This is a genomic window from Sandaracinaceae bacterium (genome assembly GCA_016706685.1).
Lineage (GTDB): Bacteria > Myxococcota_A > Polyangia > Polyangiales > Houyiibacteriaceae > JADJJE01.
Genome location: JADJJE010000033.1, coordinates 1 through 56429, shown reverse-complemented (window position 1 = coordinate 56429; position 56429 = coordinate 1). Strand labels below are relative to the sequence as shown.

General features: G+C 68.6%; 52 protein-coding genes and 5 pseudogenes (1 of these 57 running past the window's edge). 26 read left to right on the top strand and 31 right to left on the bottom strand.

The window, feature by feature from the left end; translation table 11 throughout:
- Positions 1 to 431, top strand: the 3' portion of a protein-coding gene (locus IPI43_27885; GenBank protein MBK7777889.1) for a hypothetical protein. 220 nt of this gene lie to the left of the window's left edge; the window shows 431 of its 651 coding nt (coding positions 221-651); the start codon falls outside the window, past its left edge; it ends in the stop codon at positions 429 to 431.
- A gap of 35 nt (positions 432 to 466) precedes the next feature.
- Here IPI43_27885 and IPI43_27880 read toward each other — a convergent pair whose 3' ends face one another.
- Entirely contained in the window at positions 467 to 1228 is a 762-nt protein-coding gene (locus tag IPI43_27880; protein ID MBK7777888.1) for a glutaredoxin family protein, read from the bottom strand.
- A gap of 34 nt (positions 1229 to 1262) precedes the next feature.
- Here IPI43_27880 and IPI43_27875 point away from each other — a divergent pair, with 34 nt between their 5' ends.
- From IPI43_27875 to IPI43_27855, 5 genes are all read left to right on the top strand, one after another.
- A complete protein-coding gene (locus IPI43_27875) occupies positions 1263 to 1613 on the top strand; it encodes a DMT family protein (protein ID MBK7777887.1) in 351 nt (116 codons plus the stop codon).
- Between the two features lie 82 nt (positions 1614 to 1695).
- A complete protein-coding gene (locus tag IPI43_27870) occupies positions 1696 to 3840 on the top strand; it encodes an SUMF1/EgtB/PvdO family nonheme iron enzyme (GenBank protein MBK7777886.1) in 2145 nt (714 codons plus the stop codon).
- Positions 3841 to 3915: 75 nt separating this feature from the next.
- The gene (locus tag IPI43_27865; GenBank protein ID MBK7777885.1) at positions 3916 to 5607 is read left to right on the top strand and encodes a serine/threonine protein kinase; all 1692 of its coding nucleotides are present in this window, start codon (positions 3916 to 3918) and stop codon (positions 5605 to 5607) included.
- A gap of 2 nt (positions 5608 to 5609) precedes the next feature.
- Positions 5610 to 8624, top strand: coding sequence for a TonB-dependent receptor (locus IPI43_27860; protein ID MBK7777884.1), 3015 nt, complete (start codon positions 5610 to 5612; stop codon positions 8622 to 8624).
- Between the two features lie 35 nt (positions 8625 to 8659).
- Complete coding sequence (locus tag IPI43_27855) at positions 8660 to 9568, top strand: metallophosphoesterase (GenBank protein MBK7777883.1); 909 nt, start codon at positions 8660 to 8662, stop codon at positions 9566 to 9568.
- A gap of 27 nt (positions 9569 to 9595) precedes the next feature.
- On the opposite strand, the gene IPI43_27850 is transcribed toward IPI43_27855, so the two are convergent.
- From IPI43_27850 to IPI43_27800, 11 genes are all read right to left on the bottom strand, one after another.
- Positions 9596 to 11737: a Na(+)/H(+) antiporter subunit D gene (locus IPI43_27850; protein ID MBK7777882.1), complete on the bottom strand. Its 2142-nt coding sequence runs from the start codon at positions 11735 to 11737 to the stop codon at positions 9596 to 9598.
- On the bottom strand, positions 11734 to 12057 hold the full coding sequence (locus IPI43_27845) for a hypothetical protein (GenBank protein ID MBK7777881.1): 324 nt from the start codon (positions 12055 to 12057) through the stop codon (positions 11734 to 11736). The genes IPI43_27850 and IPI43_27845 overlap by 4 nt, the downstream gene beginning before the upstream one ends.
- Positions 12054 to 13568, bottom strand: a complete 1515-nt coding sequence (locus IPI43_27840) for a monovalent cation/H+ antiporter subunit D family protein (protein ID MBK7777880.1) — start codon at positions 13566 to 13568, stop codon at positions 12054 to 12056. The genes IPI43_27845 and IPI43_27840 overlap by 4 nt, the downstream gene beginning before the upstream one ends.
- Positions 13565 to 15037 (bottom strand): monovalent cation/H+ antiporter subunit D family protein, encoded by a 1473-nt coding sequence (locus IPI43_27835; GenBank protein ID MBK7777879.1) that lies wholly within the window; start codon positions 15035 to 15037, stop codon positions 13565 to 13567. The genes IPI43_27840 and IPI43_27835 overlap by 4 nt, the downstream gene beginning before the upstream one ends.
- Positions 15037 to 15468, bottom strand: a complete 432-nt coding sequence (locus IPI43_27830) for a cation:proton antiporter subunit C (GenBank protein MBK7777878.1) — start codon at positions 15466 to 15468, stop codon at positions 15037 to 15039. The genes IPI43_27835 and IPI43_27830 overlap by 1 nt, the downstream gene beginning before the upstream one ends.
- Positions 15465 to 16595: a DUF4040 domain-containing protein gene (locus IPI43_27825; GenBank protein ID MBK7777877.1), complete on the bottom strand. Its 1131-nt coding sequence runs from the start codon at positions 16593 to 16595 to the stop codon at positions 15465 to 15467. The genes IPI43_27830 and IPI43_27825 overlap by 4 nt, the downstream gene beginning before the upstream one ends.
- A complete protein-coding gene (locus IPI43_27820; GenBank protein MBK7777876.1) occupies positions 16595 to 16957 on the bottom strand; it encodes a monovalent cation/H(+) antiporter subunit G in 363 nt (120 codons plus the stop codon). The genes IPI43_27825 and IPI43_27820 overlap by 1 nt, the downstream gene beginning before the upstream one ends.
- Positions 16957 to 17217: a pH regulation protein F gene (locus IPI43_27815; GenBank protein ID MBK7777875.1), complete on the bottom strand. Its 261-nt coding sequence runs from the start codon at positions 17215 to 17217 to the stop codon at positions 16957 to 16959. The genes IPI43_27820 and IPI43_27815 overlap by 1 nt, the downstream gene beginning before the upstream one ends.
- 8 nt (positions 17218 to 17225) lie before the next feature.
- Positions 17226 to 17702: a Na+/H+ antiporter subunit E gene (locus IPI43_27810; protein MBK7777874.1), complete on the bottom strand. Its 477-nt coding sequence runs from the start codon at positions 17700 to 17702 to the stop codon at positions 17226 to 17228.
- 83 nt (positions 17703 to 17785) lie between these two features.
- Entirely contained in the window at positions 17786 to 19312 is a 1527-nt protein-coding gene (locus IPI43_27805; protein ID MBK7777873.1) for an FMN-binding glutamate synthase family protein, read from the bottom strand.
- A gap of 33 nt (positions 19313 to 19345) precedes the next feature.
- Positions 19346 to 20305 carry an ADP-ribosylglycohydrolase family protein gene (locus tag IPI43_27800; GenBank protein ID MBK7777872.1) on the bottom strand — a complete coding sequence of 320 codons (960 nt, stop codon included), beginning with the start codon at positions 20303 to 20305 and terminating at the stop codon, positions 19346 to 19348.
- 162 nt (positions 20306 to 20467) lie between these two features.
- Here IPI43_27800 and IPI43_27795 point away from each other — a divergent pair, with 162 nt between their 5' ends.
- The 3 genes from IPI43_27795 to IPI43_27785 are packed head-to-tail and all read left to right on the top strand — an operon-like array spanning position 20468 to position 22961.
- Positions 20468 to 21679 (top strand): hypothetical protein, encoded by a 1212-nt coding sequence (locus tag IPI43_27795; GenBank protein ID MBK7777871.1) that lies wholly within the window; start codon positions 20468 to 20470, stop codon positions 21677 to 21679.
- Complete coding sequence (locus IPI43_27790; protein MBK7777870.1) at positions 21676 to 22368, top strand: DUF1471 domain-containing protein; 693 nt, start codon at positions 21676 to 21678, stop codon at positions 22366 to 22368. Before IPI43_27795 ends, IPI43_27790 begins: the two co-directional genes overlap by 4 nt.
- Positions 22365 to 22961 carry a TlpA family protein disulfide reductase gene (locus tag IPI43_27785; GenBank protein MBK7777869.1) on the top strand — a complete coding sequence of 199 codons (597 nt, stop codon included), beginning with the start codon at positions 22365 to 22367 and terminating at the stop codon, positions 22959 to 22961. Before IPI43_27790 ends, IPI43_27785 begins: the two co-directional genes overlap by 4 nt.
- A 174-nt stretch (positions 22962 to 23135) precedes the next feature.
- Here IPI43_27785 and IPI43_27780 read toward each other — a convergent pair whose 3' ends face one another.
- From IPI43_27780 to IPI43_27760, 5 genes are all read right to left on the bottom strand, one after another.
- Entirely contained in the window at positions 23136 to 23804 is a 669-nt protein-coding gene (locus IPI43_27780; GenBank protein MBK7777868.1) for a hypothetical protein, read from the bottom strand.
- 26 nt (positions 23805 to 23830) lie between these two features.
- Complete coding sequence (locus IPI43_27775) at positions 23831 to 27454, bottom strand: efflux RND transporter permease subunit (GenBank protein ID MBK7777867.1); 3624 nt, start codon at positions 27452 to 27454, stop codon at positions 23831 to 23833.
- 12 nt (positions 27455 to 27466) lie between these two features.
- Positions 27467 to 28609 (bottom strand): efflux RND transporter periplasmic adaptor subunit, encoded by a 1143-nt coding sequence (locus tag IPI43_27770; protein MBK7777866.1) that lies wholly within the window; start codon positions 28607 to 28609, stop codon positions 27467 to 27469.
- On the bottom strand, positions 28609 to 30024 hold the full coding sequence (locus IPI43_27765) for an efflux transporter outer membrane subunit (GenBank protein ID MBK7777865.1): 1416 nt from the start codon (positions 30022 to 30024) through the stop codon (positions 28609 to 28611). Before IPI43_27765 ends, IPI43_27770 begins: the two co-directional genes overlap by 1 nt.
- A 316-nt stretch (positions 30025 to 30340) precedes the next feature.
- Positions 30341 to 30490, bottom strand: coding sequence for a hypothetical protein (locus IPI43_27760; GenBank protein ID MBK7777864.1), 150 nt, complete (start codon positions 30488 to 30490; stop codon positions 30341 to 30343).
- Positions 30491 to 30662: 172 nt separating this feature from the next.
- On the opposite strand from IPI43_27760, the gene IPI43_27755 reads away from it, so the two are divergent.
- The 12 genes and pseudogenes from IPI43_27755 (at position 30663) to IPI43_27700 (ending at position 41060) form a co-directional block, all read left to right on the top strand.
- Complete coding sequence (locus IPI43_27755) at positions 30663 to 31214, top strand: carboxymuconolactone decarboxylase family protein (GenBank protein MBK7777863.1); 552 nt, start codon at positions 30663 to 30665, stop codon at positions 31212 to 31214.
- Between the two features lie 89 nt (positions 31215 to 31303).
- Complete coding sequence (locus IPI43_27750) at positions 31304 to 31930, top strand: pyridoxamine 5'-phosphate oxidase family protein (GenBank protein MBK7777862.1); 627 nt, start codon at positions 31304 to 31306, stop codon at positions 31928 to 31930.
- The gene (locus IPI43_27745; GenBank protein MBK7777861.1) at positions 31927 to 32832 is read left to right on the top strand and encodes a serine/threonine protein kinase; all 906 of its coding nucleotides are present in this window, start codon (positions 31927 to 31929) and stop codon (positions 32830 to 32832) included. Before IPI43_27750 ends, IPI43_27745 begins: the two co-directional genes overlap by 4 nt.
- A gap of 11 nt (positions 32833 to 32843) precedes the next feature.
- Positions 32844 to 33524 carry a hypothetical protein gene (locus IPI43_27740; protein ID MBK7777860.1) on the top strand — a complete coding sequence of 227 codons (681 nt, stop codon included), beginning with the start codon at positions 32844 to 32846 and terminating at the stop codon, positions 33522 to 33524.
- Positions 33525 to 33613: 89 nt separating this feature from the next.
- Positions 33614 to 34639: a hypothetical protein gene (locus IPI43_27735; GenBank protein MBK7777859.1), complete on the top strand. Its 1026-nt coding sequence runs from the start codon at positions 33614 to 33616 to the stop codon at positions 34637 to 34639.
- 654 nt (positions 34640 to 35293) lie between these two features.
- On the top strand, positions 35294 to 37048 hold the full coding sequence (locus tag IPI43_27730; protein MBK7777858.1) for a pyruvate, water dikinase: 1755 nt from the start codon (positions 35294 to 35296) through the stop codon (positions 37046 to 37048).
- A gap of 654 nt (positions 37049 to 37702) precedes the next feature.
- On the top strand, positions 37703 to 38059 hold the full coding sequence (locus IPI43_27725; GenBank protein MBK7777857.1) for a hypothetical protein: 357 nt from the start codon (positions 37703 to 37705) through the stop codon (positions 38057 to 38059).
- A 5-nt stretch (positions 38060 to 38064) separates the two neighbouring features.
- Positions 38065 to 38742 carry a hypothetical protein gene (locus IPI43_27720; GenBank protein ID MBK7777856.1) on the top strand — a complete coding sequence of 226 codons (678 nt, stop codon included), beginning with the start codon at positions 38065 to 38067 and terminating at the stop codon, positions 38740 to 38742.
- Positions 38743 to 39301: 559 nt separating this feature from the next.
- The gene (locus IPI43_27715) at positions 39302 to 39610 is read left to right on the top strand and encodes a hypothetical protein (protein MBK7777855.1); all 309 of its coding nucleotides are present in this window, start codon (positions 39302 to 39304) and stop codon (positions 39608 to 39610) included.
- A 131-nt stretch (positions 39611 to 39741) separates the two neighbouring features.
- Positions 39742 to 40074: pseudogene (locus tag IPI43_27710) on the top strand (transposase family protein).
- A 301-nt stretch (positions 40075 to 40375) separates the two neighbouring features.
- Positions 40376 to 40894: pseudogene (locus IPI43_27705) on the top strand (transposase).
- A gap of 13 nt (positions 40895 to 40907) precedes the next feature.
- Positions 40908 to 41060, top strand: coding sequence for a transposase (locus tag IPI43_27700; protein ID MBK7777854.1), 153 nt, complete (start codon positions 40908 to 40910; stop codon positions 41058 to 41060).
- Positions 41061 to 41139: 79 nt separating this feature from the next.
- Here the strand turns inward: IPI43_27700 and IPI43_27695 are convergent, their stop codons facing one another.
- The 3 genes from IPI43_27695 to IPI43_27685 all read right to left on the bottom strand — a co-directional run bounded on the left by IPI43_27695 (position 41140) and on the right by IPI43_27685 (position 42426).
- Positions 41140 to 41340 (bottom strand): hypothetical protein, encoded by a 201-nt coding sequence (locus tag IPI43_27695; GenBank protein MBK7777853.1) that lies wholly within the window; start codon positions 41338 to 41340, stop codon positions 41140 to 41142.
- Between the two features lie 331 nt (positions 41341 to 41671).
- A complete protein-coding gene (locus IPI43_27690; GenBank protein ID MBK7777852.1) occupies positions 41672 to 41950 on the bottom strand; it encodes a DUF4339 domain-containing protein in 279 nt (92 codons plus the stop codon).
- Between the two features lie 338 nt (positions 41951 to 42288).
- Positions 42289 to 42426 (bottom strand): hypothetical protein, encoded by a 138-nt coding sequence (locus IPI43_27685; GenBank protein ID MBK7777851.1) that lies wholly within the window; start codon positions 42424 to 42426, stop codon positions 42289 to 42291.
- A 263-nt stretch (positions 42427 to 42689) separates the two neighbouring features.
- On the opposite strand from IPI43_27685, the gene IPI43_27680 reads away from it, so the two are divergent.
- The 3 genes and pseudogenes from IPI43_27680 (at position 42690) to IPI43_27670 (ending at position 46790) form a co-directional block, all read left to right on the top strand.
- A complete protein-coding gene (locus IPI43_27680; protein ID MBK7777850.1) occupies positions 42690 to 43766 on the top strand; it encodes a membrane dipeptidase in 1077 nt (358 codons plus the stop codon).
- Positions 43767 to 44225: 459 nt separating this feature from the next.
- On the top strand, positions 44226 to 45650 hold the full coding sequence (locus IPI43_27675) for a 3-hydroxyacyl-CoA dehydrogenase family protein (GenBank protein ID MBK7777849.1): 1425 nt from the start codon (positions 44226 to 44228) through the stop codon (positions 45648 to 45650).
- Positions 45563 to 46790: pseudogene (locus IPI43_27670) on the top strand (thiolase domain-containing protein). The gene IPI43_27675 and the pseudogene IPI43_27670 overlap by 88 nt, the downstream one beginning before the upstream one ends.
- A gap of 68 nt (positions 46791 to 46858) precedes the next feature.
- Here the strand turns inward: IPI43_27670 and IPI43_27665 are convergent.
- The 3 genes and pseudogenes from IPI43_27665 to IPI43_27655 all read right to left on the bottom strand — a co-directional run bounded on the left by IPI43_27665 (position 46859) and on the right by IPI43_27655 (position 49305).
- Positions 46859 to 47167: an alpha/beta hydrolase family protein gene (locus IPI43_27665; GenBank protein MBK7777848.1), complete on the bottom strand. Its 309-nt coding sequence runs from the start codon at positions 47165 to 47167 to the stop codon at positions 46859 to 46861.
- Positions 47124 to 47873, bottom strand: a pseudogene (locus IPI43_27660) (alpha/beta hydrolase family protein). Before IPI43_27660 ends, IPI43_27665 begins: the two are co-directional and overlap by 44 nt.
- Before the next feature lie 181 nt (positions 47874 to 48054).
- On the bottom strand, positions 48055 to 49305 hold the full coding sequence (locus IPI43_27655; GenBank protein ID MBK7777847.1) for an ISL3 family transposase: 1251 nt from the start codon (positions 49303 to 49305) through the stop codon (positions 48055 to 48057).
- A gap of 329 nt (positions 49306 to 49634) precedes the next feature.
- Between IPI43_27655 and IPI43_27650 the strand changes: the two genes are divergently transcribed.
- Entirely contained in the window at positions 49635 to 49784 is a 150-nt protein-coding gene (locus IPI43_27650) for a hypothetical protein (protein MBK7777846.1), read from the top strand.
- Between the two features lie 105 nt (positions 49785 to 49889).
- Here IPI43_27650 and IPI43_27645 read toward each other — a convergent pair whose 3' ends face one another.
- The 8 genes and pseudogenes from IPI43_27645 to IPI43_27610 form a co-directional block, all read right to left on the bottom strand.
- Entirely contained in the window at positions 49890 to 50363 is a 474-nt protein-coding gene (locus tag IPI43_27645; GenBank protein ID MBK7777845.1) for a cytochrome b/b6 domain-containing protein, read from the bottom strand.
- Positions 50341 to 50646 (bottom strand): cytochrome b/b6 domain-containing protein, encoded by a 306-nt coding sequence (locus IPI43_27640; protein MBK7777844.1) that lies wholly within the window; start codon positions 50644 to 50646, stop codon positions 50341 to 50343. The genes IPI43_27645 and IPI43_27640 overlap by 23 nt, the downstream gene beginning before the upstream one ends.
- The gene (locus tag IPI43_27635; GenBank protein ID MBK7777843.1) at positions 50643 to 51185 is read right to left on the bottom strand and encodes a hypothetical protein; all 543 of its coding nucleotides are present in this window, start codon (positions 51183 to 51185) and stop codon (positions 50643 to 50645) included. The genes IPI43_27640 and IPI43_27635 overlap by 4 nt, the downstream gene beginning before the upstream one ends.
- 112 nt (positions 51186 to 51297) lie before the next feature.
- Positions 51298 to 52143: an FAD:protein FMN transferase gene (locus IPI43_27630; GenBank protein MBK7777842.1), complete on the bottom strand. Its 846-nt coding sequence runs from the start codon at positions 52141 to 52143 to the stop codon at positions 51298 to 51300.
- 249 nt (positions 52144 to 52392) lie between these two features.
- A complete protein-coding gene (locus IPI43_27625) occupies positions 52393 to 52530 on the bottom strand; it encodes a hypothetical protein (GenBank protein ID MBK7777841.1) in 138 nt (45 codons plus the stop codon).
- A 64-nt stretch (positions 52531 to 52594) separates the two neighbouring features.
- Positions 52595 to 52738: a hypothetical protein gene (locus tag IPI43_27620; protein ID MBK7777840.1), complete on the bottom strand. Its 144-nt coding sequence runs from the start codon at positions 52736 to 52738 to the stop codon at positions 52595 to 52597.
- A 23-nt stretch (positions 52739 to 52761) separates the two neighbouring features.
- Positions 52762 to 53973 carry a hypothetical protein gene (locus IPI43_27615; GenBank protein MBK7777839.1) on the bottom strand — a complete coding sequence of 404 codons (1212 nt, stop codon included), beginning with the start codon at positions 53971 to 53973 and terminating at the stop codon, positions 52762 to 52764.
- A 163-nt stretch (positions 53974 to 54136) separates the two neighbouring features.
- A pseudogene (locus IPI43_27610) lies at positions 54137 to 54807 on the bottom strand (response regulator transcription factor).
- Between the two features lie 119 nt (positions 54808 to 54926).
- Here IPI43_27610 and IPI43_27605 point away from each other — a divergent pair.
- A partial coding sequence (locus IPI43_27605) for an NAD(P)/FAD-dependent oxidoreductase (GenBank protein MBK7777838.1) occupies positions 54927 to 56429 on the top strand: 1503 nt, incomplete at its 3' end.

Below are 56429 nucleotides of genomic sequence, written 5' to 3'. Positions count from 1 at the left end.
TGGCCAAGCAGAAGGTCCGCCTCGAGAGCCTGACGTTCGAGCAGCTCCTGGCGCTCGAACACGAGGGCCTGGCCGAGTTCATCCTCGAGGGCACCGCCGAGATCCTGAAGGGGGCGTGCTACCCGCTGGTGCTCCCCGAGCGCTGCAACGAGCAGTCGCTGATCTTCGCGTATCAGGCGCCCGGCGCGGGGCAGGCCAGCGCGGATGGAACACGCGGCGAGCTGCCAGTCCTGGTCATCGACATCCAGGACAGCCCGATCTTGATGGCGTTCGCGCCGAGCATCGCGGAGTACCTCGCGCTCATCACGGATGTCATCGACGCCAGCGCCCTCGAAAAGAAGAACCGCGCCGCGCTGGGCGAGGTCCTTGGCAAGAAGCTGGCGAAGCAGATCCACCAGGGCGTGTTCGACCTCCCCTTCGCGGCGGGCTGACGCTCCCCCGTGGGAGCCGCGCGCCTAGCGCGCCTTCAGATGGGCTGGGCCGCTGGCGACGGCCGCGCGCCACCGCCGGGCGACGCGGCCAGCAGCTGCCGGATGCGACGCTCGTCGAAGCCGGTGAGGATGGTGCCGCGCACATCGATGACGGGGATGCCCGTGGTGGGCACTCCCGCGGCGCGCGCCTTCTGGTTCATCTCGTCGCGCGCGCCCGGGTCGCGCTCGATGTCGCGGTCGATGAAGGCGATGCCCTCGCGCTCGAAGAACTGCCGAGCCTGCCGGCACGCGCCGCACCACGCCGCCCCGTAGAGGACGATGTCGCCGCTGCCTGCCGCTGCGACCGGGGTGCCGCCACCGCCACGGCCCGTCGTGCCACTGGCGCGCTCCACATAGGCGTCGAACGTGGCGCGCGGGACCAGCCGCGCCGCGCGTGAGTCGGCGGGGCGCTCACGCAGATCGGCCACGTACACCTGGCCATCGGCCGGGCGCTGCTCGGGCGAGAGCGACAGCGAGTCCACGCGCACCCACTCGCGCGCTGCCTCGGGCACCTCGCTGGGTCGGTGCACGGTGTGCGCGCCGCTGGCGTCGGCGTAGGTCAACAGCAAGTCGGGGCTAGCGTCGCTCAGCGCGAAGGGGAGCTCCACGGGCTGGCCCGCCGCCTCGATGCTGGGCTCCTCGCCACTCGTCACCTCGCCCGAAGCGTCATTGTCCTGGCCACAAGCCAGGATCCACAGCGACACCGCGCCGAGCGCGAGCACCCGGCGTGTCCATCCAGAGTTCCGTGGGGCTTCCATGCTGCGCGCAGTCTATCAGGTAGACTCCGGCGCCATGAACCCCTATTGGACGACGGGCCTCTTGCTGGTGTGCAGCAACGTGTTCATGACCTTCGCCTGGTACGCGCACCTCAAGAACATGGCGCAGCAGCCGTGGGTCCTGGCGGCGCTCGCGAGCTGGGGCATCGCGCTGTTCGAGTACCTCTTGCAGGTGCCCGCCAACCGCATCGGCCACAACGTCATGAGCGTGGGGCAGCTGAAGATCATGCAGGAGGTCATCACGCTGCTGGTGTTCGCGCCCTTCTCCATCTTCTACATGAAGGAGAAGCTCACCCTCGACTACCTCTGGGCAGGCCTCTGCATCCTGGGCGCGGTGTTCTTCATCTTCCGCAGCAAGCTGATGTGAGGCGCTGCCCCGCTGGGGCATTGGGCCTTCCAGCGCTGGGGGGGCATTCCAGTAAATTTTCAACCATGCTAAAAATGCAGGCATGTCCAGCATGCGAGCGTGGTCGGCCAGCCTATGCATTGCCTCGCTCGTGGGAGCGTGCGGCATCCCCGAGTCGGACATCCCGGGCAGCGACATGGGCGTGCCCTTCGTGTGCCCCACCAACTGGGCGGGGCCCTCGGCGCAGGCCATCAATCCGGCGCTCGTCCACATCGAGGACGGTGAGCTGATCCTCGAGGCCAGCAGTGAAGGGGTGACGGTGGAGACGCCCCTCGGCAGTGACGTGATCGGCTCGGTGCGCCGCATCGAGATCAGCCGCTTGTCGCTCGGCCCCGGCGCGCACTTTCGTGTCCGCGTCATGTGGGCCAACGGGGGCATCGCGGGAGACACGGGCATCCCCATCGCCGAGTTGGACGTGACCGACACCAACGCGCACCTGCAGATGAGCGAAGAGTTCGACGGGCTGGCCTACGACCTGCCCCTCGACGCGTCGCCCACGCGGGCGGTCATCGAGATCGAGACGGGCGGCGTGCGCCTTCGCGCGTACTTCTTCGAGGCGGGCCGCCACGAGGTGCTCACCGCCCTGAGCACGTTCAGCGGCAACGTCTCGACCCAGCTGCAGCTGGTGGGGCTGACCTCCCAGCTGCGGGTGGAGCGCTTCACCATGTACAACTTCACCACGGGCGCGAGCGTGGCCGACGAGTTCGACTGCGACACCATCGGCATGCCGCTGGCGGTGGCGTGGCCCGTGTCGCGCTACGCGGAGCTGGGCACCGCGTGCACGACCGATGCGGAGTGTGGCTCGAGCGACCGCTGCAGCGATGGGCTCTGCCGGAGGCCCTGCATGACGTCCACGATCTGCGGCCGTGAGGTGTGCCTGGCGCACCCCGACGGTGGCGGATTCTGTCGACTCGCCGAGGCGGGCTTCTGCTTGGGGGACGACTGTCCAGAAGGCTTGGTGTGCGGCGTGGACCGCACCTGCCGGCGCCCCTGTGAAGGCGGGCGCGAGGCCGGCAGCCTGGACTTCAGCACGCTCGCGGGGACGTGCCCCATGAACTACCGGAACAACAACTTCGGCGACTCGCCCGTGGAGCACAGCCTGTTCCGCTGCGTGGCGGGTGCGTGCATGGACAACGCCGAGTACGGGGCGATCGAGGCTGGCGGCTGGGGCTGCGGCTACGGGCTGCAGCTGTGCATGGGTAGCGGCATCTACCAGTGCAACATGACCGGCCCCGGCTTTCAGCGCATCGCGTACTGCGGCGTGAGCGCGGACGCGTGCGACTACGTGTGCCAGGGTGACGACGGGAACGAGTACCGCTGCGTGACGGGGAGCGCCAACCCCGTGCCGCGCTGCGCAGCCTGTCTCAATACCTGCGGACAAGGTGAGGACGTCGTCAACTGCGCCAATCAGGTCGTGGTGGACTGCGACCCAGCTTTCTCGTGGTGCAGCCACGGGCGGGGCGGGGACATCCGCCGGCGCCTACCCGGGGACCTGCCCCTCTGGGAAGCGGTGTGCGAGCCGCTGGTGACCGCGGCGCCTCCCGGACCGCGCACCATGATCACCCCCACGGACACGCTCATTCCGCCGTTCGAGATCGACCGCACCGAGGTGACGCGCGCGCAATACATGGGGTTCGCCCGGTCGGACCCCGTCGTGACGCACGCTCCGGTGGAGTGCGCCGGGAACACCACGCTGTTTCCGGAGACGCCCCTGCCCTGGCATGACTTCCCGAACTCTCCCGCCGTCGTCGACTGGTGTGACGCTACGGCCTACTGCGCCTGGGCCGGCGGGCACCTGTGCGGCGCCATCGGCGGTGGCGCCCTACCCCTCGCCAACTATGGGGACCCGAGCGTGGACCTCTGGGCACACGTCTGCACGTCGGGCGGCACGCGCCTATATCCACACGGCGATGTGCTCACAGCGAACGAGTGCGCAGTCACCTCGGGCTACCCGCCCCGGGACGTGGGCACGGACACGGTCTGCGTCAGCAACGTGCCAGGCTTCGAGAACGTCTTCGATCTGGGCGGCGGATGGGCGGAGTGGGTGAACGCCTGCCAACCCGCGACGAGCGGGAACCCAGGCGACGACCTGTGCCTCCAGGCGCAGGGCAATCCCTGCAGCGCTTACGGCTCGGGCACCCGCTTTGGGCTCAGCAGTGGGGCGGGGTTCCGCTGCTGCTACGACTGACGTCACACCGCTGTCAGATCGCTGAACATCCGCGCCCCGCGCTGCGGTATCCTTGTGCCGGATTCCGTGACCGCCATGTCCGAAACATCCGCTACCGACCGACCCAGCAGCCGCCTCGCGGAGAGCCTCGGCGCGCGCAGTGGGACCACCTTGGGTCAGTACGAGCTGGTGCGGCGCATCGGCACGGGTGGCATGGCGGAGGTCTACGAGGCGGTGCACCGCGGGCTGAAGAAGACCGTGGCGCTCAAGGTGCTGCTCCCCGACGTGGCCGACAACGAAGACCTGCGCGCGCGCTTCCTCCGTGAGGGTGAGGCGGCGTCGCGCATCCAGCACCCGCACGTGGTGGACGTCACCGACGTGGGGGAGCAGGACGGGGTGCCGTTCTTGGTGATGGAGTTGCTGGTGGGGGACCCGCTCTCCCAGGTCATCCGCGACCACCGCCAGCTTTCGCTCTCGCGCACGCTGGACGTCCTGCTGCCCATCGCGGCCGCGCTCTCGGAGGCCCACCGACGGGGTGTGGTGCACCGGGACCTGAAGCCGGACAACATCTTCATCGCGCGGACCGCCAGCGGGAAGATCGTCCCGAAGCTGCTGGACTTCGGTGTGTCCAAGCTGACCACGGCGGGCATCCCCAGCGAGACATCACGCTCTTCCGTGCTCGGGACGCCGCACTACATGGCTCCCGAGCAGGCGCTCGGGACCGGCGTGGTGGGCCCGCTCGCGGACCAGTACGCGTTCGCGTTGGTGATCTACGAGTGTGTGACGGGCGTGCTGCCCTTCGTGAGCGAAAACGTGGTGGCGCTCCTGCACGAGGTCTCGCGCGGCGTTCAGCGGCCCCCGTCCATGCACGCCGCAGAGCTTCCTCCGGCCATGGACCGCATCCTGCTGCGGGCCCTCTCGGCCGATCCGCGCGAGCGCTACGAAGACCTCGAGGCGCTCACCGATGAGCTGCTGCCCTTTGCTTCACAGCGCGCGGCCGAGAGCTATCGCGCCTTGGTGGAGCGCGACCCGAGCGACTTCGAAGCCGGTGGTGAGCGCCGTCTGGCGAGTGAGACCACCGGCGACTTCGAGCGGCACTCGTCGAAGCGGTCCCGCCGTATCGATGAAGGCGCCGCCACCGTGCTGCTTCCGTCCATGAGCTCCGACCCCGGCATCAGCACGTCGGCGCTCATCAGCACCGACGTGCCGAGTGGGATCCCGCCGCTGTCCAGCAGCACCACCACCCAGGAGTCCGGCTCGTGGGTGCCGCTGGTGGTCGCGCTGGTGGCGCTGCTCAGCGCTGTCGTGGGCGTTGGGGTCTGGACACAGCTCACAGAGCCCAGCCCTCCACCGGACGCGCCAGTGGCGCTGGTGCCGCCCGTCCCGGAGCCGGTTCCCACTCCGCAGGAGCTCGCGGACGTGCCGCTGATCGGGGCGGAGGTCGACCGCACCGTCGTGGCGCCCCCGCAGCAGCCGGCAGCCGCGCTCACGCGCATCGTGGTGGTGGCGTTCCCGTCGGAGGCCCTGCTCGAGCTGGACGGTGAGCTGGCCGGCCGTGGCTCACTCGACCGCAGCCTCGCGCTCGATGGAACGCCGCACACGCTGCTCGTCGAGGCCCCGGGCTACCAACCCGAGGTGATCACGTTCACCACGGAGGCCCCACCCGCGCGCATCGAGCTCACGCGTGCACGCCGGCCGGTGTCGTCCATGGCGCAAGCGGCCGACAACCGCGACGCTCCTGCGCCCATGCGGCCTCCCGCCGACGACGACCTGCGAGACGCGAGGTAGCCATGGAGGGGCATCGCGCGCGCAGCGGCCGCACGGCGCGCCGCGCACTCGGTCTCGCCCTGCGTGCCACCCTCTTGGGGGCGCTCGCCCTCGCGCCCAGCGTGGTCCCCGAAGTGGCCCAGGCCGATGGCACCGCCGACGAGGCCGACCTCCAGTTCCGCCTGGGCAACGAGGCCTATCGCGCGGGCAACTTCCTCGAGGCGCTCGAGCACTACCTGGCGTCCAACCGCCTGGTGCCCAACCAGAACGTGGTCTTCAACATCGCGCGCGCGTACCAGCGGCTGGCCATGTACCCGGAGGCGTATCGCTACTACGCCACCGCCTTGGCCACCGAGACCGACACCGAAGCGCGCACACGCATCACCGCCGCGCTCACGGAACTGGCCACCCAGGTGGCGCTGATCGACGTGGAGTCCGCCCCCGCGGGCGCCACGGTCTTCGTGGACCGCATCGACCTGGGCTCGATTGGCACGGCCCCGCTCACCATCGCGCTGCCTGCCGGGACGTACCGCATCATCACGCGCCTGCCGGGTCATCACGACGCCACCAGCGAGCCGCTGAGCGTGGCGGTGGGTCAGCGCAGCAGCGTGCGCCTGGCGCTCACGCGCGTGGTCGGCACGCTGGTGGTCCGGGGCCACGAAGGCGCCGAGCTGCGCGTGGACTCGGAGGACGGGGATGCGGCCTGCACGCTGCCCTGCTCGCTGCCCGTGGCGCCTGGTCCCCACGTCATCCACGTGCGCGCGGCCGGCCACCAACCCTTGGCGCGCGCGGTGGCCGTTACCGAAGCCGAGACCACGCGCGCGAACATCACGCTCGTGGCGGAGACTGGCTCGGTGGTGGTGCGCGCCGATGTGGAAGGGGCGCTGGTGCAGATCGATGGCGTGGCGGTGGGCTTCACGCCGCTCGTGGCCGCGGGCATCGCGGTGGGCACGCGGCACGTGCGCGTCAGCGCGCGCGGCTACGAGCCCGAGGAAGCCAACGTGGAGGTCACGCGCGAGCGCCAGGTGGAGCTCACCAGCCTGCGCATGCGCACCCTGCACGAGGTGAGCGCCGCGTCGCGCGAGGTGGAGACCATCGAGGACGCGCCCGCGTCCGTGTCGGTCATCTCCACCGCCGAGCTCGAGGCCTTTCGCTACCCCACGCTGGTGGAGGCGCTGCGTGGACAGCGCGGCTTCGCGCTCACCTCCGACAGCACGTACTCCAACGCGGGCGTGCGCGGCATCGGCCAGCCCAACGACTACAACAGCCGCCTGCGCGTGCTGCAAGACGGCGCCACGCTCAACGAGAACATCCTGCAGCAGGCGTTCATCGGCTATGACGGCCGCGTGGACCTCGGCGACGTGGAGCGCATCGAGATCGTGCGCGGCGCAGGCTCCGTGCTCTACGGCACGGGCGCCGTCTCGGGCGTCATCAACCTGGTGCCGCTCTCCCATGAGCTGCCCACGTCGGCGCGCTTCGACCTGTCCCTCGCGGACGGCAACGTGGGGCGCGCCCGCGGGGCCTTCAACGTGCACCTGAGCGACAAGGCGGGCGTGCGTGGCTCCGTGGCGGTGGCCCGCTCGGGCGGGCGCGACGAGGTGTTGTACTTCGACCTGGACGGCGACGGCACGGTGGACGCAAACCGCGCCGAGGGCGTGGAGCAGTTCCAGGCCGTCACGGGGTCCGTGCGCGCGTGGGCCGGTCCGCTGGTGGTGCAGGGCTTCTTCACGGCCCGCACCGTCGCCATCCCCACCGGCACGTTCGACACGATTTACAACCGGCTCGAGAACAGCTTCGACGACCACCTGGGGCTCCTGGAGGTGCGCTACGAGCCACGGCTCTCGGAGCGCGTGGAGCTCCGCACGCGCGTGTACGCGGGCTACAACTACTTCCACTTGGACTTCGTGTACGAGGGTGAGGACGAAGCCAGCATGACGGCCTTCGAGCAGCCCTACACCGAGACCTACCGCGGGTTCTGGGCCGGCGGCGAGGCGCGCGTGGTGGCCCAGCTGCACCCCACGCTGCGGCTCTCGGCGGGTGCCGAGGCAGCGCACCACCCCATCGTGACCATGCGGGTCTCGGACCAGAACCTGGACGGCTCACGCAACCTGGTGCTGGACGAGGATCGAAACTTCAGCACCATCGCGGGCTATGCGCTGGCCGACTGGGAGCCTGCGCAGGCCGTGAGCGTCTCCCTCGGGGGTCGCGTGGACGCGTGGCTGTTGCCGGCGCCCTCCGAGAGCTTCGTCTCATTCAATCCACGCCTCGCGGTGATCCTGCGCCCCAGCGCGAACGACACCGTCAAGCTCATCGCGGGCCGTGCGTTCCGGGCTCCCAGCACCTACGAGCAGTTCTATCAGGACGGGGGACGCACCTCGCTCGGGAGCACGTGCTGCGGCGAGGCGCTGCGCCCCGAGACACTCTACGCGGGCGAGGTGGAGTACACGCACCGCTTCGACGACGAGTGGTCGCTGCTGCTGTCGGGTCACCTCCAGTACGCGCAGGACTTCATCGAGACGTTGCCCGTGCCAGCGGCGAACGACCCCGAGATGCTGGGCCTGACCTACAGCGCCAACAGCTCCACGGACCAGCGCAACCTGGGCGCCGACGTGGAGGTGCGCCGCGAGCTGCGCGATGGCTGGATGTTCTCGGCCATGCTCGGCACGCTGTCGGCGCGCTACCTCGAGGCGCCCCTTGCCGAGGGGGCCACGGCCAACCGCGACGTCCCGAACGCGCCCTACCTGTTCGGCTCGGCGCGGGCCATCTTCCCCGTGCTGGACCGGCTCCTGCGCGGCGCGCTGCGGCTCAGCCTCGAGGCACCGCGGCGCGTGGACCTCAGCACCAACGACACCACGGGGTGGGCGGTCATCGCCGACGTGGTGGTGACCGGCAGCGTGGATGACCTGGGCATCCACTACGCGGTAGGGGTCTACAATCTCTTCGACTGGGAGTACCAGGTCCCGGTCTCGGCCTTCCCGTCGCCCACCATGCCCCAGCGCGGCCGCCGCTTCATGGCCTCGCTCAGCCTCGAGCTCTGACGCCGCACATAGCGGCCCAACGGTTGATCCCTCGCATGCTGCTCCCTCCCGCCTCCTCCGACGCGTTCACCATCGCGGTCTTGCCCGACACGCAGATCTACCCGGACCACTATCCGGAGCTCTTCCTCGAGCAGACCCAGTTCCTGCGCAGCCACGCGCGCCAGCTGGGCATCGCGGCCGTGGTGCACGTGGGCGACGTGACCAACCGCAACCACCCGGACGAGTGGGAGGTGGCGCGGCGCGCGTTCGCGGAGATCGACGCGGCCAGCCTGCCGCTGGTGGTGGTGACCGGGAACCACGACCTGGGCCCGAAGGGTGCCGCGAACAGCCGCGTGACCGGCCTCGACGACATTCGCCGGCCGCAGGCCGCGCACAACGCACTCGGGTTCCTGGGCACGTACGACGCGAGCGTGGCCAACAGCGCCTATGCCATCAACACCACCATGGGGACCGTGCTGGTGGTGGGGCTCGAATTCGCACCGCGCCCGGAGGCGGTGGCGTGGGCGAAGCAGCTGCTGGCCGACACGCCGCACAGCCTCGCGCTGGTGGCCACGCACGCGCTCACCTATCACGACGACACGCTCTACGACCGGACGCGTCGCGGCCAGGAGTGGTGCCCCAGCGCCTACAGCCTGGGCAAGCAGGGCGGGCTCGACGGCGAGCAGGTCTTCCGCGAGCTGAGCTCCGTGGGCAACGTGCAGGTGTTCGTGTCCGGTCACGTGCTCGCCCGGGGCATCGGGCGGGTCACGCGGAAGAATCACCTGGGGCGCCCGTGCCACGCGCTGCTGGCCAACTACCAGCACCGCGAGCGCGGCGGCGACGGCTACATGCGCCTGCTGGAGTTCGACCCGGCGGCCAACCACGTGCGCGTGTGCAGCTACTCCCCCGCCATCGACGCCATGCGCTGCGCCGACGCGGAGGAGCGCATCGACCTGCCGCTCTGAGCGAGGGCGGGCCGCTGCCCTGCGGCGCTACTCGGAGCCGCGCCGGCTGGGCGCATAGCGCGCTCGCAGCGACGCGGTCCCGTCCACGCAGCCGTCGCGATGGGCCAGCACGCGCGCCGCGGCCGCCTCGGCGTCGGTGAACGCCCGTTCGAGGCGCTGCAGGTCCGCCGCGGATGTCTCCTCCGTGGGCGCGCCGATGGTCCGGATGAGCGCGTTCTGGATGTCGGCCTCGAGCAGCGCGCCGTACATCTCGGCGCACGCGTCGCGCACGGTCACCAGCGTCTCGCCGCGCAGGGGCAGCGCGCGCAGCACCTCCACGCGCTCCATGCGGGCCTCGAAGGCCTGCTCGGGCACGCCCTCGAGCGCCGTCACGCGGTCCAGCAGCAGGCGCGCGTCGTTGGCCTCGCTGTCGTCTCCGCCGCAGCCTGCGGTGGACGTCACCAACAGCAGCCCGAACAACACCAGCGCCGCGTAGAGCGTGGTGGTGCCGGCCGTCCAGGGCTCTCCCAGCCGCCCACGCGGCGGCTCGTGCTCGAGGCGCAGGCGGCCGAGCGCTCTGTCGCGCACGCGCAGCACGCGCGCCCAGGTCCCCTCGCGCACCCAGCCGGCAAGCGCGTAGCTCTCGCGCACGAAGCGCTTCAGCACCACCCGGTAGACGTAGTCGGTGTCCAGGTTGGTGCCCGGCAGCTCCGCCGGGTAGACGCGCAGCTTGAGCAGCGTGATGAACGCCAGCCCCGCGAAGAACAGCAACTGCAGCATGGTGAGCACGTGCGTGGCCTCGTAGGCGTCGTAGCGCGCCGCGGCCTCGGGGAACGGCAGCAGCGCATAGAGCGCGGCGGGGTACACGCCGATGCCGATGCACAGCGCCGCCGCGATGCCCATGGCCAGCAGCATGTGCCGCGGGGCCTCCTGCACCTTCCAGCCCTGGTCGTGCGCGAAGAACGTGAAGAAGGGGATCTTGATGCCCGAGTGGTCGCACACGCCGGCCGACGCGAACAGCAGCACGCCGAAGATGACCAGCAGGTGCGCGTCGCCCACCGCCGTGATGATCATGGACTTGGTGACGAACCCGCTGAGCCCTGGGAAGGCCGAGATGGCCAGCGCGCCCACCACGCAGAAGGCCGTGGTGATGGGCATGGACTTGTGCAGGCCGCCCAGCTCGGACGCCTTGATGGTGCCCGTGCGGTACAGCACCGCGCCCATGCTCATGAGCAGCAGGCCCTTGTAGAGGATGTGCGCGAAGGCGTGCGCGGCGGCCCCGTTGATGGCCAGCTCGGTGCCGATGCCCACGCCCACCACCATGTAGCCCAGCTGGTTGTTCAGCGAGTAGGCCAGCACGCGCCGCAGGTCGTTCTCGATGACGGCGAAGAAGATGGGGAAGGCCGTCATGGCCGCGCCGATGGGGATCAGGATGTCGGTGCCGGCGAAGCCCCGCGCCAGCGCGTAGATGGCCAGCTTGGTGGTGAAAGACGCCAGCACCACGGTGCCGCTGACGCTGGCCTCGGGATAGGCGTCCTGCATCCAGTTGTGCAGCAGCGGGAACGCGGCCTTGATGCCGAAGGCCAGGAAGATGAGGAGCGCGCCGGGCGTCTCCTCGAGGTCCATGCGCCCGAAGTGCAGCGAGCGCGTGGCCTCGTAGAAGATGAGCGTGCCGGCCAGCAGCAGCACGCCCGAGCCCACCTGGATGAGCAGGTAGCGCATGGCCACGCGGAAGACGCGCTCACGGCGCGCGGGCTCGTCGAGGCCTCTCGCCAGGATGAGGAACACCGAGCTGAGCGCCGTGATCTCCCAGAAGAGGAAGAGCGTGAGCAGGTCGCCCGCGAACGTGGCGCCGATGGCCGCCCCCGCATAGACCAGGGTGGCCACGTGCTCGAGCGGGCGCTTCACGTGGAAGGCGTAGAGGCAGCACAAGAACGCCGCGATGTGGAAGATGACCCCGAACACTCGGCTGAGGGCGTCCACCCGCACCAGCTCGAGCGTGTAGCCGAACAGCGTGGCCGTGCTCTGGTGCCCGAGCGAGAACAGCGCGAAGTGCGCCGCGCTGAGCAACGGCAGGGCCAGCACGTACACATTGCGGAACCGCTCGGCGCGGCCGCGGAAGAGCGGCACGAACAGCGCGCCCAAGATCAGGAGGGCGCCCGGAAACAGCTGGGTGAGGGCACCGCTCATGGCCGCTCCTCCCGGTCGTCGTAGTAGCGCTCGGGCCGCATCACCAGCGCGCGCAGGACCTTCGCCGAGAGCACCAGCCCCACGTAGGAAGCGAAGCCGATGGCCCCGTAGACACCGATGTAGCCCTCGAAGCCGAAGTGCGTGTGGCGGTGCCCATAGAGGCTGAACGCGACGTCGGCCAACACCAGCAGCGCACACACCAAGACGACGGCGCGCTGGATGTTCACCGCGTTGCGCTCGAGGACGCTGGGCGCGAGCGGCTCACGGGCGCGTGCCACGAGCTCGCCGTTCTCGTCATGGTCGTGGTGCTCGTTGCTCATCGGCCCACCAACGGTCGAAGCAGCGCGACGATGTGCTGCGAGTAGAAGAAGAGGAGCACGCAGCCGAGCGCGGTCAGACACAAGGGCACCAGCATGAGCGGGTGCGCCTCGCCGTGATCGTGGGGCTGCACGTTGCCGTGCTCGATGTCCTGCTCCGTATCCGGGTCTGCTGCGTGCGGATGCGGCGCGGGGGGCTCGAAGAAGAACGCGCGGATGGGGATGGGCAGCAAGTAGCTGATGCCCAGCAGGGAGCTGACCATGAGCACCCCCACCAGCAGCGGCGACTGCTCGGCCGCGCCCAGCGCCAAGAGCCACTTGCTCCACGAGCCGGCGGTGGGCGGCAGGCCGATGATGGACAGCGCGCCGATGAAGAACGCGGCCATGGTCCAGGGCATCTTACGGCCGAGCCCGTCCAGCTGGCTGACCTCGGTCTTGTGGGCCGTGACGATGATGGCGCCCGCGCAGAAGAAGAGCGTGATCTTGCCGAGCGCGTGCGTGGCGATGTGCAGGCCGCCGCCCAGGATGGCGTCGGGCGTGACCATGGCGGCACCCAGCACGATGTACGCCAGCTGGCTGATGGTGGAGTACGCGAGGCGCGCCTTGAGGTTGTCCTGGCGGAGCGCGATGAGCGACGCGAGCAGGATGGTCATGGCGGCAACACCCATGAGCCAGTCCGACGAGCCGGTCTCGCGCAGCAGGTCCAGCCCGAACACGTAGACCACGATCTTGAGGATGGCGAAGACGCCCGCCTTCACCACGGCCACCGCATGCAAGAGCGCGCTCACGGGCGTGGGCGCCACCATGGCGGCGGGCAGCCAGCGGTGCAGCGGCATGAGGGCCGCCTTGCCGCAGCCGTAGACGAAGAGCCCCAACAGCAGGGGCAGCGCGGCGGTGGACACCTTGCCGCGCAGGATGCCGCCCGGCACGAAATCGAGCGTGCCCGCCGCGCTGTACGTGAACGCGATGGCCAGCAGCAGGAAGCACACCGAGGTGCCCATCAGGATGCCCAGGTAGATGCGCCCCGCGCGCTGCGCCTCGGGCGTCTGGTGATGTGTGACCAGCGGGAACGTGGCCAGCGTGAGCAGCTCGTAGAACAGGAAGAGCGTGGCCAGGTTGCCCGCGAACGCGATGCCCAGCGCGGCGAAGATGGAGAGCGCGAAGCACACGAAGAAGCGCGTCTGGTTCTCTTCGTGGTGCTCGCGCAGGTACCCGGCGGCGTACACGCTGGTGATGGGCCAGAGCCCGGCCGCGACCAGCGCGTAGAGCAGGCCGAGCGGCTCCACGCGGAAGAAGAGCGGCACCCCCGGCAGCGTGGCGCGCAGCAGCTCCCACTCGGGGAGGCGACCCGACACCACGGCGGGGTACAGCAGCGCGACCGCCAGCAGCGTGGCCACGCCCACCACCCCGGTGACCGCCTCGCGCACGTTGGGGCGCTGTCCGGTCAGGGCCACCAGGAGTGCCCCCAGCAGCGGCAGCCCGAGCGCCACGCCCAGCACGATGGTGGGGTTCATGGCGCGCCTCCGAAGAGCGACGCGGCCGCCGTGGCCACGTAGTCGGACGGCACCTCGGACCACAGCCCGAGCGCCACGCTCACCGCCACCATGCCGAGCGCGGGCACCCAAGCGCCCCAGTCCGGGCGCTCACGCAGCAGGGGCGGCGCGTCGGCTCGCGGCGCGCGGAAGTACAGGATCTCGACCACGCGGAAGACGTAGACCACCGCCAGCATGGAGCTCACCAGGATCAAGAACGCCAGCAGCGGGTGACCGTCGGCGAAGGCGGCCTGCAGCAGCGCCCACTTGCTGACGAACCCCGCCGTGCCCGGCACACCGATGAGGCCCAGGCCCCCGATGACGAACGCGAGCGACAGCAAGGGGAAGCGGCGCCCGAGCCCGGCGAAGCTCTCGAGGCGGTCGTCGCCCACCTGCGCAATGAACGACGCGGCCACCAGGAAGAGCGCCGTCTTGGTGACGGCGTGCGCGCCCAGGTGCAGCAGCCCGGCCTCGAGCCCCTGCGCGGTGCCCAGCGAGAGCGCCAGCGTGAGGTAGCCCACCTGCCCGATGGACGAGTAGGCCAGCAGCCGGCGCAGGCTGGGCTGGAAGATGGCCGCCGTGGATCCGGCGAACATGGCCAGCACGGAGAGCGGCATGAGCAGGGCGCCGAAGTGCAGCGTGTCGAACACGTAGGCCACGCCGAAGAACGACACCACCACGCGCACCAGCTGGAAGTACATGACCTTGGTGGCCGTGCCCGCCAGGAAGGAGGACACGGCGTGCGGGGCCTCCGAGTAGGCGCCCGGCAGCCACTGGTGCAGCGGGAAGACCGCGAGCTTGATGCAGAGGCCCACGGTGAGGAACGCGAACGCCACGTGCACCGTGCGCAGCTGGCCCACGTCGCGGATGCGCGCGGCCACCTCGGCTGCGTTCAGCGTGCCGGTCATCTGGTACATGAGCCCGATGCCGATGAGCACGAAGGTGCCGCCCAGCGTGCCGAGGAACAGGTAGTTGAGCGCCGCCGTGAGAGCGCGCCGCTTACGACCCAGGGCCACCAGCGTGTAGGTGGCGAGCGACGTGATCTCGAGGAAGACGAACACGTTGAACGCGTCGCCCGTGACCACCATGCCCATGAGGCCGGCCACGCACATGAGGAACAGGGCGTAGAAGAAGACCTCGCGGCCCTCTAGCTCCTCGCGCGTGCCACGCGTGCCGAGGCTGATGGCCACGGTGGCGAGGGTGCTCACGATGACGGCCACGTAGGCGCCCGCGTAGTCGATGCGCAGCTCGATGCCGATGGCCGGTCGCCAGCCGCCGAGCGGGTAGCTGACCGCCGAGTCGAGGGTGAGCGCCAGCGTCCACGCGCAGAGGGCGCTGACGATGCAGGCCGCCGTGGCGATGACGCGGCTGGCCAGCGGGTGCTTGATGAAGACCACGATGGGCGCCGAGAGCAACGGCACCAGCACCATCAAGATGGGGAGGTGCGCCATCACGGGGCAGCGCGCTCCGCCTCGGGGGGCACGGCCGTCTCGCGCGCTCGCGCCTCTTCCACCTCGCGGCGGTCGAGCTCGGCCACCACGTCTTCTTCGGTGGACCCGTAGGCCTCGCGGATGCGCACCACCAGGGAGAGGCCCACCGCCATGGTGGCCACGCCCACCACGATGGCGGTGAGCATGAGCACGTGCGGCACCGGGTTGGTGTAGAGCACGAAGGGCCGGGGCACGCCGTCGTCGAGGATGTAGATGGGCGCCGTCCCGCCGGTGATGCGGCCCATGGACACGTAGAGCATGATGACCGACACCTGGAACAGGCTCAGGCCCATGAGCTTCTTCACGTAGTTGGGCTTCGCGATGACGATGTAGAGGCCCAGCATCATGAGCGCGACGACCACCACGTAGTGCCACACGGGGAGCAGGCTCATGACGTGCCCTCCTGGGCCGGGAGCGCGCGCTCTTCCGGCAGCTCGGGCACGTCTTCGGGGGCGAGACCCACGGGCACCGGCTGCTCACCGGGCTCGAGCACCGCGCAGGGCGTGGTGGTGCGCGGCCGCGTGGCGAACGTGGTGTAGATGGTGATCATGACCGCGCTCACCGTGATGCCCACCCCCAGCTCCACCATGAAGATGCCGTAGTGGTGCCCGTGCGAGGGGTGCTCGGGGGTGAAGGCGCCATAGGCCAGGAACTCGCCCCCCATGAGCATGGCCACCACGCCCACGCCGCCGTAGATCATGGGCCCCACCGGGATGATGCGCTCGAGGCGCTGCGGCGGAACCAGGCGCGTGAGCTCCTTGGGCCCGAACACCAGCCCGAACAGGATGAAGGCCGTGGCCAGGATGACGCCCGCCTGGAAGCCCCCGCCCGGCCCGAAGTCGCCGTGCGCCTGCACGTAGAACGCGAAGAGCACGATGTAGGGCAGCATGACCTTGGCGACCGTGCGCACCACCGGCATCTCGCGCACCTGGGCGTGGCGCTCGGCGCTCAGCACCGAGGGGCGCTCGTCACGCTCGGCCTGCGCCACGGCGGCCGCGGCGCGCGTGTGGCCCAGCAGCAGGATGACGCTGATGCCGGCCACGAAGACCACCCCGAGCTCGCCGAAGGTGTCCGCGCCGCGGTAGCTCGCCAAGATGGAGGTGACCATGTTGGGCAGCCCGATCTCGTCCCACGCGCGGTCGATGTAGTAGCGCGACAGCGGCTGATGGACGGCGGCGTTGGCGTCGCCGAAGGCCGGCATGTCGAGCGTGCCGTAGATGAGCGCCCCGCCCGTGAGCAGCACCACGATGAGCGCCGGCCACGACACCTTCGACTCGCGGCGCTCGGTGTCCTCGGTGAGCGAGAGCGTGGCCAGCATGAGCACGGTGGACACGCCCGCGCCGACGGCGGCCTCGGTGAAGGCCACGTCCACGGCCTCCATCACCGTGAAGAGGCCCGCGCTGACCAGGCTGAAGATGCCCGTGAGCATGGTGGCCGCAAACAGGTTGCGCTGCCGCCCCACGAGCAGGGCCGTGGTGAACAGCAGGCCGAAGAGCACCATGGTGATGGCCGTCTCCATCAGCGGGGCTCCTCGGGCGGTGGCTCCTCGGGCGCGGGCGGCGGCACGGTCCAGTCCCGCTCGGGCACGTTCTCGATGCGCACGCCCTTCGAGAACGCGGCCTTGGCCAGCGAGTGCGTGGAGACCGCGCTCGAGATCCACAGGAACGCCACCAGCACGAAGAGCTTCACGGCCACCAGCGGGTCCGCGAAGAACATGAGCCCGAAGAGCAGCGCCCCGGCGCCCGCGCTGTCAGTCAGGCCGGAGCCGTGGCAGCGCGTGTAGAAGTCGGGCAGGCGCACCACGCCGATGCCGCCGATCACGCAGAAGACGGCGCCCACCACCACGAAGAAGGCCCCGATGCCGTGGAGGATGTCCGTCATCACGGGTCCTCCATGAACGAGCCGTACTTCGAGAAGCGCAGCACCGCGAGGACGCCCACGAAGTTGCAGAGGCCGTAGACCATGGCGAGGTCCAGCCACTCGGGGCGCCCGAAGAGGAAGCCCGTGACCGCGATGAGCAGCACCGTCTGCGTGCCGAACAGGTTGAGCGCCAGGATGCGGTCGTAGGTGGTAGGCCCGCGCGCCGCGCGAAACAGCGCGAGCACCATGGTGAACAGGATGGCAGCGGCCGCGAAGGCCATGACCGACGTCACGCGCGCCCCTCCACCCAAGAGATCTTGCGGTCGATGTCGCCGCTGCCGTCTTGCGACGCGCCCGCCTCGGTGAGGGCGTGCACCAGGATGGTGCCGTCCCGCACGTCGAGAGAGATGGTGCCCGGCGTGATGGTGATGGTGTTGGCGTGGATGGCCAGACCCACCGACGTGCGCTGGCTGGCCCGCACCCGCAGCAGTTGCGGCTCGATGCGCAGCCGGGGCGAGAGGATGATGCGCGCCACCTGAAAGTTGGCCACCACGATCTCACGCAGCAGCCAGGGCATGTAGGCCAGCACCCGGAGGGTGAACTCGTAGGGCGCACCCTCTTCGTCCATGAACCCGAGGTAGCGGGTGATGGCCACGGTCCCTGCCACCGACAGCACGCCGCACACGATGACGAGCGGCTCGAAGTGCCACGAGAGCAGCACCCACATGACGCTGAAGACGGCCACGGCGACGACGGTTCGGAGCATGCGAAGCGGCGGGACGATAGCACCTTTCCCGACACGTGCTCACAGCCCGGCGGCAGGCGCCCCGGCGCCGCAGGACCGCACGCTCAGGCGAGCGAGCGCATGACCTCGCGAATGGCCTCGCGCTCCTGGTCCTCGGGCAGGCCCCAGCGGGGGTCGTAGCCGAAGACTTCGCGCGCGGGGCGCGTGGCAAACCCATCCACGATGTCGAAGTGATCGAGGGGCACCACGCCGGGGTGCGCCTCGCCGCACGCATGGGCCAGCGCCAGCGTCTCTTTGCGCAGCGTCATGATGTAGTTCGCAAGGCGCGCCGACTTGAGCGTGGGGTCGAGCCCCTTCACCAGCCAGGGCTTCTGCGTGGCGACACCCGTGGGGCAGTGGCCGGTGTGGCACTCCTGGGCCTGGATGCAGCCGATGGCCAGCATGGCCTCGCGCGCCACGCTGACCAGGTCGCAGCCGAGGGCCATGGAGAACAGCACCTGCTGCGGGAACCCCAGCCTGCCGGTGCCGATGAAGACCACCTTCTCGTGCATGCCGCGCTCCGCCATGGCGCGGTACACGCTGGTGAAGCCCAGCTTGAACGGCAGCGACACGTGGTCGCTGAAGACCAGCGGCGCCGCCCCCGTGCCGCCCTCGCCGCCGTCGATGCTGATGAAGTCCGGCGCGCGACCCGTGGTCTCCATCTGCTTGGCCAGCTCGTGCCAGAAGCCCATCTGCCCCACGGCGGACTTGATGCCCACCGGCAGGCCGCTCGCGTCGGCCAGCCGCTCGATGAAGTCGAGCATGGAGGACACATCGGAGAACGCGCCATGCGACGCGGGGCTGATGCAGTCCTTGCCCATGGGCACGTGGCGAATGGCCGAGATCTCGGGGGTGATCTTGGCGGCGGGCAGCACGCCGCCCAGGCCGGGCTTGGCGCCCTGGCTGAGCTTGATCTCGATGCCCTTCACCGGCGCGCTGGCCACGTTCTCGAGGAAGCGCTCCATGGAGAAGTTGCCCTTCTCGTCGCGGCAGCCGTAGTAGCCCGTGCCCAGCTGCCAGAGCAGGTCGCCGCCCTTGCGGTGATAGGGCGAGATGCCGCCCTCGCCCGTGTTCTGCCAGGCCCCCGCGATGGCCACGCCCCGGTTGATGGACTCGATGGCCGCGCCGCTAAGCGAGCCATAGCTCATGGCCGAGGTGTTCACGATGGACGGCGGCCGGAAGGCGTGCTTGCGGTTGCGGTAGCCGCCCAGGATCTTGGCGCAGGGCACGCGGTACTTCGGGTCGTAGCCGGGCTGGCCCTTCACCGGCGAGGTGATGGGGAACGTGGACTGCCGGATGATCAGGTACCCCGAGGTCTGCTCGAGCTCGTTGTCCGTGCCGAAGCCGAAGTAGTTGTTCTCCACCTTCGCGGACGCATATACCCAGCGGCGCTGGTCGCGAGTGAACGGGCGCTCCTCGTCGTTGCCGGTGACGATGTACTGGCGCAGCGGGCCGCCAAGGGCCTCGAACCAGTAGCGAAAGCGCCCGACGATGGGGAAGTTCGCGATGATGGTGTTGCTGCGCTGACGCCGATCGTAGATCGCCACCAAGGACAGCAGGCCGATCGGGACCAAGAACCAGAGAGCCCACATGCAGCCGAGGTTATCCGTCGCTCGCCGGCCTGTCTACGCTTTCGCCGACTCCGCGACCGGGGCCTCGAAGCCAGGCGGCAGCGGCTCGCGCGCGGCGCGCATGGACGCGGGGATGCCCTCGATGCCCACGCGGCACGCGACGATGCCACCCACGATGGCGCACGTGGTGTCGCGGTCGCCGAGCGCGCTCACCGTCTCCCACAGCGCCTCCTCGTAGTCGTCGGGGTGACGGCAGACCAGCCAGCAGCAGAGCGGCACGGTGTCACCCGCGGTGATGCCCGAGCCGTTGCCCAGGCGCTGCGCGGCCAACGCCACGCTGCGCTCGCCCAGCGTCTGGCGCGCCTCCTCGATGCCCTCGCGCACGTAGGTGCCCGGGGTCACGCTCAGCACGTGGGCCATGAAGGCCGCCGGGTCGAAGGGCTGCTCGCGCGTCTGACACGCAAAGCTGGCCGCCGCGGCGATGGCCACGGTCCCGGCGATGCCCTCGGGGTGTGCGTGGGTGATCTCCGCGCTGCGCTCGGCCTCCGCACGGCAACGCGCAGCGTCATCACAAAAGAACGCTCCCAGTGGCGCCACCCGCATGGCAGCCCCGTTGCCGAACGACCCTACGCCACGAAAGAGGGCCCGGCTCACGTCGCGCCAGCGCTCGCCCACCTTGAGGCGCTCCAGCAGGCGCTGCGCGCCGGGGCCGTAGCCGCGCATGGGATCGAAGCGCTGGACGAAGCTCTTGGCGAGCGCGTCCTGGTCGATGGTGCCGTGCTCGCGCAGCACCTCCACCAGGGACAGCGCCATCTGCGTGTCATCGGTGTAGCGCCACGGGGAGGCCGGAACGGCCCGCTCGTCGATGGCCGTGTGGAGCGCCCCGTGCGGCATGAAGAAGCGCTCGCCAAAGGCGTCGCCCACCGAGAGACCCAGCAGCGAGACGAGCGCGCGTTCGAGAGCCTGGCTCACGCGGACGCGCAACGAGCGCGGTGGAGTGCGTTCATGCCCCATGAGGATGGGGCCCCATCGGAAGGGCTGTCAACCAAGCCCCCCGGGCTGGGCAGATGGGGGTTCGGCAGGCCTCGAAAGTGCGAACGGCCTTGACCTTCGCTGGAGTGGGCCAACACTCCGGCCCGATCGGCCAGGGTCTCCCCACCGACCCACAGGAGCCCCATGACACGCAACCTCACCGCGGCCACCGTCGCCTTTGCCCTGCTCGGCATGTTCTTCGCCAGCTACGCGACGCTCGACTTCGCGAACCATCTGGACCGCCAGGTCCACAACATCCACTGCTCGTTCCTGCCCGGTGTGCAAGCCGCCGCCTCCGACAGCGAAGGCTGCCAAGTCACGCTGATGAGCCGCTACTCGTCAGTGCTGCGCACGAAGGTCTGGGGCGGCATCCCGGTGTCCCTGCCCGGCATGGCGCTCTTCGCGTTCCTCGGCTTCTGGGGCTCGTACCTGCTGGCCAGCAAGCGCCACACCGAGCGCAACGCCGCGTACTTCACGCTGCTGGCGTGGACCGTGCCGCTCATCACCAGCTGCGTCATGGGCTACCTGGCGCTGGTGGAGCTGGACGCGGCCTGCAAGCTCTGCATCGGCATCTACACGTCGAGCACGCTCGGCTTCCTGACGGCCATCGGCCTGGTCTGGGCGGCACACAAGCAGCCCGTCGCACCCGACGCCGACCCGAGCTTCCGCCGCGAGATGCTGGCCATCCCGGTGGGCCTGCTGTTCATCGCGCTGCCCATCGCGGGCTACGTGGCCTCCATGCCGGACTACTCGGAGTTCGCGGGCGGCTGCGGCGAGCTGCGCAACCCGCAGATCCCCAACGACCTACTGGTCTCGCTGGGCGGCTCGGCCACCGGGCGCCCCACCATCGAGGTGCTGGATCCGCTCTGCCCCTCCTGTCGCGGCCTCGAGGGCCGGCTCGAGGCCAGCGGGCTCGACGCGCAGCTCAGCCGCAAGGCGCTGCTCTTCCCGCTCGACAACGCGTGCAACTGGATGGTGAGCAGCTCGCTGCACCCGGGCGCCTGCGCCGTCTCCGAGGCCATGCTGTGCGAGCCGAGCCAGGCCAACGCCATCTTGGACTGGGCCTTCGAGAACCAGCCAGCCATCACGGCCGCCGAGCGCGCCACCGAGGGCAGCGCGGCGCGCATGGTGACCGAGCAGTTCCCCGACACGCGCGGCTGCGTGGGCTCCGCCCGCATCGGCCAGCGCCTCAACCGCGGCCTGCGCTGGGCGGTGAGCAACCAGATCCCGGTGCTCACCCCGCAGCTGTTCGTGGACGGCCGCAAGGTGTGTAACGAAGACACGGACCTCGGGCTCGAGTACACGCTCAGCCGCATGCTGGAGACGCCCGCCGTGGCGCAAGGAGGTGCCCGATGAAGACCCCCATCCTGCTGCTGCTGGCGGCTGTGTTCCTGGGCACGGCCACCGCCCTGCCCGCCTTCTGGGTGAAGCAGTCCGGCGACCGCATGGTGGCCCTGGCCGCCACCCCCGCGCCGCCCACCGCGGCCGTGGCCGAGGCCGCCAACGCCGCCTACTGCACGCCCGAGCTCAAGGCCGTGCTGCGCCGCGTGCTGCAGAGCTGCGGCCTGCTCGAGGCCGGCGGCGTGCGCGGCTGTCAGCCCGCCGACGCGCGCCAGGTGGCGAGCCTCGCGGGCGACGACTTCAACGCGCTGTTCATGCCCATGGCCCAGCGCGCGGGCGTCATCCAGTTCGAGCAGAACGAGGGCACGCTGGACGCCGCCGACCAGGCGCTGGTGGACCGCATCTTCGCGGACCAGCAGGGCGCCAGCTACTTCTTCGTGGTGTCGCGCTCGTCGCCCGAGGGCAGCGTCCGCTACAACCGCGAGCTGAGCGAGGCGCGCGCCAACGCCGTGCTCGCGCACCTGCGCGCCAACTACCAGGACCCCGACCTCGACCGCGAGGTGGGCCTGCTGTGGCTCGGTGAAGAGTTCGCGCAGCTCGATGAGCAGTTCTGCTCGTGGCAGCGCTCGGGTGGCGAGGGCGAGTGCCGCACCTCGGACCTGAACCGCAGCGCCTTCATCGCCTGGATCGACTGCCAGCTATGACCCGCCGCGCCCTCTCCCTGCCCTTTGCGCTCTTGGTGCTGAGCTGCGGTGGTGAGCCCGCCGCCGATGCCCCGCCCCCCTCGCGCTTCGAGTCCGTGACCACCGCGCAGGGCGACATCGACGCCGTGCTGCGCGACGTGTGCGACGTGGCGCATGCCCCGGACAACGCGCCCGCTTGGTCGTGGCCCAACGCCACCGAGCTGCCCGCCCCGAACCCGGACAAGTGGACCTGGGTCAACGTGTGGGCCACCTGGTGCCGGCCGTGCCTGGAAGAGATGCCCGTGCTGCAGCGCTCGCTCGCCGACGGTCCGGTCGCGCTGCGCTTCTTGTCGGCCGACACCACGGATGAAGCGGTGACCACGTTCCGCAGCGCACACTCGTTCACGGCGGCTTCGCCACGCCTCACCGACCCCACGGAGCTGCCGCGCGTGCTGGCGGCCGCTGGGTATCAGGGTGCCGGCTCGTTGCCCGTGCACGTGCTGGTGGATCCGGGCGGACACGTCCGCTGCGTGCGCGCGGGCTTGGTGGAGGCTCGCCACGTGGAGCGCATCTTGGGGGCGTTGGGCGGCCAGGTGGCTCCGACGATTCGCTGATCCAAAGAAGCCCCAAGCCCACGCAGACGTCGCCGTCCGTAGACGTGCTCGTACGTGCCCTTGCTCGTGGCCGACGAGCGACGGTGACGCTCTCCACGACGACCCGCTAGCGAACCTGAATTCCAGGCACTCCATGGATGCCGCCGAGCGCGGGCACCCAACGCCAGTGAGCCGTCAGATCGTCAGCGGGTCGTCGCTGATGGTCAACGAGCCCCCGCGCAGAGGACGCAAGACCAAGCACCTCGCGCCGCCTTCCTGGCCCTCGCTCCGCATGAAGTCAGGGACCTGCTCCCATGCGGCAACGCCCAGAACCGAGACCTCTTCCCCGCGCTCGAGGACGCCCTCCTCGTAGTGGAGCGACCTCTTCATCCTGAGGATGTTCTCGCTCGGCGTCCCGTGCACCTTCAGGAATGCCTCGGCCCGCTCGGCGTGGTCGCCGAGTGACCCCGACCGGACGTGTCCATCGCGCACGAGGATGAGGTGGGCACCCGAAGCCACCACGAGCGCCCTTCCGGTGTCGTCCTCGACAACGAACGCGACAGCGTTGTCTTTCGCGATGATCGTGTCCCAGTTCGCCTTGGCGCCCGACTGCGTGCGCTCCTTCACTTCGACCACATAGGCGACGCAGCGCCGACCCGTGAGCGGTCCTTCGAGCTCGGCTTGTTCCGCGAGCACCAAGCGTCCGGTGATCTTCACCAAGGCTCCCTCTTGGGCTTTGGCGATGGGTGTCGACGCCACGCTCCTCAGGCGCCGCTTGCCCACGTGGTCTGCCGAGAACCACCAGACGCCAAGGCCGACGCCCGCGAGGACGAGGAATACGATCGTGAGAAGGAGGGCTTCCATGGGTGGTCCGTCCTGGCGAGAGCCAGCTACGCCTCCTCGGTTCCGTCAACCTCTACCGGCACCGGCTCCACCACGGGCGCTGGCGGCGACGGCTCCTCCACTGGTGCGACCGGCACCGCCTCCTCCATCACGACCTCCGGCGAGAGTTCGACGACGGGATCCTCGTCGATGGCGTCTTCGAAGGTGAAGGGAGTGTCTTCGGACGGCTCGCTGAGCGGCGTGTCCACCTCGTCGCGCAGCAGCTTCCTCCCGTCGGAGATCCGCGCGAACAGGTAGTAGAGGCCGGGGATGACGATCACGCCGACCACCGTGCCCAAGAGCATCCCGCCAACCCCCGCGACGCCGATGGTCCGGTTTCCGATGGCGCCGGCGCCGTGCGAGACCACCAGCGGGACGAGGCCCGCGATGAAGGCGAACGACGTCATCTGGATGGGCCTGAAGCGGAGCTTTCCGGCTTCGATGGCGGCGTCCTCGATCGACGCGCCCTCGTGTCTTCGCTGCACGGCGAACTCCACGATCAGGATCGCGTTCTTCCCGAGTAGACCGACGAGCATGATCATTCCGAGCTGGGCCCACACGTCGTTGGCGAGCCCGACGGCTTGCAGCAAGAAGAACGAACCGAAGATTCCGACCGGCAGCGAGAAGATGACGGCCAGCGGAATGAGGAAGCTCTCGTACTGCGCCACGAGCACCAGGTACACGAACGTGACGACGACCATGAAGATGTAGAGCGCCGCGTTCCCTTGCCTCGACTCGTCCCACGCGAGGCCCTCCCAGCCGACGTCGTACCCGCGCGGCAGCGTCACCTCGGCGACCTCACGCACTGCCTCGATGGCCTGCCCCGTCGAGTAGCCCGCCGCTGGAACCAGCTGGATGGCGGCCGACGGGTATAGGTTGTAGCGGGTGATCTCGTTGAGGCCCTGGCGCCTCTCGATGCGCATGAACGACGAGTACGGCACCATCTCCCCCTCTTCGTTCCGCACGAAGAGGTCATCCAGGTCGTCGGGCATCCGCCGGAACTCGGGCCACGCTTGAACGTAGACCTTGTAGAACTGGTTGAATCGAACGAAGCCCTGCTCGTAGGTGCTGCCGATGAGGATGTTGAGGTTGTTCAGGGCCGCCTCGATCGACACGCCCTTCTGCATGGCCACGTCGTTGTCGATGATCAGCTCGTACTGCGGGTAGTCGGAGGCGTAGAACGTGAACACGCTGCCGACTTCAGGGCGATCGTGCAGGGCCTCCATGAACTCGTTGGTGACGGTCCCGAGGCGCTCGTAGTCCGGCGTGCTCGACTGCGTTTCGTCGAGCACGCGCATGGCGATACCGCCCGCCGCGCCGAAGCCTGGGATGGCGGGCGGCTCGAAAAACTCGAGCTTGATGTCCGTCATCTCGCGAGTCCTCTCCTCCAGCTCTTCGATGATCTCGCTCGCCGTCATCGAGCGCTCGGACCAGTCCTCCAAATTGATGATCAAAGTCCCGGCATTGGAGCCGCGACCCTCCGTCAGGATCTCGTAGCCGGCCACGGAGGTGACCGAGGCGATGCCCTCGACCTGGTGCGCGATGCGCTCCAGCTCTTGCGACTTCTCGTTGGTGTACTCCAGCGTCGAGCCTGGGGGTGTCTGGAGCACCGCGTAGATGATGCCCTGGTCTTCGCCAGGGATGAAACCGCTGGGCAGGAGGGCGCTCTCGCTCACGATGCCGCAGACGAACAACCCGATGACGCCTGCAGTCACCAGACGGCGCGCGACGACGGGCTTGAGCAGGCGGAGCGCATAGAAGTTCGTGACCTTGTCGATGCCGCGGCTGAAAGGGCCCTGCACGAACGGGACGAGGAGCAGCAGGAACCCAATCGGCCCCCACAGCATGTGAGCCAGGTACGTGATGCCGAGCATCGCAGGGGCCCCGAGGAGAACGAACACCAAGATGTCCCGACGGCTCAGCGCCCGAATCTGGTCTCGCAGGCCTGGCTTCGCGTGGTCTCCGTGCTCTCCATGCCCCTCGGGGGAGTGCTCGTGGGGCTTCAGGATCATCGCGCAGAGCACCGGCGTGAGCGTCAGCGCGACGACGCCGGAGAGGACGATCGTCGACGCCATGGTGACGCCGAACTGTCGGTAGAAGACGCCGACGGGCCCCGGAACGAAGCAGACCGGGACGAACACGGCGGTCATCACCAAGGTGATGGCGATGATGGCGCCGCTGATCTCGTGGAGCACCTCCCACGTCGCACGGTAGGGTGACAGGTGCTTCTCGGCCATCTTGGCGTGCACCGCCTCGACCACCACGATGGCGTCGTCGACGACGACGCCGATGGCCAAGACCATGGCGAAGAGCGTGATCAGGTTGATGGAGAAGCCCATCAGCTGCAGCACGAAGAAGCTGCCGATCAGCGACACCGGCACGGCGAGCGTGGGGATGAGCGTGGAGCGGACGTCGCCGAGGAACATGAAGACCACGAGCGACACCAGCAGGAACGCCTCGAGCAAGGTATGGAGCACCTGCTCGATGGACGCGTCCACGAAGCGGGAGACGTCGTACGCGATCTCGTAGTCCATGCCGGGCGGGAACGACTCGCGCAGTTCGTCGAGGGTCGCCTTGACCTCTTCGATGATCTCGGCCGCGTTGGATCCGGGCGCCTGCTTGAGGACGATGGACGCCGTTGGGTGACCATCGACGTCCGAATAGATGTCAAAGAACTCCGAGCCGAGCTCGACCCCCTCGTGCTCATGCGTCACCTGCCCCGGCGCGGCCGCATGGGCCTCGGTGGCATCGGCGCCCGCAGCGGGCTCGTCGTCATCACCATGGTCGTCCCCAACCTGTGTGGTGATGGGTTCCGAGGTCGTGGGCCTGACGCAGATGTCGCGGAGCCGCAGGATCTCGCCGTTGGGCCTGGCCCGGAGGATGATGTTGCCGTACTGCTCCGGCTCGTTGTAGCGACCGACGTACGTGAGAACGTACTCGCGCGACTGCGACACCATGCCAGTGGCCTGACCGAGCCGACCCGGGGAGCCGATGATGCTCTGCTCCGCGATGGCCTCCATGACGTCCTCCACGGAGATATCGTACGCACGCATGCGCTCTGGGTTCAGCCAGATGCGCATCGCGAAGCTCCGGTTACCCAGGTTTCGCGGAATTCCCATGCCCTGAATGCGCTTCAAGACGGGCATGATGTAGACGTTGGCGTAGTTGAAGAGGTCCGTCTGATTCGCGTTCGGGTCCGTGCTGAAGATGTTCAGGTACATCAGCATGCTGGGCACCACCTGACTGACCAGGATGCCCTCGCGCACCACGAGCGGCGGTAAGCGACTCAACATGATGTTGACTCGGTTCTGCACGTTCACGACGTTGATGTTCGGATCCGTCCCCGGCTCGAAGAAGATCGCGATCGTGGCCTCACCGGCGCTCGTGGCGCTCGAGACCATGTAGCGCATGTCCTGCACGCCGTTGATCGACTGCTCGAGCGGCACGAGCACCGAGTCGGTCAGAACGTTGGCGCTGGCACCCGGATACGCGATGGACACGTAGACCGTCGGCGGAGCCACGTCCGGAAACTGGGCGATCGGGAGGCTCGCCATGCCGAGACCGCCGAGAAAGACGATGACGATCGAGAGGACAATCGCCAAGCCTGGACGCTTGAGAATTTTCGTGAACATGGCGGCACCGGCCTATTCGGCGTGTTGTTTCAAGTGGGAAAGGGCTTCGTCCGAGTCGCGGAACTGCGGGCTCTCGATACGCTCACCGTCATGCACTTGGCGCACCCCTTCGAGGACGATGCGGTCGCTGGCCGCGAGCCCTTGGCCAATGACGAAGACGTCGTCCGACTCTTCGGAGACGGCGATCTCGCGCTGATGAACGACGCCATCCGAGTCCACGACGAAGACGTACTGCTTGTCGAGGATGTCGAACACGGCGCGCTGTGGGATGACCAGCACGTCGTGCAGCGTCTCGTTGATCACCAGCGTGCCGGTCTGTCCGTGCCGTAGGAGGCCGGTCGGGTTCGCGAAGTCGGCCCTGAACTGGATGTTGCCGGTCGCGTTGTCGAACGTGGACTCGATGGTGAGGGTCTCGGCAGCCGTCTGATCGAACAATTCGCCATTCGCGAGGCGGAGCTCGATCCGCACCTCGGGGATCCGGAGCGACTGTGGATTCGCGGGATCGGTCGCCTCCGGGATGGCCCGGAAGTGGAGGTAGTCGGCCTCGGGCACGTTGAAGTACACCCACATCATGCTGTTGTCGGAGACCGTGGTGAGCATGTCCCCCGCCTCCACCAAGCTCCCCTCCTGGACGTACTGTCGGTCCATGATTCCGTCGAACGGCGCGATGATGTTGGTGAAGCGAAACTCGGCGTCGGCCAGGTCGTTCTCGGCCCGCGCCCGGTCTCGCTCGGCCTCCGCCATCGCCAGTTCCTGGTCGGAGACAACATGCTGCTCGAACAACTGCCGAGCGTTTCGCAGACGAATCTCTGCGAGGTTGAGCTCGGCCCGGTGGCCATCCAAGCGTGCCCGGTAGACCACCGGAAGGAGCCTGAACATCACCTGGCCTGCCGTCACCGCCTGACCTTCTTGGACCGGGATGGCGCGCAGGTAGCCTTCATCCAAGGCGCGGATTTCGACGTGACGGCGCGCGTGGATCTGGGCGACGTATTCCTCGCTCGTGGGGAAGTCCATCACCGCCGGGCTGGTCAGCACGATGGGGTGATGCGCTTCTTCGTGGTGGCCCTCCGCGTGGCCCGACCCGCATGCGACGCAAGCGATCGAGAGGAAGGACAGAAACAGTGCTCGCGGCGCCGGCCGTGTTTGCCTAGACATCATTCTTCTCCTGCGGCGGTGGTATCCGCGGTCTCTTCGGTGGAACCTGGTGTGGGTCTCCAGCCGCCTCCCAGCGCGCGGTACATCTCCACGCTGGCGCTGAGCTGCAGCCTGCGAATTTCGATCAGCTCGATCTGCGCCTCGAGGGCGTCGCGGCGCGTCGTCAGCACCTCGAGGTAGTCGGCGCGCGCCGAGTTGAACAAGCTGTTGGAGATCTCGACCGACTCGGTCAGCCGCGCCACCTGCTGCTCCTTCAGCTCGAACATGCTGTGCAGGTTGTTGATGCGGCTGAGCGAGGTCATGACCTCCACGAACGCGCCGAGGATGGCCTGCTCGTAGACCAGCACCGCCTGCATCTGCCTCGCGTTCGACGCGTAGTACTGCGCTGTGATGTCGTTCCGGTTGAAGAGCGGCGCGAGGATGTTGGCGAACACGCCGTAGACGATGGAGCCCGGCGAGATGAGCTGTCGGATGTTGAAGGAGCGCAGGCCCACGCCGCCGTCCAGGCGCAGCGCCGGGTAGAAGCGCGCGCGTGCACTCTGGACGTCCAGCGACGCTGCTTCGAGCTGGAGCTCCGCCTGCCGCACGTCGGGGCGGTTCTCCAGCAGCTCCGTCGGAAGCCCTGCGTAGACCGCCATGGGCTCGCGCGTGAGGAAGTCGGCCGAGTTGCGCGGGATGGGCTGCGGGAAGCGCCCCATCAGGAAGTTGAGCCGGTTCTCGCGCTCCACGATCGCCTGGGCGATCTCGAACTGGACGGCCTGGAAGCCCCGCAGCTGCGCCTCGAAGCGGGTCACGGCCAGCATCGTCACGCGCGCGGACTGCAGCTGAAACCGCACCAACTCGAGCGCGCTCTCTTGCAGCGCGATGCTGTTGACGATGACCTCTTGCTGCGCGTCCAGCGCGAGCAACTCGTAGTAGAGGTTGGCGATCTCCGCGACGAGGCGCGTGATCATGAAGTTTCGTCCCTCGACGCTGGCGAGGTAGCGGTGCACGGCCGCGTCGCGCAGGTTGCGTAGCCGGCGCCACACATCGACCTCCCAGGAGGCGAAGAGCCCCACTTGGTAGTCTTGTAGGTCCCTGCGCACTCCCACGTGCTCGTCGCTAGCGCCCTGGCTGCTGTGGGAGCCAACGCGCTCGATGCCAGCGCCGCCACCGATGCCGAGACGCGGGAGGTACTCGCCACGGCGCGCCATGATCTCGCTCTCGGTGACGAGCATCTCCTGAACCATGATGTTCAGCTCTTGGTTGTTCTCGAGCGCGACCTCGATGAGCGCCACCAGCTGCGGGTCCTGGAAGAACTCGTGCCAGTCGACTAGCGCCGAGTTGCTGGTGTCGAGGGCACCCCCGAAGGCGTCGGGGACCTCCGTGTGCGGCGCGCGGGCTGGACCCTGAGGGAGCGCGGGGACGCAGCCCATCACCAGCAGGGCGATGCTCGCGACGGTCCACCGCTGTGAAGCGATGCGGCACGAGCCTTCGGGTTGAGAAGCGCGATGGTCGGGCGCGGGGCGGCGGATGATTTTCTGCAGCATCGTGACTCGAGACAAAGGGAGGCCGCGCCGCGCGTCGGAGAGAGACGCGCGGGTGCCAACGTTCGATTGGGAGGGGTTGCGGGACCCCCAAAGCAACTCCCGGGCCAACCTGAACGGCGGCAGAGTGACGCTCGTTTGCTTCGCTGGGGAGCGCCGCGCGGGTCACTCCGACTCAGCGGGCGGCATCGTGTGTCAGGTTGACTCAGATCAAACGGAGGCGGAGTACGCACCCGATCAAGGTGATCGAAAAGGTGTCGAGGCCCGCCTGCGCGCAGCCCTCTGGCGTCATCGACTCCAGGCGGTACGCCGCGTCGTAGGTATCCGTGCCCACGCCGTTGCCCGCGACGCCCATGACGGCAGGTCACACGAGTCGCTTCCATGCACGGTTCGACTATTGCGTGCGGCGCAATAGTGCAGTGACTCCACCGTCCATTGTTGTTGCTGGTACCGCCACCTAGATTGCCATTCATCCCGGGGCGACGAACTCCAACGCCTCGGGACCCCTCTCCGAAAGGCAAGGTCCCATGACCCGCATCCACACCCCCGAATCGATCGAGTCTTCGCCCGAAGCGTCCCGCCCACTGCTCGAAGCGGTGAAGAAGCAGATCGGATCCGTCCCGAACCTGTTCCGCGTCGTCGGCAACAGCCCCGCCGCGCTCGAGGGCTACCTCGGCCTGAACGGCGCGCTCGGCAAGGGCGCGCTCGATGCCAAGACCCGTGAGCGCGTGGCGCTCGCCGTGGCCCAAGTGAACGGCTGCGACTACTGCCTCGCCGCGCACACCTACGTCGGGAAGAACGTCGCCAAGCTCGACGACGCCGAGATCGCGAAGAATCGTGCGGGCAGCTCGAGCGACCCGAAGGCCGATGCCGCGGTGCGCTTTGCGGTGCGCGTGGTGAGCCAGCGGGGCCACGTCGGCGACGACGAAGTCCGCTCCGTTCGCGAGGCGGGCTACAGCGAGGCCGAGATCGTGGAGCTCGTCCTCCACGTCGCGCTCAACACGCTGACCAACTACGTCAACAGCGTCGCGACCACGGTCGTCGACTTCCCCGCGACGAGCCCCGCACGCGCGGCCTGATCGCCGTGCGCATGGTCCCCCGGTCCGCCGGGGGCGGCGCCCGGCCCTTCCCTCCTCCCTCCTTCCCGCTCTTCTCGCGGAGCTTCACCATGCCACAGCCCTTGCCCATCCCGAGTGACGTCGCGTTCACGGACAGCGTGAAGTCCATCCAAGCGAAGAGAGGCTCGCGTGCAGGCTATGCACGCATGGAGCGCGCCGGAGGCTGGGCGACCCGGATCACCGACGACGTCGCCGAGTTCATCGGCATGCAGACGAGCTTCTTCCTCGCGACGTCCAACGCGGCGAATCAGCCCTACATCCAGCATCGCGGTGGCCCCGCGGGGTTCCTCCGCGTGCTCGGCGACACGACGCTCGCCTTTGCCGACTACCGTGGGAACAAGCAGTACATCACCACCGGGAACCTCGCCGAGAACCCGAAGGTCCACCTGTTCCTCATCGACTACCAGCACCAGCAGCGCGTGAAGATCTGGGGTGAAGCGCGCGTCGTGGACGACGACCCCGCCCTGCTCGCCTCGCTCATGCCAGTGGGGTACGACGCGCGCCCCGAGCAGGTGGTCATCATCGACGTCACCGCCTGGGACGCGAACTGCCCACAGCACATCCCGCAGCGCTTCGAAGCCGAGGTCGTCGCCGCGCTCGTCGCATCGAAGAACGCCCGGATCGCCGCGCTCGAAGAGGAGCTCCGTACGCTGCGGGGCGGGAGCGGGACGCCGTGATCGCGACCCCCAGCGTCGCGGATGCCGTCGTCATCGATGGGCGCTATCGCATCGAAGCGGAGCTCGGGCGCGGCGGAATGGGCGTCGTACACCGCGGCACACAGCTGTCGCTCGATCGGCCCGTCGCCATCAAGCGACTCCTGCACAGCATCGACGACGACGGAACGTCCGTGGAGCGCTTCCGGCGCGAGTCACTGGCCGCGAGTCGCCTCGCCCACCCGGGAATCGTGGGCGTGCTGGACGCAGGCGTCTTCGAGGGCGCGCCGTACCTCGTCATGGAGCTCGTCGACGGCGAGGCACTCGACGATCACATTGCCGGCAAGGGGTTCTTGCCCGTGGCCGCCGCACTGGGGATCGCGGCTCAGATCGGAGACGCGCTCGCGAGCGCGCACGACGCGGGGATCCTGCATCGGGACGTGAAGCCCGCGAACGTCATCCTCGCGCGGGACGGGCGCGCGCGGCTCCTCGACTTCGGCCTCGCGACCCTGGCCTCGGACCGCGACACGCGCCTCACCCGCTACGGCGTGCTGGTCGGTACGCCAGACTACCTAGCCCCCGAGATCGCGCGCGGCGCGGCTCCGGATCCCCGCGGCGACGTGTACGCGCTCGGCGCCACGCTGTACGAGATGCTCACCGGCAAGGTGCCGTTCGAACGCGCGACGCCGATGGCCACCGTGCTGGCGCATCTCTCGGACGAGCTCGTCCTCCCCTCGCGCCTCGTTCCGGGGATCGACGACCCCGTCGATGCGTTGGTCGCCGAGCTCATGGCCCGCGACCCCGCCGAACGCCCCCGTGACGCTCGACGCGCCGTCGAGCGGATTGGCGCGACGCTCTCGCGCGCACGCCGCCTGACCGAACGTGACCTCGACGCCGTGCTCATCGCGGCGCTCGCAGGAGATTGAAGGAGCCCACCATGTCACTCGCCGTCGAATCCAAGCCTCATGCCGCCTATGTCGAGCGCCTTCGCCGGAGGCTCGCGAAGCCCATCATCTCGCCGAAGGACGCCCGCGACGGCGTGCTCGAGTGCTTCGTCGCCACCTATCACGAAGGTCTCTCGGCGGGTCTGCAAGGCGTGCTCGGCGTCGAGACGGGTCCCGACGAGGTCGCGCGGCTCGCGGCCGGGATGTTCCGCAAGCGACTGGCGAACCACGGCTCGACCTTCGAGGAACCGTCCGTCGAAGCACTCGCGCGGGTCAAGGCCGAGGTCGACGAAGAACTCCACTTCGGGAAGCTGCCTATCGAGATCCAGGCGACGCACGATCGCGTCTGCGATCTCCTCCTCGCGAAGGCCGAAGGATCGCTACCGCACGCGGGCGATCACTCATCGGTGGTGGGCCCGCGCGCAGCGGCCTCCACGGCGCCGACGCTCACGCGCGAGCCCGTCCAGCCGCCGCCAGTGCTCCGTCCCCTTCCTCCGCCACTGGCCGCCGGCGCCACCGCGTACCCGGCAACGCCGCTCCGCGAAGCGGTCGCGACGCTCTTCGAGGAGCTCGCGGCGTGGACACGCAAGGGCCGCTCGATGACCGACGTGCATGCCCGCCTCGCGAAAGCCGCGAGGCTGATCGACACGGTCCAAGAGCTCGAGTCGCCATAGAGCGCCGTTGGGCGCCAGTGCAGGCAGCGCGACGCTCGGCCGCGGGAACGTGTACTCTGTACACCGGCCTTCGACCCCCAGCGAGACCCATGACCGCCGCCACCCCCAGCCTCGCGGAGCTGACCCAGTTCGGCATCCGCCCTGCCGACGAGCACGCGCACCCCTTCGACGCCGCCGATCCCACGTGGAACGAGTCGCTCTTCTACGACTGGTACACGCCCGACGGCGGCCTCGCGGGGCACCTGCGCATCGGCGTGATGCCGGGGCAAGAGCGCGTGTGGTTCTGGCTCTACCTGTTCGACGGGGCGCGCTGGATCGCGGTGGACGAGGCGCGGCTGCCGCTCGCGGGCTTCGACTGGGAGCGCTGGTCGTACCGCATGGCGGGGCTGTCGTTCGAGCGCGAAGTGGTGGAGGAGCTGCTGCACAACCGCGTGCGTGCCCGCGCCTTCGGGCGCGTCATCGCCGGGCCGGGCGTGGGGCGCGTGCTGCCCGTGTCGGTGGACCTCGACGTGTTCGGCATCGGCGCGTGCCACAGCGTGGGCGACCGCGGCGTGGACGGGCACTCGCACGACGAGCTGAGCGCGCTGCGCTTCGAGCAGCCCACGCGCATCACGGGGCACTTCAGCGTGGACAGCCAGCGCTTCGAGGTGGACGGGCGCGGCGAGCGCGACCACAGCTGGGGCCCGCGCATGTGGAACATGACGTGGCGCTTCCTGGTGCTCAACGGCGAGAGCTTCCGGATGCAGGCGGTGACGGTGGCGTTCGGCGACGCCGAGCCCGACGAGGAGCCCATCATGGTGGGCTACCTGAGCCACGCCGACGGGACCGCAGACATCGACACGGTGCGCTTCGACCTGACGTTCAGCGACGACGCGCAGCAGCCCTTCAGCGGACGGGTGCACGCGCGCTACGAGAACGGCACCGAGGTGGCCGGCAGCATCACGTGCGTGACCGCGTGTGAGATCGATGCCACGCACGCGTTCTCGCCACCGCAGCCCTCGCGCTACGAGCGCGCGCTGGTGCGCTTCACGCCCGACGAAGGCGGCGCCGCGTGCCTGGGCTGGCTGGAGGTCAACCGCTTCCTGCAGCCGGTCGTCTTCGAGGACGAGGCGTGAGCGCGCCCTTCTGCTTGGCCATCGCCGACACGGCGGGGCAGCCCGTGGGCGGCAAGGCCGAGGGGCTGCGGCGCCTGCTCGAGCTCGGGCTGCCCAGCTCGCCGGCGTTCGCGCTGGTGGGCGCGAGCGTGAGCGCCGAGGGCGCGGGCCTCGATGACGCGACCTTCGCGGAGGTGCTGCGCCACTACGAGGCGCTCGGCGGTGGCGCGGTGGCGGTGCGCTCCTCGGCCCTCGGCGAAGACTCGGAGGACGCGTCCTTCGCGGGGCAGTACGAGACCATCCTGAACGTGGTCGGCGCGGACGCGCTGCGGGCCGCCATTGGCGAGTGCCTCTCGAGCGCCCGCAACGCCCGCTCGGCGGCCTACCGCGAGGCGCGCGGCGAGGTCACCGACGTGACCATGACCGTGGTGGTGCAGCGCATGGTGGACGCCTTCGCCGCAGGCGTGCTGTTCACCGTGGACCCCGTGAGTGGGCGCCGCGACCGGCTGGTGATCGACGCCGTGCGCGGCCTAGGCGAGGCGCTGGTGAGCGGCGCGGTGACGCCCGACCACCTGAAGCTGGATCCACGGAACGGCATTGTGGAGCGCGACCAGCCTGGCCCCGAGCCGGTGCTGCCCGGACACCACGCTGCAGCAGCTGGCCGAGCACGCGCGCATGGCCGAGCGCGCCGTGGGGGCGCCGCTCGACCTCGAGTGGGCCGTGGACCACGACCACCGCGTGGTGTTCCTGCAGGCGCGCCCCATCACGCACCTGGCGGCGGACCCGCGCGCGCTCGACATCATTCAGCGGCCCAGCGACTTCTACACCAAGTGCAACATCGGCGAGATGATGCCGGGCGCCATCACGCCGCTCACGCGCTCGCTGACCGCGCGCGGCATCGACGTGTCCATGCAGCGCATGTACGTGCAGTGCGGTGCGCTCGAGCGGGTGGCGCCCGAGTTCCGCTACGTGGCGGTGTTCAGCGGGCACATGTTCCTGAACCTCAGCGAGGTGCTGCACATCAGCACGCAGGTCGCCGGCTCCACGCCCGAGCAGGCGTGCCTGGCCATCTGTGGGCAGCGCGTGCCGGACGCGGAGGCCGCCCTGCCCCGGCCGGCCGGGCCGCTGGTCCAGTACCGCAACCTGGTGCGCTATGGCTCGTTCATCCTTGGCGCCGGTAAGCGCGTGCCCAAAATGCGCGCCCAGGTGGACGAGCTCGGCACCGTGGCCGAGAGCGTGCGCTTTGCCAACTCCGCGCGCGCCGCGTGGCGGCAGATCGACGGCGCCCTGCCCGTGTGGTGGGACATCTTCACGCACCACTTGGCGTGCTCGTCACCGGCCGGCGCCATGGCGCCCATCCTGCTGCGCGTCACCGCCAAGAACGAGCCCCCCACCGCCGAGGACATCGCGCGCGTGGCCGAGCTGCTGAGCGGCGCCACCAACGTGGAGAGCGCCGACATCGCCGCCGGGGTGGACCGCATCGTGGACGCGCTGGCCAAGCACCCCCACGTGAGCGCGCGCTTCACCGACGCGGAGCCGGAGGTCGCGCTGGCGTGGCTGCGCAGCACCGACGCGGGCCGCGCCCACGAGCTGTTCGAGGCCTACCTCCTGCGCCACGGGCACCGCACGGTGCGCGAGCTGGAGCTGCACCAGCGCGACTGGGCCGACGACCCGTTGCCGCTGCTGCGCTCCATGAAGAGCGCCCTGCGCGGTCGCACCGCCGGCACACAGCCGGGGAAGCGCGCGCACACCACGGGCGAGCCGCTGACCCGTGGCCTCAGGCTGCTGGTGGCGCGCGCCCACGACGCCGTGCGCCTCCGTGAGACCACCAAGTCCTTGCTGGTGAAGGCCGGGCAGCACCTCAAGCACGCCTACCGCGCGCTCGGCACCGCCATGCACGCCGAGGGCCTCTTGCCCGACGCCGACGCGGTCTTCTTCCTCACGCACGAAGAGCTGCCCGCGTGCCTCGCCGGTGACACGCAGCTCGCCACGCTCGCGGTGGCCCGCCGCAAGACCTACGCCTACCAGATGGACCTGATCTTCGAGGAGATCTTCGTGGGCCGCCCCGAGCCCGTGCGCCCCGTGTTCGACGCTGGCGACGGCGTGGTCATCGGCAAGCCCGTCAGCGTGGGCATCGCCCGCGGCAAAGCGCGCGTGGTGCGCACCCTCGAAGAGGCGAGCGCCGTCGAGGCCGGCGAGATCCTGATCGCGCCGATCACGGACGTGGGCTGGACGCCCTACTTCGGGCTGCTCGGTGGTCTCGCCACCGACGTGGGCAGCGCCGTGTCGCACGGCGCCGTGGTGGCCCGCGAGTACGGCGTGCCGTGCATCGTGGGCACGCAGCACGGGACCAGCATGTTCCGCACAGGCGACCGCGTGGAGCTGGACGGAAGCACGGGCCGGCTGCGGCTGCTGGGGCCGGACGAGTAGCGCCATTGGCAGTCAGGCAGCTTTGGTCTACGGTTCTGCGCCCAGGAGAGACGATGACTGCAGGTTCCCTCAACGCGCAGTCTGCGCCTTTCACGGTAGCCCTCGCATCCGCGCTCGTGGCCGCGGCATTGGGTCTGCTTGTCGCCGCAGCGCTCGACATCCCCATGTTGGCCATGTCGCGACCGCCGGCCTGCCACGCTCCCATGTTCCTGGTCTTCGCGGCCTGCGCGGGTGTTCTCGCCATGAAGGGTCACCGGCGCGTAGCGTGGGGGCCGTACCGCTCGCCGTGGCGTTCCTCTACGCTTGGTTTGCCGGGACCCAGGTTGGTAGGCGCCACCTCAAGCGCGGCGAGGACCTTCGCCGTGGTGGCGTTGAGGAAGAACTTGCAGATGTCCGCCTTCGCCGCGAACGGCAACTTGCGGGATTACGACCGCGCCGCGAACAGCGCGTCGTGTGTCGACCTCCCCGAACGAAACGCATGCCAGTACGGCCCCTCGTGTACCGATAGGGCGGGGCCCATCGCCGTCGCAATATCGGCCAGCAACGAAAGTGTGCAAGACCGCTGTGTTGTGGGGCTCTGAGCGTGGTATCAACTCGGGGACATGGAATTCCATAGCGACACAGTGCGAGACAGCCTTGCAAGTTGAGGACCAAATGTTTCAGATTGACGAACAAAACGGTAGCAGGGTCGGTACTCTTTCTAGTTTCGGTGGCACTCAAACGTTTCGCAATGCGTCTCAGATGCCTCAGTTCAGCGCGCGGGAAGTCGCCGGGACCACACAGTATTATTCGCCCACCGGGATGCTGATGGGTAGCTCAAGGGCTTTCGGAAACACGCGCACCTTTCAAAATGCGACCGGCATGGTCACTCGGCGTGACGTTACTCAAGGGGACACCAGCAGCAGCTATGGCCCGAGCGGGATGCTCATCGGGAAGAGTTCGACTTTCGGCGGCGTCACGCGCTTCCAAAATTCGGTCGGCATGACCACCATGACCGCTCGCAAGGTCTAGCAGCGGTGTTGCCCGCGGACCGACAGAAGCTCGCGTTGGCGGCCGACCCACTGGAAGCCGACACGCGAAAGGCATTGGAGAAATGGTTTGTCGCCGAGTCCGCTTTTCTCGAATTTTTTGAGGAGTTCGAGGAAGAGGGCGTGTACCCCGACCGACTCGGCAAGTGCAGCGTCGCTTCTCCGCGGCAACACCCGGAGCTCCACGGAGCAGCTAGCGAGGTGGCGGACGTGCTAGGCATCACCGTGCCCGACATCTTTGTGTACGAGAGTTACTCGCACGTGTGCGATAGCGAGGGGATGCGACGACCGCGCCTTGAGATATCGGCACGCATTCTTCGCAACTACACCGACGACGAACTCAAACACGTTGTCGCCAAAGAGATGTACCACATCTACGCGGGTCACCTTCGGCTGGAGGTCATGGCCGAGAAGATGCTCGGCCTCATCGCCGCCGTACCGAGCTTGCCCGGAATCGCCATGATTCGGCAGTTCGGTGGTGCAGCCGCGTTCGATCTGATCGGGTTCAACGTTCGCAATACGGCCTTTCGCTGGTTTGAGCGAGCATGCTTCTCGGCAGAAAACTTCGCGACGGCGTACGTCGGAAACATCGGAGCGAGCGTCGACGCCACGCTACTGGGCGTCTTGAATGAACGAAGCCTTGTCAGCGCCTTGTCTCTTCCCTGAGTACCTTGCAGGCCGGGGCCATTGAGGCTTGCCAGGGGCCAATGGCGACCCTGGAAAAGATCAACGAGGTGATTCCCTATGGGCCCCATCGTATTCAGAACATGCTGCGTTTCATCGCGTCCGACGGCGGGGCCGAGCTCTTCGAACACTGCCGCGCTGTCAGGGGAGGCTAGGTATGGCGTGGAATGACAAGTTGAAGGAGCTGGGTCAGAGCATCGCGGGCGGCGAAACCGCAGTGGCTCCTGAGTCGCCGCCGGCCGAGGCGTTCAACGAGGCCCGAACGGGGTCATGCGCTCCGCGTTGACCGGCGCGGCGTCCACCATACTCGCCGGCTCCAAGAAGGCGATGGACCTCGTCCTGTCGCGCTACCGGCCGGACATTCGCGCGGATATTATGCTCGAAGCGAGGCACATTGAGCAGCTCTTGCGACCGAAACCGCCTAGGAAACGTCCCGCGGGGACACTTGGCGGTCATCGCAACCCATCACCCCCAGACGCTGCCTCAGGCACGTGAGCTCGCTGCGGAGATGGCCCGGCAAGAGGGGGCCGACCCGCGAGCGGTGGACTACGTGCTGCACGTGATAGACATGGCCGAGCGCGCCGCGGCCGCGGACCCGAGCGTTGTCGAAGTCGTGATGCGCACCGTCACCGAAGACGCCTCCTTCAACCATCCGCTAATCGCGCCCTTCATGGCGCGCCAGTGCTCCCGCCGAGAAGAAGCGAGTGAGTGGGCCGCTTGGTGGGCCCAGCGCGCAATGTACTTTCGCCCGCTCGACGCCGAGATGCTGAGCATCCTCCAGAGTCGGACCTCTGGGGCGGTGGGGGAGATCTGCGCGCAGCTTCGCGGGCTGGCCCTCACCCGCACCTAGCTGCGGCTGTCAACCACCTACTCGGCCGCCGAGCAGGCAGCCGCGTAATCCCATTCACGCATTGCCAAGGAGAGGGGCGGTGGCAGGTGCAGGCGCCGTGCGGGGCGCAGAGTGCACGTCACTTGCCGGTCATGCGGGCGCTTCCGGGGTTGGAGTGGAATTGGGGTCTTGATCGGGTGACCCAGAGGGGCGACGCTCGGCGGCGTGAACGACGTCGAACTCTATCAGGCGGTGCTTGGCATCCAGGCGCCATGGAAGGTCACGAAGGTGGAGCTGGCGCTGACGGACGGTCGCGTGGACGTGTGGGTGGAGCACCCGCGCGGACAGAAGTTCCGTGCCCCGACTGCCAGACGATGTGCCCCATCCACGACCACACGCCGGCGCGAACGTGGCGCCATCTGGACACGTGCCAGTACCGGACGCTGCTGCACGCGGGGCCGCCACGCGTCCGCTGCGAGGAGCACGGCGTTCGGCAGGTGGTCCTCCCATGGGCGGAGGCCAAGTCGCAGTTCACGCTGCTCTTCGAGCGGTTCGCGATCGACATGTTGAAGGCGACCGACATCGCGAAGGCCGCCGCCATCCTGCGCATCAGCTGGACGAGGCCATGACTATCAAGCGACGGGCGGTGGCGCGCGGCCAGGCCCGCCGAGCTGCCACCCCGTCCGCGCCCACGCGCGGGGCGTCGACGAGAGTCTCCCGGCAGGGGCAGTGAGTACTTCACGATCGTGTGCAACCTCGACACCAAGACGGTGGAGTGGATTGGCGATGGAAAGGACGGGCCCACCCTCGACGAGTACTGGAAGCGCCTTACTCCAAGCGACCTCGAGGCAATCGAGTGCGTCGCCATGGACATGGGGAAGGCCTACATCAGCTCGACGCTGCGCAGTGTCCCCGACGGGATTCGCAAGATCGTCTTCGACCGCTACCACGTCATGCACTGCGCCACCGCGGCGGTGGACCAGGTCCGCCGCAACGAGCATGCAAGCCTCACCCGGCAGGGAGACGTCGCCACTCGCGAAGACGCGCTACCTCTGGCTGTACAGCGAGGAGAACCTCCCCGACCGACACGTCGCCCGCTTCGAAGACCTCAAGACCAGCGAGCTGAAGACCGCCAAAGCCTGGGCCATGAAGGAGCTCCTGCGTCACCTCTGGGAGCACACCAGCAAGCCTGCCGCGGGTCGCTTCCTCAGCTCCCCTATTCGCTCGCTCAAGGCCATGAAGCTCCCGCCGCTCAACAAGCTCGCAAGCACCCTGGCAGACCATCGCGCGAACATCCTTCACGTACATCGACCACCGCGTGACCAGCGCCGCCTGCGAGGGCATCAACTCCGTCATCCAGGAGCTCAAGCATCGCAGCCGCGGCTTCCGCAACCGCGAGAACTTCAAGACCGCGATCCTCTTCCAACTCGGCGGACTCGACCTCCATCCCGCTCTACCCCCTCAGCTGTGACCCACACGAACCCCGGAAGCGCCGTCATGCGGGGTAGCGCTGGCAGTCTGGACCGTTTGTGTAACACCGTGAAGGCCCACTACGCGGGTGTGAGAACCGAGCTGATACGGTTGTGATCCTCGAAGAGCTTCACTGCTTGAATAATCAAGGGAATGATGCCCACACAGAGAAACAGACCGAGGAAGTTACCGAAGAGCCAGTACCCCTTCAGCGCCTCGCTCGACGTGAGCTGCACATTGAGACTGTTCTGCGCGACCACCGCGGTCCGTGCGTCGAGCATCTCGCCGAGTGCCAGTGTCCCGCGATGATTTGTCCGATTAGAAGAATGATTCCAACCGGTAAGAAGCCGATCAGAAAACGATGGTAGGCAACCAGAGCCCAATGTACAGCCAGAAGTAGAGGTCGAAACTCTTCCCGGTCCCGGGGCGGCCGCTTGGTACTGACGCGCACTGGAAGAACACGACGTTCCGTAAATCCCCAGCGTCGCGACCGACAGCACCATGGTCGTGACGATGTCGACGGGGGTCAGTCGTGAAGCCACCCGACGCGCATACTGTGGCGCCGCCGGTGCTGGGACGATGGCGCGGCCTGGCGGTGGCGACGCCCAGACGCTAGGGGCGCTGCTCACGCCTGTTGGCGGCTGTGCCGAAGACGCAGGCGCGATCTGCCCGGAGGGGCTCTAGTGGCGGTGGAAGTGGATGCAGCGGCGGAGGTCCCGCGGCGGCCGCGAGTTCAGGTAAGGACGTCCACGTGGTCCATGACGGCATCCCGGCTTTCCATACGCGAGTCTGCTCACCGAGGTGCCCCGCGCGAGCGGCGCTGAGCAGCGTCTCAAGAGGTACCGGACCCGTGGATTCGCCGTGTTGCTCGTAGTACCAAACATTGGTCATGAGTGCCTCCACACCACCTGCAGGGAATGCCGAGAACACATGCCGTGCCCCGCGCGCGGAACTGTACACCACCGCACGTGTACCCGCTACGGGTTCGGTGGGTGCCGGTCACCTGCTGATCACGCGTCATAGCGGAGACTTCTCAAAGAGTCCCTGGGAGTCCCTGGCAACGCGTCCATCGGCCCCCAGCGCCGGAGGCACTCGTTCGTGACGAGGACCTCGAGTGGAGGGATGGTGTTGGCTTGAGTGATTCGGTCGGCGATGAACGCGGTGGGGCTGATGCCGAGCTTGCGCAGGGTGCCGACCGTGGACTGCATGGTGTCCCACGCGTGGAGCCCCTACTCGGAGTGTGGTCCGAAGCTGACGTCGCGCTTGCGACTGCGTGCGCGGGCCTTGGCGCCTCGCTCTTGACAGTTGTTCTCGGGCAGCACGAAGGGGTGCCCGAGCACGGTGAGGAGATCGTCCTTGTGTGACACGGTCGTCAGCACCTGTCGGCGCACGTCCGCGTCACCGCATCGCTCGGGGTCGAAGAGGCGGTCGAAATCGGCGGCGGCTGCTTCGATGGGCTTGGGAGCTTCTTGGAATGCTTTGATCCTGCTGTACAGTGACCTCGCACACGCACGACTGTAGGTGGGGGGGGAAATCACACAGCAGTTGCCTCTCGCCACTTCTCTGGCCGACGCTGGCCGCTGCGCCTCTCCTACTTCGCCTTACCCCACCATTGGTCTACCCTCCGCGCATGCCGACGCTCGCCTTCACCGATCCCCGCCAAGACCTCGCCGCCTGGGCCAACCGCCTGTCCATCAGCCGCGAGGCCGTCGAGATCTACGCGAAGAGCGATGTGATCGACCTGCACCTCGACACGTTCATCTGGACGCGCATCTTCGGCTACGACCTCGGGAAGAAGCACGGCGAGGGCTTGCTGGGTCGCCACTTCTACAGCCACTGCGACTTCCCGCGCGCCATGGAGGCGGGGCTCACCGGCGGCGTGTGGCTGATCACCACCAACCCGTTCTTGCCCGCCAAGGTGCGCCGGAACCTGTTCTTCAAGAACCTGCGGCGCTTCGAGGGCGAGTTCGCGAAGTACCCCGACGTCTTCCGCATCGTGCGGACCACGGCGCAGTACCGCGAGGCGCGCGCGGCCGGGAAGCACGGCGTGTTCCTCGGCGTGCAGGGCGGCAACTGCCTCGACTACGACCTCACCGACTTCGACAAGCTGGACCCGCAGCACGTGCTGCGCATCACGCTGGTGCACTTGTCCAACTCGAGCCTGGGGACCACCAGCTCGCCAGCGGCGCGCCTCGGGGGCAACGACGGGCTCACCAACCGGGGCCGTGAGTACATCGAGGTGCTGAACGCGAAGAAGATCTTCCTGGACCTCGCGCACATCAGCCGGCGCGGCTTCTTCGACGCGGTGGCCGTGCACGACAAGACGCAGCCCCTGATGGTCACGCACACCGGCATCGCGGGCGTGTACGAGCACTGGCGCAACATCACCGACGAGCAGCTGCGCGCCGTGGCCGACACCGGCGGGTGCGTGGGCGTCATGTTCCAGAGCGGCTTCCTCGCCAAGCGCGGCGCCACGGTGGAGACCGTGGTCGATCATCTCGAGCGCATCGTGAACATCGCGGGCGAAGACGTGCCGGCCATCGGCACCGACTACGACGGCGCCATCTCCCCGCCCCCCGACCTGCCCACCATCCTGGAGCTACCGCGCTTGGCCGAGGCCATGCTGCGCCGAGGCTGGTCGGCCGAGCGCATCCAGAAGATCCTGGGAGGCAACTTCCTCAGCACCGTGCAGCGCCTCCGCGGCTGAGCGCAGTCAGCTGAGCGCAGTCAACGGCACGAGACCGGGGTCCGAGTACCCTTGGTAGGCCCGCCCCCAACTGCACCACGATCTAGTCCGCCCGAAGGGGGGACTTTCAGGTCGCCCAAGCGTGGTTTGCTGCCCCCGGCTTCCAGCCGGGGTGCCCATGGCACCGGTCCCAGTTGACCCATCCGGCCCGCCTTCCTGATCGCCCAGATCCCCGGATCCCCCGAGATCCCCGCGCGAGATCACGGCCCCACGCGCGTTTTGTAAACAGCGTGTAAACTGCCGTCACAGGCCTACCCGGATAGTGTATTTCGTTACTCGGGGTTGACGTCTGCACCCTGACGCGTCACGTTTCGGGCGTGCGCTGGTAAATCTGTAAACAGCGCCCCAACCCCCCGGCTCGCGCGAATCGACCCCTCACAGGGCGGTAACAAACGGGCCCCATCAAGGAGCAAGAAGCTGGTGTCCACCTCGACGCAATCCGCGCAGAACCTGCTCGCGTCCCGCAAGCTCAACCACGTCGTCGTGCTCGGCGCGAACGGCACCATGGGCTTCGGCAGCGGCGTCCTCTTCACCCAGGCCGTCCCCCGCGTGACCTTCCTCGCGCGCACCAAGGAGAAGGCCGACCAGGGGCTCGCCGCGGCGAAGGCCATGGTCCGCTCCAACACCGTGTCGCAGCGCGTGGACACCGGCGGCTACGAGGACCTCGAGAAGGTCTGCGCCGACGCCGACCTCATCTTCGAGGCCGTCACCGAGCAGCTCGCGCTCAAGCAGGAGTTCTTCGCCCGCGTGGACGCCGCGCGTCGCCCGGACTCCATCGTGGCCACCGTCACCAGCGGCCTCAGCATCAACACGCTGGCCGAGGGCCGCAGCGAGTCGTTCCGCAAGAACTTCCTCGGCCTGCACTTCTTCAACCCGCCCAACGTCATCGTGGGTACCGAGCTCATCGCGAACAAGGACACGGACCCCGGCCTGCTCGACTTCATCGAGGCGTACTCGGAGAAGAAGCTCGGCCGCACCATGATCCGCACCCACGACACGGCGGGCTTCGCCGGTAACCGCGTGGGCTTCAAGGTGCTCAACGAGTGCGCCATCCTGGCGGAGCAGCACGGCCCCGCGCTGGTCGACAAGATCGTCGGCCCCTACACGGGCCGCGCGCTCACGCCGCTGGCCACCGTGGACCTCGTGGGCTGGGACATCCACCGCGCCATCGTGGACAACATCGTGGCCCTCACCAAGGACGAGGCGCACGACACGCTCAAGCTGCCGAAGTACATGGCGGAGCTCATGGACAAGGGCACGCTCGGCAACAAGAGCGGCCGCGGCTTCTTCATGCGTGACGGCAAGCGCAAGCTCGCGCTCATTCCCGGCACCGACCGCTACCAGCCGGTGGACGAGATCAAGTTCCCGGACCTCAGCTACATCGCCGAGATCGCGGAGCTGCACCGCATCGGTCGCTACGACGCCGCCATGGCCGCGTTCGTGGCCGCCAAGGGCCCCGAGGCCGACCTCGCGCGCAAGGTCATCTCTGGCTACATCAGCTACTCGTTCCACCGCGTGGGCGAGTGCACCGACACCATCACGGGCATCGACCTCATCATGGGCCAGGGCTTCAACTGGGCGCCGCCCAGCGTGCTGGTGGACACCATCGGCCTCGCAAGTCGGGCGTCCCCGTGCCCGCCATCTTGGCGAACGCCGCGCCGGGCACGCGCTTCTTCAACCACCCCACCATCAACGTCGGCAAGTTCTTCGTCGCCGGCTGAGCGTCGGTTCCACCAGCAGAGAAGGAGAAAATCGAGATGTCCAAAGAAGTTTATATCCTTGGTGGTTACCAGACCGACTTCGCCCGCAACTGGAGCAAGGAGCGCAAGCACTTCGTGGCCATGATCCGCGAGTCCGTGGCCGGCGCGCTGCGTGACGCGAAGGTGGCTCCGGAAGAGATCGAGAGCGGCCACGTGGGCAACTTCGCCGCGTCGCTCTACGCGAAGCAGGGCCACATCGGCGCCTTCTTCGTGGAGGCCGACCCGGCCTTCAGCGGCCTGCCCACCGGGCGGCATGAAGCGGCGTGCGCGTCGGGCAGCATCGCGCTGCTCGCGGCCAGCGCCGAGATCGAGGCCGGCCGCTACGACGTGCAGTGCGTGGTGGGCGTGGAGCAGATGAAGACCGTGAACGCCTCCGTGGGCGGCGACTTCCTCGGCACCGCGGCCTGGTACGAGCTCGAGGCCAAGGGCGTGGAGTTCCCGTTCCCGAAGCTCTTCGGCAAGCTGGGCGACGAGTACGACAAGCGCTACGGCCTCAAGGACGAGCACCTCGCCGAGATCAGCGCCATCAACTACGCCAACGGCAAGCTGAACCCCAACGCGCAGACCCGCACCTGGTACATGAACAAGGAGCACGCCCTGGCGAGCGACGAGTTCAACGGCGCCGTGGGCGGCCGCGTGAAGATCAGCGACTGCTCGCAGGTGACCGACGGCTCGGCCACGGTGATCCTCGCGTCGGCCGCGTTCGCCAGCAAGTGGGCCGCGCGCAACGGCGTGAAGCTCGAGAACATCCCGCGCATCAAGGGCTGGGGCCACAACACGGCGCGCCTGCGCTTCGACGACAAGGTCGCCGAGAGCAAGGACAGCGAGTACGTGCTCCCGCACGTGCGCTCCACCATCACCAGCGCCCGCAAGCGCGCTGGCATCGCGGACGTGTCGGGCATCGACTGCATCGAGACGCACGACTGCTTCACCACCAGCGAGACTGGCCATCGACCACTTCGGCCTCACCCAAGCCGGGTGAGGCTGGAAGGCCGTGGAAGATGGCACCATCGCCCTCGGCGGTCGCTGCCCCATCAACCCGAGCGGCGGCCTGATCGGCGCGGGTCACCCCGTGGGCGCCTCCGGCGTGCGCCAGGCGCTCGACGCCTACAAGCAGGTCACCAACACGGCGGGCGACTACCAAGTGGCCGGCGCCAAGAACGTGCAGACGCTCAACATCGGCGGCAGCGGCACCACCAGCGTCAGCTTCGTCATCGGCGTCTGACACCCGCGCGCAACGCATGAACGAGCCCGCCTCGACTTCGGTCCAGGCGGGCTTCTTCGTTGGCGGCGCTACCCGCGCACGAGCCCGCGGAAGGCGTCGCGCACCGCGCGGCGAATGTGCGCATCGAAGGTGGTGAAGACGTGCGTGTGCCCGCCGCGATAGCGCCGCAGGGACGCGCCGGGCCAGTGCTGCAGGAGCTGGTCGGTCTCTTCCGGGAAGACGAAGCCATCGCGCTCGGCAGCCGCCATCACGATGGACGACCCGGGCGCGGGGGCGTGCAGGTGCCGCGCGGTGGCCTCGAACAGGTCGCCCAGGAACGCGCGTGCATCCGGCCTCGCGCTCGAGGGCAGCGAAGTCCACCGCCCAGGAGAGCGCACCGTCTAGGTACACGCTGCGCGGAGAGCGACCCGCCGCCACGGGCACCACGGCCAGGGGCTGCCCGAACGCACCGGCGGCCAGCGACACCATGAAGCCCCCCATGCTGTAGCCCACCAGGCCCAGCGGCTTGTGCTGAAAGCCAGGGCGCTCACGCAGCGCGCGCAGCAGCCCCAGCGTCTCCAGCACGGACGCGTGGTTCATGTGGAACTGCTCGTAGACCGTGGGCAGCCGCGCAGACGGCTGACCCGGCCGGCGCCGCGCGCCGTAGAACGGGTTCTCGAGCACCAGCACCTCTAAGCCCTCGCGCACCAGCGGCGCCAGCAGCTTCACGCGGCGCGCGTAGCCCTCTTCACCACTCGCGGCCATGGCGATGCAGAGGGGAGCGTCCCGCGACAGTTCGCCCTGTTGCGTGAGCAAGAGCGCGCGGCCCCGGCGCACGGAGTCCTCGAAGCGCGGATCGACCGCGCCTGAGTGCCACGAGACCTCACGCTGGTTGAGGCCCTTCGTCGATCGCGGCTGAAAGCGCTGACGCCCTGTCAGGAATGGCGATTGTTTGATGGCCTCTTCGAGGAAAATTCCGTGTGTAACGTCGAAGAGCGCGGATGCGTCGCGCATCCGTTCGAGGGCATCCACGTCCCCAAAGCCCGCCGCAAACATCTTTTTGCGCGAGAGAAAGCGGCCCGTCGCGCGGTCGACCCAGTGCATGGTCGGCGAAGATACTCGGCGGGGGCTCGGCGGTCGAGGTGGTGTTGATTGCACGGAGACCCTACCCCCCACCGCAACTCACATGGCATACTCGCCGCCGGGGAACATTCACACATCATCTCGGGGGTATCGCATGGATTTGGTCAATGGACTTTGGTGGCGCTTCCGGGGTTCGTGTGGGTCACAGCTGAGGGGATAGAGCGGGATGGAGGTCGAGTCCGCCGAGTTGGAAGAGGATCGCGGTCTTGAAGTTCTCGCGGTTGCGGAAGCCGCGGCTGCGATGCTTGAGCTCCTGGATGACGGAGTTGATGCCCTCGCAGGCGGCGCTGGTCACGCGGTGGTCGATGTACGTGAGGATGTTCGCGCGATGGTCTGCCAGGGTGCTTGCGAGCTTGTTGAGCGGCGGGAGCTTCATGGCCTTGAGCGAGCGAATGAGGGAGCTGAGGAAGCGACCCGCGGCAGGCTTGCTGGTGTGCTCCCAGAGGTGACGCAGGAGCTCCTTCATGGCCCAGGCTTTGGCGGTCTTCAGCTCGCTGGTCTTGAGGTCTTCGAAGCGGGCGACGTGTCGGTCGGGGAGGTTCTCCTCGCTGTACAGCCAGAGGTAGCGCGTCTTCGCGAGTGGCGACGTCTCTCCCTGCCGGGTGAGGCTTGCATGCTCGTTGCGGCGGACCTGGTCCACCGCCGCGGTGGCGCAGTGCATGACGTGGTAGCGGTCGAAGACGATCTTGCGAATCCCGTCGGGGACACTGCGCAGCGTCGAGCTGATGTAGGCCTTCCCCATGTCCATGGCGACGCACTCGATTGCCTCGAGGTCGCTTGGAGTAAGGCGCTTCCAGTACTCGTCGAGGGTGGGCCCGTCCTTTCCATCGCCAATCCACTCCACCGTCTTGGTGTCGAGGTTGCACACGATCGTGAAGTACTCACTGCCCCTGCCGGGAGACTTCTCGTCGACGCCCACGCGCGTGGGCGCGGACGGGGTGGCAGCTCGGCGGGCCTGGCCGCGCGCCACCGCCCGTCGCTTGATAGTCATGGCCTCGTCCCAGCTGATGCGCAGGATGGCGGCGGCCTTCGCGATGTCGGTCGCCTTCAACATGTCGATCGCGAACCGCTCGAAGAGCAGCGTGAACTGCGACTTGGCCTCCGCCCATGGGAGGACCACCTGCCGAACGCCGTGCTCCTCGCAGCGGACGCGTGGCGGCCCCGCGTGCAGCAGCGTCCGGTACTGGCACGTGTCCAGATGGCGCCACGTTCGCGCCGGCGTGTGGTCGTGGATGGGGCACATCGTCTGGCAGTCGGGGCACGCGAACTTCTGTCCGCGCGGGTGCTCCACCCACACGTCCACCCGACCGTCCGTCAGCGCCAGCTCCACCTTCGTGACCTTCCATGGCGCCTGGATGCCAAGCACCGCCTGATAGAGTTCGACGTCGTTCACGCCGCCGAGCGTCGCCCCCTCTGGGTCACCCGATCAAGACCCCAATTCCACTCCAACCCCGGAAGCGCCACTTTGGTTGGTTGTTCTTGGAGTGCTCGGCGCGGCGAGCTTGATCATCGCGAAGAAGCCGGACGCGAAGGAACTCATCGACAAGCTGGCGCCCTATCAGGGCTGGATTGGCGCCATCTCCGCCATCTGGGGTTGCCATCGGCATCGTGCTCTCGTGCCTCCATTGCCGCACTCGCGACCGTGCCCATCCTCTGGGCGACGGGCCTGGCCAACGCCGTGCTCCTGCTGTGCCTGGGTCTGCTCTTTGGGGTGTCGGCGTCATGAAGACCTTCGTCAAGGACGAGGCGGCCGTGGCCAAGCTGGACACCACCATCGCGAAGCTGGCGCCCAAGCAGGGCATGCTCGGGCTCGTCGCCATCGGCGTGGGTCTCTGGATGATCGTGGCGGGCTTCCTCTTCACCGTCGCCTGATCGCGCATCGCGGCTCGCTGGCTCATCCACGCGAGGGGAACGCTCCGCAGCGATGCCCTCGCGTGCATGTGACCCATTTCAAACGAAGCACCGTGAACTGCGGGCTCAGTCGTCGTCTTCCTCCTCCTCCGCTTCCTCGGCGCGAGTGGCACTCGGCTCGCCTGCGCCGCCGCCTCCGCCCTCGGGGCCTTCGCCCAGCTGCAGCCGCGCGCCCACCAAGGGAAGAGTGACGGTGCGCGTCGCGGCATCGTAGCCCTGCACCAACAGCCCTGCCCACGCGGCGGTCAGCACCAAGAAGACAGCGGCAGCCAGTGGATGTACCGACGGGATGGCGGCCTCGGGCTCACCCTCCTTGTAGCCACTCACCATGCTGGCGGTGATGTTCTCGCGGTGCCGGAGCGTGTGCCAGGTGACGCCCGCCACGTGCGTGACCACGACCGCCAGCAGCGCATAGGCGAGCACCTCGTGCACCTCTTCGAGGGCTTCGTTGGAGGACATGAGAGCGCCGCTCACCCCCAGCCCGAGCGTCAACCCGAGCATGGCCCAGATGGCCACGCTAGAGCCCGGGTTGTGCCCCAGGTAGCGTTTTCCCTCCCCGCTGACGGTGCCCCTTCACGTAGGCGATCACGTCGCTCGGGCCGAAGGCGAACGAGCCGAAGCGCGCATAGCGCGAGCCGATGAAGCCCCACACCACGCGCAACACGACCAGGAGGCCCATGACCGCGCCGAGCAGCATGTGGACCACGAAGGTGGAGCTGTCGTCGTCCACCACGTTGGCGATGGCGAACGCTGCGACGAACGAGCCCGCCAGCAGCCAGTGGAAGAGCCGAGTGGGGAGGTCCCAGACGAGGATGCGTTTCATGATGCAGGTCCAACTTTCGAGGTTGAGGGAAGAAGGCGGAGCAACACGCGCTGCACGAGGGCCACTACGAGCACGGCTCCCGTGCCGACGTAGAGCGCACGCACGGCTAGGAGCTGGGTCTCGCTGCCCGCGAAGATGCCGTGAGCGAGAGCCAGCAGGTACGTGCCGAACGCGGTGGCGTGGATGGCGCGCCAGACCACCTTCGGGATGCGGTCGGCCAGGTAGGTAGCGACTCCGAGGCTGACCAGCCCGTAGAGCGCCACGGTGCCGAGGGTCACCGGCGCGGTGAGCTTCTCCGCCACCCCGGGCACGAACACGGCCAGCGGCGAGATGCCCGAGTGGGGGTCACCCACCACGGTGAGGACATGGAGTCCCGTGGCACTGAGCGCGACGAGCGCCCAGCGACTGTGCAGCTGGAGCACCGTGGCACGGTCGAGCAGTCCTCCCGCCCCGCGGCTGGCCACCAGCACGCCGAACAGCGTGGACAGCCAGAGCGCCACGTACGCCAGCAAGCCGAGGGCACGATCCGCCCACCACATCACGGGCACCCCGGCGCGGCGAGCAGCTCCACCAAGGGCGCCATGGACAGCACGGTGGCAGCGCCCAGGGCCGCGAGGGCGAAGCGTTGGACCCACACCGGGAACGCGCTCTTCATGGCGCGTCGCTCCAGTTGGGCGTGGTGTACCAGGCGCCGCTCGACGCGCGCATGGCCGCCTGGTAGCCGGGCCCCGTGAGAAGCGGCAGCTGACCAGAGGGGTCGACCAGCGCCGCCGTGGCGAGGGCGTCGGCGGTGGTGGCGTTGGGCGCGACCACCGTGACGGTGTCGACGGGGGACTCCGCCGGGAGGCCGGTGCGGGCCGAGAGGATGTGGTGCGCGTGCTGACCGTGCGCCGACTGCCAGCACCGCCCTCGCGTCGATGACGTGGCCACGGCACCATCGCGCAGCAGGACGCTCAGGTCGTCGTCCAATCCGATGGGCCACTCGGCGCCGCGCACCGCGATGTCACCGCCGCCGTCCACGAGCACCGCCTCGGCGCCCGCGACGACGAGCCCGTCGAGCACCCGGTCTACCGTCCAGCCCTTCGCGATGCCGCAGAGGTCCACGCTGCCGGCGCCTTCGAGCCGCACGCGGTCGCCCTCGATGATCACGTGGAGCACCTGGGCGTCCGCGCCGCGCCATGACCCCGCCGGGCTCATCACGTCGGCAAACGGGCGGTCATAGCCGAGCGACGCGAGCTGGGCTCCGAGGCGCGGATCGAAGGCCCCTCCGGTGTCGCGCCAGAAGCCCATGGCCTCGTGCAGCACGGCGGCCAGCACGGGGTCGCTCGCCTCGCGGTCGCGGTTGAGCCGCGAGACGGCCGAGTCGGGCAGGAAGCGGGAGAGTCGCCCCTCCACGTCGCGCACCAGCCGCTCCGCCCGATTCATGGCCTCGGCGCCGCAGCCGTCGGCGAGGATCGTCCAGTCGGTCCCCATCGCGAGAAACGCGTGCTGCTTCATGACGCCCTCGTGCGACGCACCACCACCACGCGGCGCGTGGGCCGTGGCGCCGGTTGCAGCCCGGGCACCGGTGGCGCGTCGGTCACGTCGGCGCTGACCGTAGCGAGCTGGACGGCTTCTTCCTGCACCGCCGGGGCGAGCCGCGCGTGCTCCCGGTCCACGCTCGAAGCCAGCAGGTAGCCGCTGCCGAGGACCAGCGCCTAGAGGGCGATGACCGACAGGTCGACCAACCGCTTCTGCACCTCGCGCTCAGTCATCATCGTCATGGTGGCCACCTCGTTCTTCGCGGTCTTCGTCGTCGTCCTCGTGCTCGTTGTTCTCGTGCTCGTCTTCCTCGTCGTCGTCATCGTGACGATCGCCCGCGCGCGCCGGTTCGTCGACGTACACGTACTCGACCGCCGGCTCGGGTGCGGAGGCCGACGCCCCGACCGATGCGGGGTCCCCCGGTAAGTCATGGATAGCCGAAGTAGGTTCGGCTGTCGTGACTTGGGTCAACGAGGGCGGGCGTGACGCTGGAAGTGGTGACGAAGGCGATCAGGGCGGCCGCTACGGCGAGTCCTGCGAATGCATATGCGAGAGCCAGGTGCTTGTTCATCGGAACCTCCTCTTGGTTCGCCCCTAGCTTGCGGCGCCGAGATTGGAGGACGATGAGAGCGACCTTAGACGTCGCTGAGCGCTGCCGGGAGACGCAGCGTGAGACGCGCCCGCAGCCCCCCGAGGGGCGAGCGCTCGAGCACACAGTCCCCACCGTGCCGGCGCGCCACCTCGCGCGTGATGCTGGAGGCCGAGGCCGAGGCCCTGGCGGTCCAGCTCGCGCGCCCTCCCGCCGCGCACGAAGCGGTCGAAGAGCACCTCGCGCTCGCCCTCCTCCACCCCGGGGCCCGCGTCGTCCACCGTGAACTCGGCGAAGTCGCCGCGCCGAGCCACCTGCAGCACCACGTCTCGACCGGGGGCATGGCGCGCCGCGTTCCGCAGCAGGTTGCCGAGCGCCGCCTCCACCAGCGAGCGGTTGGCTTCGATCTCGGGGTCGTCCTCGAGCTGCACCGTGACCGTGTTGCCCGCGGCGCGCAGGGTGGCGCTCTCGGCGGCGAGCGCGTTGGACGCCACCTCCCCCGCGCGCATCAGCTCGTGGCTGCGCCCGAGGTCGCTGGCGTCCACCCGCGAGAGCGCGGTCAGCCCCTCCACCAGCTGACGCAGGCGGAGCACGTCGTCGCGCATGGAGGTGAGCACCTCCTGATAGGCCTCGGCCGAGCGCGGGCTGCGAAGAGTGACGTCCAGCTCCCCGAGCATGGCCGTGACGGGCGTGCGCAGCTCGTGGGCGGCCTCCGCCGTGAAGCGGGTCTGGGCGCGATAGGACCGGTCGAGGCGCTCGAGCAGGCCGTTGATCGCCACCAGCAACGGCTGGATCTCGACCGGCGCCTCCTCGTCGAGGCGCTGGTCAGCCCCGAACCCGGTCACGCGGCTAGCGCGCTCGCGAGCGCGGTCCACGGGCTCGAAGGCGCGCCGCACCGCGTGGAGCTGCACGAACGTGGCCACCAGCGCCGCCATGGCCGCGAGGAGCGCGTAGACGCCTGCGAAGGGGCCGACGCTGCGCGCGAGGGTGACTACTGGCGCTGTGGCCGCCGCCAGCTCCTCGCGCTCTTCGTCCTCGTCGCCCTCCACCTCGAAGGGCAGCAACACCATGCGCTGGTCTCCCACGGTGACGTGCAGGGGAGCCTCGGCGCGCAGCGCGGCCCGCGCCAGTGAAGCCGGGACACGGCGGTCGCTCGGCGCGACGATCCACGCGTCGATCGGCGCGCGGCTGTGCTCCACCTCGACCTCGACGTCCACCTCGGGATGCGGGCACGTCCGTGCGCGGCGATGAGCAGCGCCTCGTCGAGCGCGCTGGTCTCCCGCCGGTGCAGCACCATGGCAGTGGCCACACCCACCAGGACCAGCGTGGCGCCCAGGATGGCCGTCCCCCCGAGCGCGATCTGCTTCGAGATGGACGCGCTCATCGGGGCTTGTCGTCCAGCACGTAGCCCACGCCGCGCACGGTCTGCAGCAGCTTGTGGTCGCAGCCCTTGTCGATCTTGGCGCGCAGGTAGCTGATGTACACGTCCACCACGTTGGTGCGTGGGTCGTGCGACATGTCCCAGACAGCCTCGAGCAGGCGGGTGCGCGAGAGCACCTCCCCGGCGTGCTCGGCCAGGTAGCGCAGCAACGCGTACTCCTGCGCCGTGAGGTGCAGCTCCCGGCCCGCCCGGTGCACTCGCCGGCTCGGGAGGTCGATGCTCAGGTCCCCCACCTGTAGGGTGCCCGCGCTGGGCACCCGGCGTGTCACCGCGGCGATGCGCGCCAGGAGCTCCCCGAACTCGAAGGGCTTCACCAGGTAGTCGTCGGCGCCGCCGTAGAGCCCCTCCACCTTGTCCTCGGTCTGGTCGCGCGCGGTCAGGCAGATCACCGGGGTCGCGTCGCCGTGCTGGCGCATGTCGCGCACCAGCGTGAGCCCGTCGCCGTCCGGCAGCATGCGGTCGACCAGCATGAGGTCGTACCCGAGCGCGCGCCTCGGCGCGGGCCGCCGAAAGCGTGCGCCGCCACCTCCACCTGGTGGCCTTCTTCGCCGAGGCCACGCTGGAGAAAGCCCGAGATCTTCGCGTCGTCTTCGACCACCAGGATGCGCATGGAGTCAGCTCGGCTCGACCCGTGTCGAGACGCGCATGAAGCACGTTTTCGCCGCAAATGGAAAGCCTGGAGGCGCGCGCTCTTGCCAATCGCGGTGGGTAGCGAGAGCCTGAGACACGATGACCACCCGCAGCGCCGCCATCTCCGCCGTGGACCACGACGTGGTGATCGTGGGCGCCGGCTTCTCGGGCCTCGGCGCCGGGATCAAGCTACGCGAAGCGGGCATCCACGACTTCGTGATCCTGGACGCCGCCGACGGCGTGGGCGGCGTGTGGCGCCACAACACCTACCCGGGTGTCGCCGTCGACATTCCGTCGGCCACCTACAGCTACTCGTTCGAGCCCAACCCGGGCTGGACGCGCGCCTTCGCGCCGGGCAAGGAGCTGCGCGCCTACGCGGAGCAGTGCGCCGACAAGTACCAGCTGCGCCCGCACTTGCGGCTGAACACGTACGTGGAGCGCGCCGTGTTCGACGAGGCCCACGACCTCTGGCGCGTGCACACGAGCGCGGGCGTGATCACCACCCGCTTCCTGGTGGGCGCCGTGGGGCCACTCGACAAGCCGCGCATGCCGGACATCGAAGGGGTCTCGAGCTTCGCTGGGCAGGTCATCCACACCGCGCGCTGGGACCATGGCGCGGACCTGCGCGGCAAGCGCATCGCGGTGATCGGCACCGGCGCTTCGGCGCTGCAGCTCATCCCCGAGATCGCGGAGGAGGCCCAGCAGCTGGACGTGTACCAGCGCACCGCCATCTGGGTGCTCCCCAAGGTGGACTTCGCCATCGCGCCCCAGGTACGCGCGCTGTTCGAGGCCGCCCCGCCCACGCAAAAGCTGATGCGCCTGATGACCAGCGCCGCCACCGAGGTGATCATGGTGCTCGGCGTGGTGCACCACACCACCTTCCCGTTCTTGGTGCGCAACATCGAGCGGGTGTGCCTCGAGCACCTGCAGCGCCAGGTGAAGGACCCCGAGGTGCGCCGCAAGCTCACGCCGCGCTACTCGTTCGGCTGCAAGCGGCCCTCGTTCTCCAACCGCTACCTCCGCACGTTCAACCGCCCGAACACCGAGCTGATCACCGAGCCCATCGCGCGCATCACCGAGCACTCGATCATCACGCAGGACGGCCGCGAGCGGCCCATCGACACGCTGATCCTGGCCACCGGCTTCAAGGTGCTGGATCTGGGGGCCATGCCCGCCTTCCCCGTGGTGGGCCTCGGTGGCGTGGAGCTGGGCGCGTTCTGGGACCAGCACCGCTACCAGAACTACGAAGGCATCTCGGTGCCGCAGGCGCCCAACTTCTGGCTCATGAACGGGCCCTACTCCGTGACCGGCGCCTCGTGGTTCAGCATCATCGAGGCCAACGTGCGGCACATCGTGCGCTGCATCGGCGAGGCTCGGCGGCGCGCCGCCACGCGCGTGGTGGTGAAGCAAGCGCCCCACGACGCCTACACCGAGGAGATGCGGCGCCGCATGGAGAGCACCATCTTCACGCAGCCGGGCTGCGCGGGCTCCAACAGCTACTACTTCGACAAGCACGGCGACTCGCCCTTCGTGCGCCCGCACACGGGTCTGCGGCTGTGGTGGCAGAGCGGCCACTTCGACCTCGAGGACTACGCCTACTCG

What these genes read in the sequence shown, in the direction of transcription:
- IPI43_27880 (MBK7777888.1), bottom strand. Translation starts at nt 1,228, where the DNA reads ATGGAAGCCCCACGGAACTCTGGATGGACACGCCGGGTGCTCGCGCTC.
- IPI43_27875 (MBK7777887.1), top strand. Translation starts at nt 1,263, where the DNA reads ATGAACCCCTATTGGACGACGGGCCTCTTGCTGGTGTGCAGCAACGTG.
- IPI43_27870 (MBK7777886.1), top strand. Translation starts at nt 1,696, where the DNA reads ATGTCCAGCATGCGAGCGTGGTCGGCCAGCCTATGCATTGCCTCGCTC.
- IPI43_27865 (MBK7777885.1), top strand. Translation starts at nt 3,916, where the DNA reads ATGTCCGAAACATCCGCTACCGACCGACCCAGCAGCCGCCTCGCGGAG.
- IPI43_27860 (MBK7777884.1), top strand. Translation starts at nt 5,610, where the DNA reads ATGGAGGGGCATCGCGCGCGCAGCGGCCGCACGGCGCGCCGCGCACTC.
- IPI43_27855 (MBK7777883.1), top strand. Translation starts at nt 8,660, where the DNA reads ATGCTGCTCCCTCCCGCCTCCTCCGACGCGTTCACCATCGCGGTCTTG.
- IPI43_27850 (MBK7777882.1), bottom strand. Translation starts at nt 11,737, where the DNA reads ATGAGCGGTGCCCTCACCCAGCTGTTTCCGGGCGCCCTCCTGATCTTG.
- IPI43_27845 (MBK7777881.1), bottom strand. Translation starts at nt 12,057, where the DNA reads ATGAGCAACGAGCACCACGACCATGACGAGAACGGCGAGCTCGTGGCA.
- IPI43_27840 (MBK7777880.1), bottom strand. Translation starts at nt 13,568, where the DNA reads ATGAACCCCACCATCGTGCTGGGCGTGGCGCTCGGGCTGCCGCTGCTG.
- IPI43_27835 (MBK7777879.1), bottom strand. Translation starts at nt 15,037, where the DNA reads ATGGCGCACCTCCCCATCTTGATGGTGCTGGTGCCGTTGCTCTCGGCG.
- IPI43_27830 (MBK7777878.1), bottom strand. Translation starts at nt 15,468, where the DNA reads ATGAGCCTGCTCCCCGTGTGGCACTACGTGGTGGTCGTCGCGCTCATG.
- IPI43_27825 (MBK7777877.1), bottom strand. Translation starts at nt 16,595, where the DNA reads ATGGAGACGGCCATCACCATGGTGCTCTTCGGCCTGCTGTTCACCACG.
- IPI43_27820 (MBK7777876.1), bottom strand. Translation starts at nt 16,957, where the DNA reads ATGACGGACATCCTCCACGGCATCGGGGCCTTCTTCGTGGTGGTGGGC.
- IPI43_27815 (MBK7777875.1), bottom strand. Translation starts at nt 17,217, where the DNA reads ATGGCCTTCGCGGCCGCTGCCATCCTGTTCACCATGGTGCTCGCGCTG.
- IPI43_27810 (MBK7777874.1), bottom strand. Translation starts at nt 17,702, where the DNA reads ATGCTCCGAACCGTCGTCGCCGTGGCCGTCTTCAGCGTCATGTGGGTG.
- IPI43_27805 (MBK7777873.1), bottom strand. Translation starts at nt 19,312, where the DNA reads ATGTGGGCTCTCTGGTTCTTGGTCCCGATCGGCCTGCTGTCCTTGGTG.
- IPI43_27800 (MBK7777872.1), bottom strand. Translation starts at nt 20,305, where the DNA reads ATGGGGCATGAACGCACTCCACCGCGCTCGTTGCGCGTCCGCGTGAGC.
- IPI43_27795 (MBK7777871.1), top strand. Translation starts at nt 20,468, where the DNA reads ATGACACGCAACCTCACCGCGGCCACCGTCGCCTTTGCCCTGCTCGGC.
- IPI43_27790 (MBK7777870.1), top strand. Translation starts at nt 21,676, where the DNA reads ATGAAGACCCCCATCCTGCTGCTGCTGGCGGCTGTGTTCCTGGGCACG.
- IPI43_27785 (MBK7777869.1), top strand. Translation starts at nt 22,365, where the DNA reads ATGACCCGCCGCGCCCTCTCCCTGCCCTTTGCGCTCTTGGTGCTGAGC.
- IPI43_27780 (MBK7777868.1), bottom strand. Translation starts at nt 23,804, where the DNA reads ATGGAAGCCCTCCTTCTCACGATCGTATTCCTCGTCCTCGCGGGCGTC.
- IPI43_27775 (MBK7777867.1), bottom strand. Translation starts at nt 27,454, where the DNA reads ATGTTCACGAAAATTCTCAAGCGTCCAGGCTTGGCGATTGTCCTCTCG.
- IPI43_27770 (MBK7777866.1), bottom strand. Translation starts at nt 28,609, where the DNA reads ATGTCTAGGCAAACACGGCCGGCGCCGCGAGCACTGTTTCTGTCCTTC.
- IPI43_27765 (MBK7777865.1), bottom strand. Translation starts at nt 30,024, where the DNA reads ATGGGCTGCGTCCCCGCGCTCCCTCAGGGTCCAGCCCGCGCGCCGCAC.
- IPI43_27760 (MBK7777864.1), bottom strand. Translation starts at nt 30,490, where the DNA reads ATGGGCGTCGCGGGCAACGGCGTGGGCACGGATACCTACGACGCGGCG.
- IPI43_27755 (MBK7777863.1), top strand. Translation starts at nt 30,663, where the DNA reads ATGACCCGCATCCACACCCCCGAATCGATCGAGTCTTCGCCCGAAGCG.
- IPI43_27750 (MBK7777862.1), top strand. Translation starts at nt 31,304, where the DNA reads ATGCCACAGCCCTTGCCCATCCCGAGTGACGTCGCGTTCACGGACAGC.
- IPI43_27740 (MBK7777860.1), top strand. Translation starts at nt 32,844, where the DNA reads ATGTCACTCGCCGTCGAATCCAAGCCTCATGCCGCCTATGTCGAGCGC.
- IPI43_27735 (MBK7777859.1), top strand. Translation starts at nt 33,614, where the DNA reads ATGACCGCCGCCACCCCCAGCCTCGCGGAGCTGACCCAGTTCGGCATC.
- IPI43_27730 (MBK7777858.1), top strand. Translation starts at nt 35,294, where the DNA reads ATGGCCGAGCGCGCCGTGGGGGCGCCGCTCGACCTCGAGTGGGCCGTG.
- IPI43_27725 (MBK7777857.1), top strand. Translation starts at nt 37,703, where the DNA reads ATGTTTCAGATTGACGAACAAAACGGTAGCAGGGTCGGTACTCTTTCT.
- IPI43_27695 (MBK7777853.1), bottom strand. Translation starts at nt 41,340, where the DNA reads ATGCTCGACGCACGGACCGCGGTGGTCGCGCAGAACAGTCTCAATGTG.
- IPI43_27690 (MBK7777852.1), bottom strand. Translation starts at nt 41,950, where the DNA reads ATGACCAATGTTTGGTACTACGAGCAACACGGCGAATCCACGGGTCCG.
- IPI43_27680 (MBK7777850.1), top strand. Translation starts at nt 42,690, where the DNA reads ATGCCGACGCTCGCCTTCACCGATCCCCGCCAAGACCTCGCCGCCTGG.
- IPI43_27650 (MBK7777846.1), top strand. Translation starts at nt 49,635, where the DNA reads ATGAAGACCTTCGTCAAGGACGAGGCGGCCGTGGCCAAGCTGGACACC.
- IPI43_27640 (MBK7777844.1), bottom strand. Translation starts at nt 50,646, where the DNA reads ATGAAACGCATCCTCGTCTGGGACCTCCCCACTCGGCTCTTCCACTGG.
- IPI43_27635 (MBK7777843.1), bottom strand. Translation starts at nt 51,185, where the DNA reads ATGTGGTGGGCGGATCGTGCCCTCGGCTTGCTGGCGTACGTGGCGCTC.
- IPI43_27630 (MBK7777842.1), bottom strand. Translation starts at nt 52,143, where the DNA reads ATGAAGCAGCACGCGTTTCTCGCGATGGGGACCGACTGGACGATCCTC.
- IPI43_27620 (MBK7777840.1), bottom strand. Translation starts at nt 52,738, where the DNA reads ATGAACAAGCACCTGGCTCTCGCATATGCATTCGCAGGACTCGCCGTA.